Annotated in this window: 51 protein-coding genes (1 of these 51 running past the window's edge); 19 read left to right on the plus strand and 32 right to left on the minus strand. The window is 67.4% G+C overall.

The features are described from left to right. The 5 genes from AC1DBQ_RS02640 to AC1DBQ_RS02660 all read right to left on the minus strand — a co-directional run. Positions 1-703: sugar phosphate isomerase/epimerase family protein (locus tag AC1DBQ_RS02640; RefSeq protein ID WP_476927016.1), on the minus strand; the 703-nt coding region annotated here is incomplete at its 3' end. Then, a complete protein-coding gene (locus AC1DBQ_RS02645; RefSeq protein ID WP_476927017.1) occupies positions 700-1,932 on the minus strand; it encodes a Gfo/Idh/MocA family protein in 1,233 nt (410 codons plus the stop codon). The genes AC1DBQ_RS02645 and AC1DBQ_RS02640, both read right to left, overlap by 4 nt. A 59-nt stretch (positions 1,933-1,991) precedes the next feature. Beyond that, positions 1,992-2,894 (minus strand): carbohydrate ABC transporter permease, encoded by a 903-nt coding sequence (locus tag AC1DBQ_RS02650; protein ID WP_476927018.1) that lies wholly within the window; start codon positions 2,892-2,894, stop codon positions 1,992-1,994. After that, entirely contained in the window at positions 2,894-3,796 is a 903-nt protein-coding gene (locus tag AC1DBQ_RS02655; RefSeq protein WP_476927019.1) for a carbohydrate ABC transporter permease, read from the minus strand. The genes AC1DBQ_RS02650 and AC1DBQ_RS02655 overlap by 1 nt, the downstream gene beginning before the upstream one ends. Positions 3,797-3,800: 4 nt before the next feature. Then, positions 3,801-4,997 (minus strand): extracellular solute-binding protein, encoded by a 1,197-nt coding sequence (locus AC1DBQ_RS02660; protein WP_476927020.1) that lies wholly within the window; start codon positions 4,995-4,997, stop codon positions 3,801-3,803. Between the two features lie 412 nt (positions 4,998-5,409). Between AC1DBQ_RS02660 and AC1DBQ_RS02665 the strand changes: the two genes are divergently transcribed. Further along, positions 5,410-6,477 (plus strand): LacI family DNA-binding transcriptional regulator, encoded by a 1,068-nt coding sequence (locus tag AC1DBQ_RS02665; protein ID WP_476927021.1) that lies wholly within the window; start codon positions 5,410-5,412, stop codon positions 6,475-6,477. 13 nt (positions 6,478-6,490) lie between these two features. On the opposite strand, the gene AC1DBQ_RS02670 is transcribed toward AC1DBQ_RS02665, so the two are convergent. Both AC1DBQ_RS02670 and xylA read right to left on the minus strand, forming a co-directional pair. Beyond that, positions 6,491-8,062: a xylulokinase gene (locus AC1DBQ_RS02670; protein WP_476927022.1), complete on the minus strand. Its 1,572-nt coding sequence runs from the start codon at positions 8,060-8,062 to the stop codon at positions 6,491-6,493. A gap of 19 nt (positions 8,063-8,081) precedes the next feature. Beyond that, positions 8,082-9,272 carry a xylose isomerase gene (gene xylA, locus AC1DBQ_RS02675; protein ID WP_476927023.1) on the minus strand — a complete coding sequence of 397 codons (1,191 nt, stop codon included), beginning with the start codon at positions 9,270-9,272 and terminating at the stop codon, positions 8,082-8,084. Between the two features lie 250 nt (positions 9,273-9,522). On the opposite strand from xylA, the gene AC1DBQ_RS02680 reads away from it, so the two are divergent. Genes AC1DBQ_RS02680 through AC1DBQ_RS02690 form a run of 3 tightly spaced genes read left to right on the plus strand, consistent with a single transcriptional unit; the run spans position 9,523 to position 13,074 of the window. Further along, positions 9,523-10,782 (plus strand): FAD-binding protein, encoded by a 1,260-nt coding sequence (locus AC1DBQ_RS02680; RefSeq protein WP_476927067.1) that lies wholly within the window; start codon positions 9,523-9,525, stop codon positions 10,780-10,782. Positions 10,783-10,792: 10 nt separating this feature from the next. Continuing rightward, complete coding sequence (locus AC1DBQ_RS02685; protein ID WP_476927024.1) at positions 10,793-12,067, plus strand: ROK family protein; 1,275 nt, start codon at positions 10,793-10,795, stop codon at positions 12,065-12,067. A gap of 32 nt (positions 12,068-12,099) precedes the next feature. Further along, positions 12,100-13,074, plus strand: a complete 975-nt coding sequence (locus AC1DBQ_RS02690) for an aldose 1-epimerase family protein (RefSeq protein WP_476927025.1) — start codon at positions 12,100-12,102, stop codon at positions 13,072-13,074. 126 nt (positions 13,075-13,200) lie between these two features. On the opposite strand, the gene AC1DBQ_RS02695 is transcribed toward AC1DBQ_RS02690, so the two are convergent. Continuing rightward, the gene (locus AC1DBQ_RS02695; protein ID WP_476927026.1) at positions 13,201-13,977 is read right to left on the minus strand and encodes a DUF4386 family protein; all 777 of its coding nucleotides are present in this window, start codon (positions 13,975-13,977) and stop codon (positions 13,201-13,203) included. A 178-nt stretch (positions 13,978-14,155) separates the two neighbouring features. After that, positions 14,156-14,539: a VOC family protein gene (locus tag AC1DBQ_RS02700; RefSeq protein WP_476927027.1), complete on the minus strand. Its 384-nt coding sequence runs from the start codon at positions 14,537-14,539 to the stop codon at positions 14,156-14,158. Between the two features lie 177 nt (positions 14,540-14,716). Here AC1DBQ_RS02700 and arfB point away from each other — a divergent pair, with 177 nt between their 5' ends. Then, the gene (gene arfB / locus AC1DBQ_RS02705; protein WP_476927028.1) at positions 14,717-15,139 is read left to right on the plus strand and encodes an alternative ribosome rescue aminoacyl-tRNA hydrolase ArfB; all 423 of its coding nucleotides are present in this window, start codon (positions 14,717-14,719) and stop codon (positions 15,137-15,139) included. Positions 15,140-15,228: 89 nt separating this feature from the next. On the opposite strand, the gene AC1DBQ_RS02710 is transcribed toward arfB, so the two are convergent. After that, positions 15,229-16,281: a Gfo/Idh/MocA family protein gene (locus AC1DBQ_RS02710; RefSeq protein WP_476927029.1), complete on the minus strand. Its 1,053-nt coding sequence runs from the start codon at positions 16,279-16,281 to the stop codon at positions 15,229-15,231. After that, complete coding sequence (locus tag AC1DBQ_RS02715; protein WP_476927030.1) at positions 16,278-17,330, minus strand: Gfo/Idh/MocA family oxidoreductase; 1,053 nt, start codon at positions 17,328-17,330, stop codon at positions 16,278-16,280. Before AC1DBQ_RS02715 ends, AC1DBQ_RS02710 begins: the two co-directional genes overlap by 4 nt. Before the next feature lie 184 nt (positions 17,331-17,514). Between AC1DBQ_RS02715 and AC1DBQ_RS02720 the strand changes: the two genes are divergently transcribed. Next, positions 17,515-18,546 (plus strand): LacI family DNA-binding transcriptional regulator, encoded by a 1,032-nt coding sequence (locus tag AC1DBQ_RS02720; RefSeq protein WP_476927031.1) that lies wholly within the window; start codon positions 17,515-17,517, stop codon positions 18,544-18,546. Here the strand turns inward: AC1DBQ_RS02720 and AC1DBQ_RS02725 are convergent. Continuing rightward, a complete protein-coding gene (locus AC1DBQ_RS02725) occupies positions 18,543-19,148 on the minus strand; it encodes a DnaJ family domain-containing protein (RefSeq protein WP_476927032.1) in 606 nt (201 codons plus the stop codon). The genes AC1DBQ_RS02720 and AC1DBQ_RS02725 overlap by 4 nt on opposite strands. A gap of 714 nt (positions 19,149-19,862) precedes the next feature. Between AC1DBQ_RS02725 and AC1DBQ_RS02730 the strand changes: the two genes are divergently transcribed. Beyond that, positions 19,863-21,890, plus strand: coding sequence for a glycosyltransferase family 2 protein (locus AC1DBQ_RS02730; protein WP_476927033.1), 2,028 nt, complete (start codon positions 19,863-19,865; stop codon positions 21,888-21,890). A gap of 135 nt (positions 21,891-22,025) precedes the next feature. Here AC1DBQ_RS02730 and AC1DBQ_RS02735 read toward each other — a convergent pair whose 3' ends face one another. From AC1DBQ_RS02735 to AC1DBQ_RS02750, 4 genes are all read right to left on the minus strand, one after another. Beyond that, positions 22,026-22,916 carry an NAD(P)-dependent oxidoreductase gene (locus AC1DBQ_RS02735; protein WP_476927034.1) on the minus strand — a complete coding sequence of 297 codons (891 nt, stop codon included), beginning with the start codon at positions 22,914-22,916 and terminating at the stop codon, positions 22,026-22,028. 18 nt (positions 22,917-22,934) lie between these two features. Beyond that, complete coding sequence (locus AC1DBQ_RS02740) at positions 22,935-24,854, minus strand: TRAP transporter large permease (protein ID WP_476927035.1); 1,920 nt, start codon at positions 24,852-24,854, stop codon at positions 22,935-22,937. An 80-nt stretch (positions 24,855-24,934) separates the two neighbouring features. Further along, positions 24,935-25,969, minus strand: coding sequence for a DctP family TRAP transporter solute-binding subunit (locus tag AC1DBQ_RS02745; protein ID WP_476927036.1), 1,035 nt, complete (start codon positions 25,967-25,969; stop codon positions 24,935-24,937). Positions 25,970-26,029: 60 nt separating this feature from the next. After that, positions 26,030-27,385, minus strand: coding sequence for an NAD(P)H-dependent oxidoreductase (locus AC1DBQ_RS02750; protein WP_476927037.1), 1,356 nt, complete (start codon positions 27,383-27,385; stop codon positions 26,030-26,032). A 240-nt stretch (positions 27,386-27,625) separates the two neighbouring features. Between AC1DBQ_RS02750 and AC1DBQ_RS02755 the strand changes: the two genes are divergently transcribed. Both AC1DBQ_RS02755 and AC1DBQ_RS02760 read left to right on the plus strand, forming a co-directional pair. Beyond that, positions 27,626-28,660, plus strand: coding sequence for a LacI family DNA-binding transcriptional regulator (locus AC1DBQ_RS02755; RefSeq protein ID WP_476927038.1), 1,035 nt, complete (start codon positions 27,626-27,628; stop codon positions 28,658-28,660). A gap of 24 nt (positions 28,661-28,684) precedes the next feature. Then, positions 28,685-28,996 carry a putative quinol monooxygenase gene (locus AC1DBQ_RS02760; protein ID WP_476927039.1) on the plus strand — a complete coding sequence of 104 codons (312 nt, stop codon included), beginning with the start codon at positions 28,685-28,687 and terminating at the stop codon, positions 28,994-28,996. A gap of 123 nt (positions 28,997-29,119) precedes the next feature. On the opposite strand, the gene AC1DBQ_RS02765 is transcribed toward AC1DBQ_RS02760, so the two are convergent. From AC1DBQ_RS02765 to AC1DBQ_RS02775, 3 genes are all read right to left on the minus strand, one after another. Then, positions 29,120-30,040 carry an MBL fold metallo-hydrolase gene (locus tag AC1DBQ_RS02765; protein ID WP_476927040.1) on the minus strand — a complete coding sequence of 307 codons (921 nt, stop codon included), beginning with the start codon at positions 30,038-30,040 and terminating at the stop codon, positions 29,120-29,122. A 9-nt stretch (positions 30,041-30,049) separates the two neighbouring features. Next, positions 30,050-31,738: a long-chain-fatty-acid--CoA ligase gene (locus tag AC1DBQ_RS02770; protein ID WP_476927041.1), complete on the minus strand. Its 1,689-nt coding sequence runs from the start codon at positions 31,736-31,738 to the stop codon at positions 30,050-30,052. A 75-nt stretch (positions 31,739-31,813) separates the two neighbouring features. Next, entirely contained in the window at positions 31,814-33,049 is a 1,236-nt protein-coding gene (locus AC1DBQ_RS02775; protein ID WP_476927042.1) for an MFS transporter, read from the minus strand. Between the two features lie 425 nt (positions 33,050-33,474). Here AC1DBQ_RS02775 and AC1DBQ_RS02780 point away from each other — a divergent pair, with 425 nt between their 5' ends. The 5 genes from AC1DBQ_RS02780 (at position 33,475) to AC1DBQ_RS02800 (ending at position 41,306) form a co-directional block, all read left to right on the plus strand. After that, positions 33,475-35,073, plus strand: coding sequence for a PucR family transcriptional regulator (locus AC1DBQ_RS02780; protein WP_476927043.1), 1,599 nt, complete (start codon positions 33,475-33,477; stop codon positions 35,071-35,073). Then, complete coding sequence (locus tag AC1DBQ_RS02785; RefSeq protein WP_476927044.1) at positions 35,070-36,002, plus strand: glutaminase; 933 nt, start codon at positions 35,070-35,072, stop codon at positions 36,000-36,002. The genes AC1DBQ_RS02780 and AC1DBQ_RS02785 overlap by 4 nt, the downstream gene beginning before the upstream one ends. A gap of 73 nt (positions 36,003-36,075) precedes the next feature. Next, entirely contained in the window at positions 36,076-37,590 is a 1,515-nt protein-coding gene (locus tag AC1DBQ_RS02790) for an amino acid permease (RefSeq protein WP_476927045.1), read from the plus strand. Between the two features lie 414 nt (positions 37,591-38,004). Then, a complete protein-coding gene (locus AC1DBQ_RS02795; protein ID WP_476927068.1) occupies positions 38,005-39,633 on the plus strand; it encodes a thiamine pyrophosphate-dependent enzyme in 1,629 nt (542 codons plus the stop codon). 197 nt (positions 39,634-39,830) lie between these two features. Next, positions 39,831-41,306: an aromatic amino acid lyase gene (locus AC1DBQ_RS02800; protein WP_476927046.1), complete on the plus strand. Its 1,476-nt coding sequence runs from the start codon at positions 39,831-39,833 to the stop codon at positions 41,304-41,306. Between the two features lie 102 nt (positions 41,307-41,408). Here the strand turns inward: AC1DBQ_RS02800 and AC1DBQ_RS02805 are convergent, their stop codons facing one another. Beyond that, positions 41,409-42,188 carry an SDR family NAD(P)-dependent oxidoreductase gene (locus AC1DBQ_RS02805; RefSeq protein ID WP_476927047.1) on the minus strand — a complete coding sequence of 260 codons (780 nt, stop codon included), beginning with the start codon at positions 42,186-42,188 and terminating at the stop codon, positions 41,409-41,411. 67 nt (positions 42,189-42,255) lie between these two features. Between AC1DBQ_RS02805 and AC1DBQ_RS02810 the strand changes: the two genes are divergently transcribed. Then, complete coding sequence (locus AC1DBQ_RS02810; protein WP_476927048.1) at positions 42,256-42,963, plus strand: TetR family transcriptional regulator; 708 nt, start codon at positions 42,256-42,258, stop codon at positions 42,961-42,963. 106 nt (positions 42,964-43,069) lie between these two features. On the opposite strand, the gene AC1DBQ_RS02815 is transcribed toward AC1DBQ_RS02810, so the two are convergent. After that, the gene (locus AC1DBQ_RS02815; protein ID WP_476927049.1) at positions 43,070-43,609 is read right to left on the minus strand and encodes a DinB family protein; all 540 of its coding nucleotides are present in this window, start codon (positions 43,607-43,609) and stop codon (positions 43,070-43,072) included. Positions 43,610-43,757: 148 nt separating this feature from the next. Further along, on the minus strand, positions 43,758-44,483 hold the full coding sequence (locus AC1DBQ_RS02820) for a DUF2306 domain-containing protein (protein WP_476927050.1): 726 nt from the start codon (positions 44,481-44,483) through the stop codon (positions 43,758-43,760). Positions 44,484-44,617: 134 nt separating this feature from the next. Between AC1DBQ_RS02820 and AC1DBQ_RS02825 the strand changes: the two genes are divergently transcribed. After that, on the plus strand, positions 44,618-45,367 hold the full coding sequence (locus tag AC1DBQ_RS02825; protein WP_476927051.1) for a TetR/AcrR family transcriptional regulator C-terminal domain-containing protein: 750 nt from the start codon (positions 44,618-44,620) through the stop codon (positions 45,365-45,367). A 7-nt stretch (positions 45,368-45,374) separates the two neighbouring features. Here the strand turns inward: AC1DBQ_RS02825 and AC1DBQ_RS02830 are convergent, their stop codons facing one another. The 3 genes from AC1DBQ_RS02830 to AC1DBQ_RS02840 all read right to left on the minus strand — a co-directional run bounded on the left by AC1DBQ_RS02830 (position 45,375) and on the right by AC1DBQ_RS02840 (position 47,220). Continuing rightward, positions 45,375-46,163: an alpha/beta fold hydrolase gene (locus tag AC1DBQ_RS02830; protein ID WP_476927052.1), complete on the minus strand. Its 789-nt coding sequence runs from the start codon at positions 46,161-46,163 to the stop codon at positions 45,375-45,377. 90 nt (positions 46,164-46,253) lie between these two features. Continuing rightward, positions 46,254-46,751 (minus strand): SRPBCC family protein, encoded by a 498-nt coding sequence (locus tag AC1DBQ_RS02835; RefSeq protein ID WP_476927053.1) that lies wholly within the window; start codon positions 46,749-46,751, stop codon positions 46,254-46,256. 28 nt (positions 46,752-46,779) lie between these two features. Further along, positions 46,780-47,220, minus strand: coding sequence for an ArsR/SmtB family transcription factor (locus AC1DBQ_RS02840; protein ID WP_476927054.1), 441 nt, complete (start codon positions 47,218-47,220; stop codon positions 46,780-46,782). A 217-nt stretch (positions 47,221-47,437) separates the two neighbouring features. Between AC1DBQ_RS02840 and AC1DBQ_RS02845 the strand changes: the two genes are divergently transcribed. Then, complete coding sequence (locus tag AC1DBQ_RS02845) at positions 47,438-48,439, plus strand: medium chain dehydrogenase/reductase family protein (RefSeq protein WP_476927055.1); 1,002 nt, start codon at positions 47,438-47,440, stop codon at positions 48,437-48,439. Between the two features lie 45 nt (positions 48,440-48,484). Here AC1DBQ_RS02845 and AC1DBQ_RS02850 read toward each other — a convergent pair whose 3' ends face one another. Then, positions 48,485-50,461, minus strand: a complete 1,977-nt coding sequence (locus tag AC1DBQ_RS02850; protein ID WP_476927056.1) for an ATP-binding protein — start codon at positions 50,459-50,461, stop codon at positions 48,485-48,487. A 273-nt stretch (positions 50,462-50,734) separates the two neighbouring features. On the opposite strand from AC1DBQ_RS02850, the gene AC1DBQ_RS02855 reads away from it, so the two are divergent. Further along, a complete protein-coding gene (locus AC1DBQ_RS02855) occupies positions 50,735-51,307 on the plus strand; it encodes an MOSC domain-containing protein (protein ID WP_476927057.1) in 573 nt (190 codons plus the stop codon). A 3-nt stretch (positions 51,308-51,310) separates the two neighbouring features. On the opposite strand, the gene AC1DBQ_RS02860 is transcribed toward AC1DBQ_RS02855, so the two are convergent. The 6 genes from AC1DBQ_RS02860 to AC1DBQ_RS02885 form a co-directional block, all read right to left on the minus strand. After that, positions 51,311-52,120: a hypothetical protein gene (locus tag AC1DBQ_RS02860; protein WP_476927058.1), complete on the minus strand. Its 810-nt coding sequence runs from the start codon at positions 52,118-52,120 to the stop codon at positions 51,311-51,313. A 90-nt stretch (positions 52,121-52,210) separates the two neighbouring features. Next, complete coding sequence (locus AC1DBQ_RS02865) at positions 52,211-53,332, minus strand: NAD(P)/FAD-dependent oxidoreductase (RefSeq protein ID WP_476927059.1); 1,122 nt, start codon at positions 53,330-53,332, stop codon at positions 52,211-52,213. A gap of 64 nt (positions 53,333-53,396) precedes the next feature. Next, on the minus strand, positions 53,397-54,452 hold the full coding sequence (locus AC1DBQ_RS02870; RefSeq protein WP_476927060.1) for a Gfo/Idh/MocA family protein: 1,056 nt from the start codon (positions 54,450-54,452) through the stop codon (positions 53,397-53,399). After that, positions 54,452-55,231 (minus strand): amino acid ABC transporter ATP-binding protein, encoded by a 780-nt coding sequence (locus AC1DBQ_RS02875; RefSeq protein WP_476927061.1) that lies wholly within the window; start codon positions 55,229-55,231, stop codon positions 54,452-54,454. The genes AC1DBQ_RS02870 and AC1DBQ_RS02875 overlap by 1 nt, the downstream gene beginning before the upstream one ends. Next, entirely contained in the window at positions 55,228-56,016 is a 789-nt protein-coding gene (locus AC1DBQ_RS02880; RefSeq protein WP_476927062.1) for an amino acid ABC transporter permease, read from the minus strand. Before AC1DBQ_RS02880 ends, AC1DBQ_RS02875 begins: the two co-directional genes overlap by 4 nt. A gap of 112 nt (positions 56,017-56,128) precedes the next feature. After that, positions 56,129-56,977 carry an ABC transporter substrate-binding protein gene (locus tag AC1DBQ_RS02885; RefSeq protein WP_476927069.1) on the minus strand — a complete coding sequence of 283 codons (849 nt, stop codon included), beginning with the start codon at positions 56,975-56,977 and terminating at the stop codon, positions 56,129-56,131. A 203-nt stretch (positions 56,978-57,180) separates the two neighbouring features. On the opposite strand from AC1DBQ_RS02885, the gene AC1DBQ_RS02890 reads away from it, so the two are divergent. Then, positions 57,181-57,671, plus strand: partial view of a LacI family DNA-binding transcriptional regulator gene (locus AC1DBQ_RS02890; protein WP_476927063.1) — the 5' end (the start) only. Its footprint extends 592 nt past the window's final position; 491 of the gene's 1,083 nt are visible here — the first part of the coding sequence; its start codon is at positions 57,181-57,183; the stop codon falls past the right edge of the window.

Consider the following 57,671-nt stretch of genomic DNA (forward strand, 5'->3'; position numbering starts at 1 on the left):
CGTGGAAGATTTTCTCGGCGAAGTCCTGTAGGAACATGACGGCGTCCAGGTCCTGCCAGAGGAAGTGCGAGGGGTCGAAGTTCAATCCGAAGTTCTCCCGGTGCCCGATGGCCTCGAGGGTCCGCTTGGCGGTCCAGTAGTCGTAGGCAATTTCGGACGGGTGGACCTCGAGGGCGAAGCGGACCCCTTCCTCGTCGAAAACGTCGAGGATTGGGTTCCAGCGGTCGGCGAAGTCCTGGTACCCGCGTTCGATCATGGCGTCCGACGCGGGCGGGAACATGGCGACGCATTTCCAGATCGAGGATCCGGTGAAGCCGGTGACGGTCTTCACGCCCAGCCTGGCGGCCGCCCGAGCCGTGGTCTTCATGGCCTCGGCGGCGCGGGTGCGGACCCCCTCGGGGTCGCCGTCGCCCCACACCGGGGCGGGAAGAATGCCCTCGTGGCGTTCATCGATCGGGTCGTCGCAGACGGCCTGACCGGTGAGGTGGTTGGCGATCGCATGGACTGTGAGGCGGTGCTTGTCCAGGATGTCGAGCCGGTTCTGGAGGTAGGCGTCGTCCTCGACGACGCGCTGCGGGTCCAGATGGTCGCCCCAGCAGGCGATCTCCAGGCCATCGAAGCCCCACTCGCCGGCGAGCCGCGCCACTTCTTCAAAGGGCAGGTCGGCCCACTGGCCGGTGAAGAGGGTGATGGGTCGTGTCATGGTGTTTCCTCCCAGACGTTGTGCYAGTGGCTGTTGGCTCCGGCGCTGGTTTCGACGGCGGCGAGGACTTTTTGGACCTGGAGGGCGTCGGCGAAGGACGGTGCGGGGGGCCGGTTGCCGGCGATGGCGTGGATGAGGTCGACCACCTGGTGGGTGAAGAGGTGCTCGTAGCCMAGGCCGTGGCCGGTGGGCCACCAGTTCCCGGTGTAGGGGTGTTCGGGTTCGGTGACGAGGATCTTGCGGAAGCCCGCGTCCGGGCCGTCGGCGGCGTCGTAGAAGGACAGGGCGTTCATGTCCTCGAAGTCGAAGGCCAGCGAGCCCAGGGTGCCGTTGAGTTCGATGCGCATCGCGTTTTTCMGGCCGAGGGCGAACCGGGTGGCTTCGAACACGCCGATCGGCCCGGTTCCGGTTCCGTTGTTGGAGGCGGTGTCGTCCCCGTTGCCGGCGAAGCGGGCGGTGAAGATGGCGGCGTCGTCGACGGTCACGGGCCCGCGGACCGCGTCGGCACCGGTGGCGCCGTGGCCGCCCAGGCCCACGAGGTCCCCGGCGAGGGGGCGTTCGGTGACAAAGGTCTCCAGCAGGGCCGAGACCCCGGTGATGCTTTGTCCGGTGATCCACTGGGCGGTGTCGATGCTGTGGGCTCCGATGTCCCCGAGGGAGCCGGAGCCGGACTTGGCCTTGTCCAGCCGCCAGGTCAGGGGGGCATCGGCGTCGGAGAGCCAGTCTTGGAGGTACTGCGCCCGGACGTGCCGGATCCGGCCCAGCCGGCCCTCCTGCACCATCCGCCGGGCCAGGGCCAGGGCCGGGGTGCGGCGGTAGCTGAAGCCGCACATCGAGAACACGCCGCGGCCCGCCGCGGCGTCGGCCGCCTTGGCCATCCGTTCGGCTTCCGCGACGGAGTTCGCCAGCGGTTTTTCGCACAGGACATGCTTGCCGGCCTCGAGCGCGGCGATCGCGATCTCGGCGTGGGTGTCACCCGGGGTGCAGATGTCGATCAGGTCGATGTCGTCCCGTTCGATCAGCGCCCGCCAGTCCGTCTCGGCGGACGCCCAGCCCATCTTGTCCGCGGCGGCGCGCACCCCGGAGGCGTTCCGGCCCGTGATCGCGGTCAGTTCGGGGCGCAGCGGCAGGTCAAAGAACCGCGGCGCGCTCCGCCAGGCCTGGGAATGCGCGGCCCMCATGAACGCGTAGCCCACCATCCCCACACGCAGGCTCGTCGGGTCAGTCATCGGTAATCCTTTCAAAGAACGGGTGGAGATTGACGGCTCCCCGGCTCGGGGACCTGCCGCTATTTGCTGAAGCCGGCGGTGAGTCCGCTGAGGAGCTGGCGCCGGGCGATCACGTAGACCACCAGCAGCGGCAGCGTGGCGAGCACGACGGCGGCCAGCACGGCCGGGATGTTGACGCTGAACTCGCCCTGGAACGTCCACAGCGACAKCGGCAGCACCCGGGTCTCCGGGCTCTGCGTCAGGATCAGCGGGAACAGGAAGCCGTTCCACACTMCGAGCGCGTTGTAGATGCCCACCGTCACCACGGCGGGCCGGGTCATCGGCAGCGCCAGGCGCCACATCATGGCCCAGTCCGAGCAGCCGTCCAGCCGCATGGATTCGAAGAGCTCGTTGGGGACGTCCCGCATGAAGTTGGACAGGATCAGCACTGAGATCGGGATGGCGAAGGCGACCGACGGCAGGATCAGGGCCAGCAGGGTGTCGTACAGATGGGCGCGGGTGATCATCCAGTAGATGGGGATGATCGTGGCGTGCAGCGGGATGGCCAGGCCCAGCAGGAAGAGGTTGTTTGTCCAGCCCAGGAACCTGCTTTTGCCGCGGACGATCGCGTATGCAGCCATGAACGAGACCAGGAGGGCCGGTACGACGCTGCCCACTGTGACGATGAGGCTGTTGGCAAAGTATCTCGCGAAGTCGTTCTCCAGGACCAGCTTGTAGTTATCCAAGGTGGGTTCGGCGGGCGGCATCATCGGGTTGGACGTGAAGAAGCCTGCCTGGTTCTTCAGGCTCGTCACCACCACGTAGTAGACGGGGACAATGATGATGGCCAGCCAGAGCCAGCCGCCGAGGCCGCCAAGGACGTTCGGGCGGAACCGTCCGGATGCCTTGGTCCGCGGACGGGGGCTGGCGGCGGGGCGGACGGGTGTTKAGGACGGGACGGGAATCTGGGTCAGGGAAGCCATCAGGCACCTTCCAATTGGCTTGCATTGCGGTTCTTTCCGCCCAGTCTCTGCAGCAGCAGGGCGAGTGCCACGCCGATCACCACGAGGATGACCCCGAGGGCGCTCGCAGCGCCCATGTCATTGGCTTTGAACCCGGTGAGGTACATGTGCAGCGGGAGCAGCCGTGTGGCGTAGCCGGGGCCGCCGCCGGTGAGGACGAAGACGAGGTCAAAGTACGCGAGCGAGCCAACCACCATGAGCGTGGAGGACGTGATGATGGTGTATTTCAGCTGGGGCAGGGTGATGTTGAAGAACTGCTGGATCCTTCCGGCACCGTCGATTTGCGCCGCCTCGTACAGCGACCCGGGGATCTGGCGCACGCCGCCCTGGTAGATGAGCGTGTGGAACGGGACAAACTGCCAGGCGATCACGAAGACCACGACGAACAGCACCAGGTCCGAATTGCCGAGCCAGTCCTGCGACAAAGCCGGTATGCCGAGTCCGGCGCCCAGGCCGAAGTTGGGATCCAGGAGGGCTTTGAACGCGATGGCCACCGCGGCCGAGGACAGCAACAGCGGCACGAAGTAAAGGACAGCCAAAGCCGCGCGGTACTTCTGGCCCCCGGCGGTGAAGACCCCCAGCAGAAGGCTGATCGGGGCCTGGACGATGAACGAGAAGAACATGATCTTCGCCGTCACCAGCAGGGCGTTGCCGGTGACCGGGTCGGTCAGGACGGTGGTCCAGCTGGACAACCCGTCCAGCTTGATCTCGCCTAGGCCGTCCCACGACGTGAAGCTCAGGAACAGGACGCCGCCAAGCGGAATGATGGCAAACAACAAGAAGAAGGCAAGGGCCGGTGCGGCCAGCCACCCCGACGGGCCCCGCTGAAGGGCCCGCCGGGAGGAACCGGATRAGGTGGACACTGGATTACTTTCCGATCGTCGCGTTCATCGTGGCGACGAACTGCTCCGGGGTGATCTTCTTGAGGAAGATCTGGTCGAGGTTGGCCAGCATGGCGTMCCCCTGGGCCGGGCTGAGTGCCTGGTCCCAGGAGAGCGTGAAACTAGGGGCATTCTTGGCCATGCCATACACGTAGGTCAGGAAGTCCTTGTCCGGGGACGCGGCGAGCTTGCTCTCGATGCCCTTGACCACCGGCACGGCTCCGGAGTCGATGAGGCCTTGGATGTTGCTGTCCGAGAACATGCCGTCCTTCACGTACTCAAGGGCGGCTTTCTTCTGGCCGTCGGCGGCCTTCGAGGAGACGGACCAGAAGTTGGAGGGGTTGMCCACGACATTGGCCGGATCTCCCTTGCCGCCGGAGACCGCGGGGAAGGTGGTGAAGCCGAGCTTGCCGCTCTTGACGAAGTCGGCAGCGTCCTTCTTCATGCTCTGGTAGATCCAGCCGCCCTGCAGGATCATGGCCGACTTGCCGGTGTACAGCAGTGCCTGGTCGGCGTTGCTGTCCGCCGCGATGGACGAGAACCCGTTGACGAAGCCGCCGGCGTCCACGAGCTGCTGGATTTTGCTCAGTGCCTCGGTGACCGCGGGGTCGGACCACGCGTTGGGCTTGTTGGCAGCGATGTTGGCGAAGACCTCCGGGCCGCCGATGCGTTCCACGAGGTACTCGAGCCACATCAGGTCCGGCCACCGGGACTGGCCGCCGAGCGAGAACGGGGCAATGCCCGCGGCCTTGAACTTCGGCACCAGCGCCATGAGCTCGTCCCAGGTCTTGGGAGCCTCGGCACCCACCTTGGCGAAGACGTCCTTGTTGAAGTACAGCACCACAGGCTGCACGTTGTTGTTCGGCAGGGCGTAGGTTTTGCCGTCGATGACGCCGTTCTTCAGCACCGCCGGAAGGTAGCGGTCCTGAACGTCGGGGTTGTCCTTGAGGAACCCGGAGAGATCATCCACCTGCCCGGCATCCACGTAGGACTTCAGCACGCCGCCGCCCCAGCCGTAGATGAAGGTCGGGCCCTGACCGGCGCCGACGGCGGTGCGCACCTTGGTCTTGTAGGCGTCGTTCGCGAAGAAATCCAGTTTGATGGACGAATCCGGGTGGGCGGAGTTCCAGTCCGTGACGGACTTCTGCAGCACTGGCTGGTTGCCGCCTGTCAGCCCCCACATGGTGGCCGAGTCTGCACTTGCACCAGAACCTGCCGGGCCGCTGGAGCCGCAAGCGGCCAGGCTGATCGAAATTGCGACTGCGGAGCAAGCTATCGCGGCACTGCGAAACGTACGATATTTCATCTGGGATTCCATTCGTCTTCCGGGGTCTGCGCTGATGGCCCGGTTGTGAGTGGCGGCAGCCCAACCCTCCGCGAAGAAGGCTGCACTGCCGCTGCTGATGGGGGTAAAGCTATATTTCGAAAAGTTTCGTAAAAGTCTGCGACTTGTGAAACTAAACTAATGGTGACTGCAATCACAGTCAAGGGCGGATTCGGAAACTTCAGGTATTTCAGGCCCGGATACTTGACGCAAGGAACAAACCGGGCGAGACTTCTTCGTATCGAAATATTTCGAAAATACAGGAGCCATCGTGTCACTAGTGCAGGGTCCCGGCAGGCCAACTCTTGCCGCCGTCGCCCGGGAGGCCGGCGTTTCCTCCCCCACGGTCTCCAAGGTCATCAACGGGCGGGAGGACGTTGCGGAGAGTACCCGCACCAGGGTCCTGGCGGCGCTTGAACACCTGGGATACCGGTCACCGCAGCAGCGCAAACACGCCGAGGGCCGGCCTGGAATCGTGGAAGTAGTGTTCGACTCGCTGTACTCGGCGTACGCCGTCGAGGTCCTCAACGGCGTGCTGGAGCAGGCCGCCTCGGTGGACGTCCAGGTACTGATCGATGTGACCGGGCACCCGGCCGCCATGACGCTCAGCCCGGAGCGGCGGGCCCAGCGCATTGTGGACGAGGGCCGGCTCGGTCTGATTGTGGTGACGTCCGGCTTCAGTACGGCCCAGCTGAATGCTTTCCGCCGCCGGCACATTCCCGTGGTGGTGATCGATCCGCTCAACCCGCCGCCGTCGGAGGTTGTCAGTGTGGGTGCCACCAACTGGGCCGGCGGGAAGGCGGCCACGGAGCATCTGCTCGAACTGGGCCACCGGCGGATCGCGTACCTTGGCGGGCCGGAGTCGGCGGAATGCAACCAGGCCCGCCTGCACGGCTACATGGCGGCACTCATGGCCGAAGGAGTMCAGGTGCGGCCCGACTACGTCATGCTGGACAAGTTCCGTCCGGAACACGGAATCCGCGGCCTCAAGGCCCTCATGGCCCTCCCCGAGCCGCCGACTGCCATTTTTGCCGGGAGTGACAGCATCGGCCTCGGCGTCCTGGCCGAAGCCCGGAGGCACGGGATGCGGATCCCGGAGGACCTGAGCCTGGTGGGTTTCGACGGCACGTACCAGGCGGAGCAGTCCATCCCCGCCCTGACCACCGTGACCCAGCCGCTGCAGGAGATGGGCCGCGCCGCCCTGCGCGCCGTGCTCCGGCAKGCCAATGGCGAGGAGCTCGACTCGCAACGGGTCGAACTGGCCACGCATCTTGTGGTCCGGGAATCGACGGCCCCTCCCGCCGCCGGGGACCCGACGCCGGACGCGCGGCGGCCGTAGCCGCCGCGGCGGCTCAGTCGCCAGGGTCAATGTGGCGGCTCGCCCTCAGGTAGTTCTGCTGGATTTCCGGGTGGAAGTCCGGGTCCGGAGCGGCGTCCACCGCAACGAGCCAGGCCGGCCGAGTGCCGCTGCGGGCCCAGGCTGCCTGCACGGCAGCGCCCCGGGCCACGTACTCCCCCGGGCTCGGGACCACGACCGGCAGGTCGAAGACCTGGGCCGCGATGGCCTGCACCGCCGGGTTCTGCACGGCGCCGCCGATCAGGAGGAGGCGTGTTGCCGGGCTGCCCTGGGCGCGGAGGGCATCCAGGCCGCCGGAGAGTCCGCAGAGCATGCCTTCGATGGCGGCCCGGGCCAGGTTGTTCCGGGTGCTGGAGGCAATGCTGAGCCCGTGGATGCGGGCTTTGGCGTGCGGCAGGTTGGGGGTGCGCTCGCCTTCGAAGTACGGCACCAGCACCACGCCCCCGGCGCCGGGATCGGCGTCAAGGGCAAGGCGCGACAATTCATCGAAATCCACGCCCAGGATGCCGGCCACCGAGCTGAGCACGCGCGCGGCGTTCAGTGTGACGGCGATGGGCAGGTATTCTCCGCTGGCGTCCGCGAAGCCTGCCACCGTTCCGCTGGGGTCGGCAACGGCCCGCGACGCCACGGAGAACACCGTGCCGCTGGTGCCCACGGACACCACCACGTCCCCGGCTTCGGCACCCAGGCCCAGTGCGGCGGCCGCATTGTCCCCGGCACCGGCACCCAGGAGAATGCGGTGCCCGGGTCCGGCCGGGTTTGATCCCGACTGGCCGGGTCCTGCTTTCCCGGGTCCGGCCGGGTTTGATCCCGACTGGCCTGGCAGCTCAGCCGGGGATCCGAAGCAGTCGGGGTGGATCTCCCCGGCAGCCTCGCCGGGACCCAGAACGCGGGGCAGAATCACGGCCCCGAAGTCCCCCGTCCCGGCATTCCCGGTAGCTTCCCGGGCGTCCCGGMCGAAGGCGGCTTTGAACAGCTCAAGATCGTACTCACCGGCCGAGGGGCTCCAATAACCCGTTCCGCTGGCATCCGAGCGGTCCGTCGTGAGCTGGTCCAGGTCCGGKCCCAGCGGGCTGGACGCTGCCGGGCCGTAGCCGCGGAGCCGCCAGGTCAGCCAGTCATGGGGCAGCGCAACGGCCGCCACCCGGTCCGCCAGGTCCGGTTCGTGGGCCCGGACCCAGCGGATCTTCGTGATGGTGAAGGAGGCCACCGGGACCAGGCCGGTCCTGCGGGCAAAGTCGTCCGCCCCCACTTCGTCGGTGAGTGCGGCCGCGGCGGCCGCGGAACGGGTGTCGTTCCACAGTAGCGCCGGCCGCACCACATTGCCGGCGTGATCCAGCAGCACCATGCCGTGCTGCTGGCCCCCCACCGACAGCGCGCTGACGTCCGCCAGCCCGCCGGCGTCGTCGAACGCTTCCGACAAGGCCCGCCACCAGTGGTCCGGGTGGACCTCCGTTCCGTCCGGGTGACCGGCCCGGCCCTCGCGGACAAGCCTTCCGGTTTCCGCGTCCAGGACCACCACTTTGCAGCTCTGGGTGGAAGAGTCGACGCCGGCAACAAGGGTCATGGGAGCAGCCGTCACGGTATTAGCGKGCGCCGAGCAGGTGCTCGATGAAGAGCTGCTGCAGCTTCACGAAGCCGAAGCCCTTGCCTCCGAAGTAGGCGTCGGCGTCGAAGTCCTCGTAGGAAGCGCGGTCCGCGCKGAGCTGCTCGTACCCTTCGCCCGGGTTGAGCGTGGGTTCGTTGATCTCGGCAACGCGGGAGGCCTGCAGCGCGGCCTGGACCTCGGGGTCGGCGCGGAAGGCCTTGGCGCGTTCCTTGAGCAGCAGGTAGGTCTGCATGTTGGCGGCGGCGGAGTCCCACACGCCGTCGATGTCCTCGGTGCGGCTGGGCTTGTAGTCGAAGTGGCGCGGGCCGTCGTAGGCGGGGCCGCCGTCGGGGCCGCCGTTTTCGAGCAGGTCCACCAGGGAGAACGCGTTCTGCAGGTCGCCGTGGCCGAACACCAGGTCCTGGTCGAACTTGATGCTCCGCTGGCCGTTGAGGTCGATGTGGAAGAGCTTGCCCTGGTAGAGCGCCTGGGCAATGCCGTGGGTGAAGTTCAGGCCGGCCATCTGCTCGTGCCCGGTTTCGGGGTTGATACCCACCAATTCGGGGCGCTCAAGCGTTTCGATGAAGGCCAGGGCGTGGCCCAGGGTGGGCAGGAGGATGTCGCCGCGGGGTTCATTCGGCTTCGGTTCGATGGCGAAGCGGATGTTGTAGCCCTTGTCGGTGACGTAGTCGCCGAGCAGGTTCACGGCCTCGCGGTAGCGTTCCAGGGCGCCGCGGATGTCCTTGGCGGCGTCGTATTCACTGCCTTCGCGGCCGCCCCACATGACGAAGGTTTCGGCACCGAGCTCAGCGGCGAGGTCAATGTTGTCCAGGACCTTGCGCAGGGCGAAGCGCCGGACGCCGCKGTCGTTGCTCGTGAACCCGCCGTCCTTGAAAACGGGATGGCTGAACAGGTTGGTGGTGACCATCGGGACKATCATCCCGGTGGCCTTCAACGCCMCGGTCAGCCGGTCGATTTCGCRCTGGCGGTCAGCAGCGGAGCAGCCGAAGGGAAAGAGGTCGTTGTCGTGGAAGGTGATGCCGTAGGCGCCGAGGTCACTGAGCCTGTTGACGGCTTCGACCGTGTCCAGCGGCGGCCGGGTGGCGGAGCCGAACTGGTCCTGGGCCTCCCAGCCGACCGTCCAGAGGCCGAAGGAAAACTTGTCTTCACGGGTGGGCTGAATCGCCATTGAATGCTCCAGAGGTGTGTGCGGTTACTGAGAAGGGGTGGTTCCAACTAAATTGTTCTAGAGACAAACATATTATGGATTTTGGTGATGTCAACCACTTGACCGAGACATTGCCACGCCCATTGGGCCGCGCTCTAGTGGATTGGCCGCGTTGCTGTTATGTTGTGAAAAACAGCAAATAAGCGCCAAGCGGGACAAGAACCAGGGCAGCGAGGCCCCCCGAGTGAAGGATTCAACCGTGATTGATCAGATGGTGACCGAACGCAACTGGGCGGGGAACTACGGCTACCAGGCACCGCGGATCGCCCATCCTGCGAGCATGGCGGAACTGCAGGATCTGGTGGCCGGCACCGGGAAGGTCCGCGCGCTGGGGTCCCGCCATTCCTTCAACGACATTGCGGACACGGCCGGGACCCTGGTGGTGCTGGACCGGCTCGACGCCGGCATCAGCGTCGATCCGCAGAACATGACCGTCACCGTCAGCGGCGGCACGCGCTACGGGACGCTCGCGGCGGAGCTCCATCGCCAGGGCTTTGCCCTTCACAACCTCKCCTCGCTGCCGCACATCTCGGTGGCGGGCGCCGTCGCCACCGCCACGCATGGCTCCGGCGACGGCAACGGCAACCTTGCCACGGCCGTTTCGGAGCTTGAGCTGGTCACCGCCGACGGCACAGTCGTCACGGCCCGGCGCGGCGAYGCCGACTTTGACGGCATGGTGGTGGGCCTGGGCGCACTGGGCATCGTCAGCCGCCTGACCCTGGATATCGAACCCAGCTTCGAGATTGCCCAGAGTGTCTTTGAGGGCCTTGACTGGGAACAAGTCCTGGAGAGCTTCGACGACGTGACTTCAGCGGCCTACAGCGTGAGCCTGTTCACCGACTGGAGCGGGCCCACGGTGGGCCAGGCCTGGCTCAAGAACCGCACGGACCAAATGGGGATGCCCGCCGGATTATCGGAATTCTTCGACGGCACGCCCGCCACCCGGGCCCGGCACCCGCTGCCCGGCGTCTCCGGCAGCAACTGCACGCAGCAGCTCGGCGTTCCCGGGCCATGGTCGGACCGGCTCGCCCACTTCCGGATGGAATTCACCCCGAGCAAGGGTGACGAGCTCCAAAGCGAGTACCTGATCCCGCGCGAGCACGCCGTCGACGCCCTCCGCACGATGCGGAGCCTCTCGGAGCTCGTCACCCYCCTGCTCCTGGTCGGGGAAATCCGCACGATCGCAGCCGACCAGCTGTGGCTCAGCCCCAACTACGGCCGCGACGGAATCGGCCTGCACTTCACCTGGCACCAGGACGAGCCCGCCGTCACCGCGATCCTGCCTCGTCTGGAAGCGGAACTGTCCCCGTTCGGCGCCAGGCCGCACTGGGGCAAACTGTTCCACGGCAACGCCGCCGGCCTCGCACCGCTRTATCCCCGCTTTACCGACTTCACCGAACTGGCCGGCCGGCTGGATCCGGCCGGAAAATTCCGCAATGCGTTCCTGGACCGCACGGTATTCGGCCGCTGATAGTGTCACGATGATGCMTCCACGTACCCATGCCTCCGCCCCGGCGGGCGAGCCGGATCCGTCGCGCCGCAACAATTTGTCGCTGCTGACCTCCCTCGTCCATCACCACGGCGTCCTGAGCCGCGCCCAACTGACCCGGCACACGGGGCTGAACCGCTCCACGGTTGGGACATTGATCGGACAGCTCACCTCGCTGGGACTGGTCTATGAAGCGGCGCCCGCCGGGGAAGGCCAGGTGGGCAGGCCCAGTCCMGAGGTCCACCCCAGCCCGTCGATTGCGGCGCTGGCCGTCAATCCGGAAGTCGACGCCGTCACCATCGGCCTGGTCAGCCTCGGAGGGAAGGTCCAGAAGAAGATCCGCTTMGAAACGGAACGGATTCCGAGCGCCCGGGAGGCGGTGAATATCGCGGCGGCCGTCATCGCCGGGATGCGGTCCGAGCTCGATGCCTCCTACCGGATTACCGGCATTGGCATGGCCGTGCCCGGCCTCGTTAACCRCGACGACGGCGTCGTGCGGCACGCGCCGCACCTGGGCTGGCGCAATGAGCCGGTCGCCCGGATGCTGAGTGAGGCCACCGGCTACCCTTGCCAGGCCGCCAACGACGCCTCCCTGGGCGCGGAAGCCGAGCTGATTTTCGGCGCTGGCGCCGGTGTTGGTGTTGGTGCCGGTGTTGGTGCCGGTGTTGGTGCCCGGCCGGGCAATCTGATTTACCTCAACGGTGGTGCCAGCGGCATCGGCGGCGGGATCATCGCGGACGGGCAACTGCTCCGGGGGGCCTCCGGCTATGCCGGGGAACTCGGCCACACCTTTGTCCGCTCGGACGGCACCACCTGCCACTGCGGTGCCACGGGCTGCCTGGAAACCGAGGTCTCCCAGGGCCGGCTCCTCGAACTGGTCGGCTTGAGCAGCGGTGACACCGCCGACCTCGAAATAGCCCTCGGGAACAGCAACAGCGCCGAGCTCAGCGACGAAGTCGCACGCCAGCTGACCTATCTGGGCATAGCCCTGCGCAACGCTGTGAACATTTTCAACCCCGACGCAATCGTCCTTGACGGCTTCCTGGGAACGCTGCACGCGCTCGCCCCGGGGTCGCTGCAGGCAATGCTGCTGTCCCAGGCAATGGACGGCCCCGCCGGCCAGGCAAAAATCTACCGCGCAGCCCTCGGCTCTGATCTGATGATGATCGGAGCCGCGGAACTGGCCTTCACCCCATTCCTGGCCGATCCCGCCGGCTTCGGCGCAACCGCCGGCACCGTGCCCTCACCCACGTCACAGACAGGCTGACCGTGCAGAATCAGGCAGTACAGAATCAGGCAGTGCAACACCAGGCCGTACAGAACCAGCCGGGGCCGCACCAGACAATCTCACCGATGGGTGCGCACTTCGAACTGCAGGCCACGCTGGGAGGCCGCAGCCAAAAAGCCGTCGTGACGGAAATCGCCGCCAGCCTGCGTGCCCTGGAAATCGACGGCGTCGCCCTCGTGCAGGACTATCCCGCCCAGTCCGCTCCGCCGTCGTGCGCCGGCTGGGTCCTGGTGCCCTGGCCCAACCGGGTGGCCGACGGCAAGTGGACCTACGACGGCGTCCCGCAGCAACTGGAGATCACGGAACCGGGCAACGGCAACGMCCTGCACGGCCTGCTGTCCGCCGCCGCGTACAGGGTCGCGCACCGGACACCGGACAGCATCACGCTCACCRCCGACGTCGCGGCTGAACCGGGCTACCCCTTTGAACTCTCGACGGCGGTCCGCTACCAGCTCACCCAGGACGGACTCCTTGTCACCCACAGCCTGACCAACACCGGCAGCCGGGCCGCCCCGGTCGCCGTCGGGGCGCATCCCTTCCTCCGGCTGGGTGCCGTGCCGACCGAGGACCTGACGCTCGTCATCAATGCCGACACCCACATCGAAGTCGACCACCGGCTAAATCCGACCGGCGCCACCGTGGCTGTCCACGGAACCCGCCACGACTTCCGGGCGGGGCAATTAGTCGGCACCGTCGCCCTCGACGATGCATGGGGCAACGTCCGCCGGGAACCCGACGGCAGCTCGCTGCACTATCTGGAGGCCCCCGACGGCAGCCAGGTGCAATTGTTCATGGATGCGTCCTTTGGCTACATCCAGGCCTTCACCACCCGCGTTTTCCCCGGCGCAGACGGCCCGGTCACTGCGGTGGCGGTGGAACCGATGACGGCTCCGGCCGACGCCTTCAACAGCGGCGAGGGGCTGCGTTGGCTGGYCCCCGGCGAGACCTGGGACCTCAGCTGGGGTATCCGCTACCGGCAGCCCTGATCCAAGGAGCCGATGTCCGCTGCGCTTCCGGCTCCGACGCGCGAATTCGCCGGAAACCTGCGAGTTCGCCGGAACTTTCCGGCGAGCTGGCGGCTCTCCGGCGAATTCAGCCGTGCGTGGTCCCTCTTACCCGCGTCTCATGTCCCGCGACGGCGCATCCTTGCCGAACCACACGCTGAGCAGCAACCACACGGTCCACACCAGGATCAGGACAATGCCTGCCAGCGTGGGAATGGCGTTGGCCGGGGAGAAGCCTTCGGCCCCGATGATCCAGCCCTGGGCAACGTAGGCGAGCCCGGACAGTGCCATGAGGTAGCCGATCAGCCGGGAGACGCGGCGTGCTCTGACAACCACAGTGCCGGTCAGCAGGAGTGCCGCGCCCAGCATGAAGCTCTGGTAGCTTCGCATGCCCCACTCCAGCCACCGGATGCCCTCGGCGGTCGCGAACCGGGCAGCCTTCTCCGGTTCCGCCGCGGCAGCCCACGCGTCCACGGCATGCTTGAGGGCAACCCCGTCGACGGCTTGGAGCGCCGCGTACAGTGCCAGTGCGGCGACAGCCGCCACCGCGCCGAACCGGGCCGTCCAGGCCATGGCCCCGTCCGGCGCTTTCAGGACCACCAGCGTGACCAGCAGCCCCGCGATGAGAAGCGCCATGCCGACGAACTGGCCGAGATGGACGGCCGTCCAGATGCCGCTGCGGGCGTACTCCGCGAACGTCGCAGGGTGGTCGTTCGCGCTGGCCGAATCGGCGTGGAACAGCCCGGCAACCACGGACACCACGAAACCGGCAAACGCCAGGGTGGCTGCGAGGCGCAGCGGGCCAGAGGACGTTGACAGGCGGCCCGGTTCGGCCGGAGCCGCCGGCCGGGGGCTGCGACTGTCTTCTGTTCCGAACTTCTTCATGGGCATCGTCCGCTTCGTGCCGACGCGCAGGTACGCGCTGTATTCGCCTAAGCGCTGGCTACGCCGATTGCGCCCGCGGAGCCACGGCTCGTTGCTGCCGCACACTTTGCCAGCGCACAAGCCCGGAACTTCTCGCCGTCGTTACTCTGCCATTCGCAAACTCGGTAAGCCCGGCCGGTTAGCGGCTTTGTGTGTCCTTCGACGGGATTTCCTGGATCACCCAGCGGTTGCCGTCGGGATCACTGAAATACGCGAAGGCAAACCCGCCCATGTCTTGGGCCTCACTGACGGGCGCGCCTCGTTGGAGCAGCTCGCTCCGCGTGGCAGCCATGTCCGTCACGACTAGTTGGAGACCTTCCAAGCTGCCGGGAACCATGCTGGTCATCCCGGTTCCGATGACAATGGAGGCTGCCGAGCCAGGCGGGGTGAGCTGGACGACCCGCATTCCGGGAATGTGTTCGACGTCGTGATCCAGCACGAAGCCGAGCTTGTCAGTGTAAAAGGCCTTGGCCCGGTCCACGTCTGCGACGGGTACCTGGACGACCTCGAGGCGGAGTTCCATGACCGCTACCCTACGGCACAACCTGGCACCGGCGTCCAGGGCTATTCATCGGTCTTGCAGTCCTCGTTGTGCGAGTCGGCCGTCAGCGTGCGGACGGGTACCCGCCTGTGGCAGTTGCGCTTGAGCCCCCGCGGGGGCAGCGGGCAGATTACACCCAGATCGTGCAACGCTAGGTGCATGGATCTGGAGGTATCGCCCGCGCTCACGATTCCGGMGTCGGAACTCGKCTGGCGGTTCTMGCGGTCCTCCGGGCCGGGCGGCCAACACGTCAATACCTCGGACAGCCGCGTCGAACTCTCATGGAACGTCGCCGCCTCGGCGGCGCTGTCGGAGGGCCAACGGCTGAGGCTCGTCACGCGTCTCGGACCTCGGCTCATCGCCGGGGTGATCACCGTGACTGCCTCCGAGCKGCGCTCCCAGCTGCGCAACCGCGAGATCGCCATGGCCAAACTCGCCGCCCTCGTGGCCGAGGRCTTGGCTCCCGACGCTGCCCGCCGCCGGGCGACCAAACCGACCCGGGGATCGAACCGTCGGCGCCTCGCCGCCAAGGAACAACGGGCCGCGACGAAACAGCAGCGAAGGCGGCCGTCCGCCGAATGAACGCCCGCAACGCCCGACGGCGTGCGGCTCCCGGTTGGAGGGCTCCCCGAATGCAGGCCCCCCGCTGGACGGCCTACCCAGTAGGAATGTCAGTCACGGCGCCCCGATGCCGAGCTTTCACCGGGGAACACGATTCCGAGCTGGTTCCTGATGGCGTCGGCKACGGCCATGGTCCGGATGGATTCGGCGAGCGGCCGTTGCGGAACCTCGAGTTGCCATGCCGCAATGGCACGCGCGACGGCGGCGGCCTCGTAGTGCAGGCCCTCAAAGTGCGCTCCGGCCGGCTCCTCGTAAGCCAGCCGGGTGCCGTCGGGGAAGCGGACGGCGAAGCCGCCGGGCATGTTGAAAGGCCCGTCGATGGTCAGGGAGGCCTCCGTGCCCACGATGGTGGCCGAGGTGGGCGTGAAATTGTGCAATTGGGTGTTCATCATGGCCTGGCGTYCGCCGGCAAAGGACATCACGGCCGAAAGCTGGGCGTTGACTCCGGATTCGTGCGGTTCACCGAGCGCCAGGAGACGGTCCGGTTCGCCCAGGACGGATGTGATGAGCGAGAGCGGGTAGGTCCCGAGGTCCAGCAGCGGCCCGCCTGCCAGGGCCKGGTCGAAGATCCGGTGGCTGCGGTCAAAGTGCTCACCGTATTCGGCGAAGACCGTCGTGAGGTCCCCGAGCATCCCGGAGTCGAGCACCTGACGGATGACGTCGAACTTAGGCAGAAAGAAAGTCCACATGGCTTCCGCGGCAAACAGTCCGGCCTCGGCGGCCCGGCCGGCGATGCCGGCCGCCTGTTCGCGGTTGATGCCGATCGGCTTCTCGATCAGAACGTGCTTGCCGGCGTCGAGCGCCATGAGGGCGGCTTCGTAGTGGAAGTTGTGCGGCGTGGCCACATAGATGATGTCGACGTCGGCGGCCGCCAGCTCCTCATAGCTGCCGAAGGCCGCTGGGATGCCGTGGCGTCCGGCAAAGAGTTCGGAGCGGTCCAGCGAGCGGGATCCGATCGCGGCAATCACCTGCGCGGTGTGCGCCTGGACGGACTCCGTGAAGCGTTCCGCAATCCAGCCCGGCCCCATGATCCCCCAGCGGAGCGGGGGTGCATCGCGGGAGTCAGGGACCCGGGACACGGGGAGCGATCGGTTCCCGGTCATGAACGGACCGCCGTAGTGCGGGCTCCGTTGCCATGCCCGGAGGCAGTCATCGCCGTGTATTCGATCCGCTCCGAGCGGCCCGTGTGCAGGGAGCGCGTGGCGGCCTCCGCGATGGCCTGGGCCTTCAGTCCGTCATCGAGCGAGGGCATCAGGGGCGTCCCGCTCTCCACCGCGGCCACAAAGTGGGCCAGGGCGGCGGCATAGGTGGGCTGGACGCGTTCGAACCACCCGGGGTGCAGCCCGTCGTCCACCACCTGGCCGGCGCGGTACCGCGACACGGCTCCGGTGCGGCGTCGTCCGGCCTCGACCAAACCGGCGGAGCCCATGACCTCGATCCGCTCGTCGTAGCCGTAGCCCGTCCGCCGGACGCTGTCGATCTGCACCAGCGCACCGGTGGGCAGCCGGAGGGTGACCGCGGAGGTGTCGACGTCGTCGTACTCGGCCAGGCGGGGATCGGACAGGGCGGAGCCGGCGGCGAAAACTTCCACCGGGTCCAGCCCGGTGAGCCAGCGGGCGAGGTCGAAAAAGTGCACGGTCTGGTCCCGCATCTGGCCGCCCGAGGTGGCGATGTAGGACAGCGGCGGCAGCGCCGGGCCCCGGGTGGTGAGCTGGAGGAGTTCGACGTMGCCGATCTCACCGGCGTCGATGGTCCGCTTGAGTTCCGCGTAGTCGCGGTCGAAGCGRCGGTTGAAGTCGATCATGACCGGGACGGCGCGCCCGGCCGTGTGGGCGGCCGCCTCCCGGGCCCGGTCAAGGTCCAGGTCGATGGGCTTTTCGCACAGAACGGCCAGGCCGGCGTCGGCGGCGCGGACCAGATGCCGGGCGTGGGTGTCGGTGGAGGAAGCGATGAAAACGGCGTCAATGTTTTCCCGATCGAACACCTCGTCCAGGTCCGCGGCGGCGCTGGCCCCGTGCGTCTCGGCCAGGGCTTGGGCCCGGCTCCGGTCGATGTCATAGATGCGGGAAAATTCGACGCCGGGATGGGRGGCGAGGTTGGCGGCGTGGACGGAGCCGATGAAACCGGCCCCTAATAGAGCAAAGCGCAGCACGTCAGCGTCCTGTCTTGTGGCGGGCCGGCTTCGGCGACTGTGGTGCACTCATGACAATTCCTCACTGCTGGGCAAACCCCATTGACGACCTACTTGGACAACTACTTGGACCGGTCCATAATGGACTTTGTCGGGATCACCCGTCAACCCCTTATGCTGGGACGGCATCCAGAGGAGGAGCGCCATGAACCAGCCGACGGCCCCCGGCCATCCGCCCCGCCGGCCCACCATCCGCGACGTCGCTGAGCGCGCCGGGGTGTCCAAATCCCTCGTGTCGCTGGTGCTGGGCGGATCGTCCAACGTGGGTGCAGACCGCCGTCGGGCCGTCCTGGACGCGATGGCCGAACTCGGCTACAGGCCCAACCAGTTGGCGCGTGGGCTCTCCAGCCCGCACAGCGGCACTATCGGTGTCCTGCTCAACGACCTCCGGAATCCCTGGTTTGTCGAGCTCCTCGAGGGCCTGAGCGCGACGCTGCACGCAGCCGGGGTCTCCCCCGTGCTGGTCGATTCCTACACCGACAACAGGGTGGGCCGACGGTCCGTGGAGACTCTGCTGGAGCAGCGCATCGACGGCCTTGTGGTGGTGGGTACCACCTCAGAGGGGGCCGCCCTGGAGGCCGCCCTCGCGAGCGTGCCGGTGGTCCTCGCCGGCACCCGGGAGCCGGCGCTGCCCGGGGTGGACATCGTGGTCGACGACGACGAATCCGGGGCCCGTCAGGCGGCCGAGCACCTCATTGCCCTGGGCCACCGGCGCATCGCGCACCTGCAGGGCMCGGGCGAGATCGGCCGGCTGAGGCGGGCCGGCTACGAGGCCGCGATGCGGGATTCCGGGCTTGATCCCTGGGTGGTGGCCGCCGGCATGAGCGAGGAAAGCGGGTACGAGGCCGCGCGCCGCCTGCTGGCCGGGCCGCAGCGGCCCACCGCGATTTTTGCGTTCAACGACCTCGCCTGCATTGGCGCGCTCTCGGCCGCCGCCGACCAGGGCCTCACGGTGCCGGGCGACCTCTCGCTGGTMGGTTACGACAACACGTACCTCGCCCGCATCCGCCACCTGTCCCTAACCTCGGTGGACAACGGCAACTTCGCCGTGGGTCTGCAGGCAGGCAKGTACATCCTCGAACGCCGGGAAGCCCGGGATCTTCCGCAGCGGCTGCATCTCGTTCCGACGCAGCTGGTAGTGCGGGGTTCCACCGGGCACGCCCCGGACAGCGCCTAGGCGGAGCCGTTCCAGAGCCGCCGCCACCAGGACCGGGCCGGTTCCGGCTCGGGCGGAGCAGCGGCGGCCGCGGCAGCCCGGCGCCCCCGCCAGCTGTCCAGCTCGACGTCGACGTCGCGCGTCTTGGTGATCACCGGCGGCCCGCCCTGAAGCTGCCGCCGGGCATCGATGACCCGGGCGTTGAAGTCMTCCACCATCTCGCGCACCTGTTTCTCGCCGAACTGGGCATCGAGCCGGGCATCGAGTTCGGCGTCCTCGGTGCGGAGCAGGATCGCCTTCGGGCCCAGGCCGGAGATGTTCTCCCGCTGGATCAGGCCCTTGACCCACCAGTCGGGGTCGTACACCTCCCCCAGGCCCGGGATGGGCTTGCCGGCGTACTTGAGGTTGTCGAACTTGCCCTGCGCCATGGCGTCGCGGATCAGGTACTCGGCCTTGGCGGCGTCGTCAATCTTTGCCCGCTTCTGCCGGAGTTCCTCCTCCGCGGCGTTGAGCGCATCATTCTCCTGGGCGGTGCTGCCGGAGGCCCGCACGCCACGAAGTTCCGCCGCGCGCTMCACCCGGCGCCGGAACGCGCTGCCGGAACCGCTCACCCCGCTGCTCATCAGCCACCACCGTCCTCGCCTGCCGGAATCGCGGACCTGCCTTTCCAGTATGAGGAACAGCCTGGCCACGGCGAAAGGGTTGGCAGTCGGCTGGCTTCCCAGACTCCCAGACTCCCTGCCCCCGGGGCCGCCCGCTGTCCACCGCCGAGACAGGACCCTAACGCCCCCGTAACCCGGTGTTAACCCAACCGTGCAAGGCTGGGGCCTTCGGAAACTAAGCATCCTTCCCAATCTTTCCCGCAGAACAGATCCCGAGGAGTTGCAGCCGTGAACAGCCAAGAGCACCGTCCGTCCGGAAGCCCCCAGCCCGCCAGCAGTGAGGAAGGAACCCTGGACCTGAGCAGCACGCACGTCACGCATGTCCGGGAAGATGTGGCTCTGGCAGGACGGTGCGCCAATGTCCACTTGCCCACCGGCCGCACCTGCACGTTGCCCGTGCGCCATCCGGGCTCGTGCAGTTTCGTTGGGCCCGGGGACGCGGACAACGTCGCCGTGCACTAAGCCAATGCACTAAACCAGTGCACCAAACCGCAGCGCACTGGGCGCCTGCGCAGCGGGTTCCGGCGCATTAACATGCGGTGACGGCTACTGGCGCCTCCCAAACAGCACCCMGGGCGCAGTTTTGTGCAAGTATTACGCCGGCCCCGGCGACGCGGGGCACTCCGCGGCTACGATGATCGGACTTGAGCACCGGATCTAGCTGAGGGAGATCACGTGTCTCGTGAGGATCTACGGCAGCGCGCCGAAAGCGCATCGGCTGAGGGACTGTCGGCCGGGAAGACATCTGCGGCGCCGAGGCCCGCACAACTTGATGCCACTGCGCTGACCCGTGCGGGCATTGCCGGCTGGGCTGCCCGTCTGGGCCGTCCCGGGCCGGAGGCACCCCGGTCCCGGCGGCTCGCGCATCTTGGCGGCCTTGCGGCCATCGCGGCCCTGGTCCTGTATCTGACGTGGCGGGTGCTGTTCACGATGCCGTCCGGTGAATGGAACCTGACCATCGCCTGGATCCTGGTGACCTTCGAGGCCCTCCCGCTGGCCGGCCTCATCCTGAAGGCGTGGTCGGTGTGGAACATCGACAGCCATCCGCCGGCGCCGGTGACGGAGGCACCCAACGGCATGCGGGTGGCAGTCCTGATCCCCACGTACAACGAGCCCATCGAGGTTCTGACGCCCACGGTGGCCGCGGCCTGCGAGCTGGCCCCGGACCATGAGACGTGGGTCMTCGACGACGGCGACCGGCCCTGGGTTGAGGAAATGTGCGCCGCCTACGGCGCCCGCTATGTCCGCCGGGACGTCCACGACCACGCCAAGGCCGGCAACATGAACCACGCGCTGGGCCTGATGGCCGCGGAAAAGGTCGCAGGCGGCCCGGGCATCGACATCATCGCCGTGCTGGACTGCGACCATGTGCCGCTGCCCACCTTCCTCACCGCCACGCTGGGCTGGTTCGAGGACCCGGAGATCGCGCTGATCCAGGGTCCGCAGTCCTTCTACAACGGCGGCGCGTTCGACGACGACGGCATCACCGGCGAGCAGGGCACCTTTTTCAACGTCCTCATGGCCTCCCGCAACGTTCCCGGCGCCGGGCCCTTCTGGTGCGGGTCGACGTCGTTGTTGCGGATGAGCGCCCTGGAAGAGGTGGGCGGCGTGGCCACCGAAACCATCACCGAGGACATGCACACCACGCTCAAGCTCATCCGGCGCGGCTGGCGGACCGTGTACCACCACCAGACCCTCGCGGTCKGGCTGGCGCCGGCGACGCCGGACCAGTACCTGCTGCAGCGGCGGCGCTGGGGCATGGGCGCCATGCAGATCCTGGTCCACGAGAAACTGTGGGCGGCCAAGGGCTGGATGTCGTGGCGGAACTACCACGAGTACCTCAACGGCACCCTGTGGTGGCTGGAGGGCATCGCCACACTGGTGGCCTTCCTGATTCCGGTGCTGATCATGCTGTCCGGGGCCCAGACCTCCACCGCCGGTCCGCTGCTGTTCACCGGGGTCTTCCTGGTCATGTTCACCGTGCGGCTGTGGGGCTCCAAGCAGCTCATGCGCAACGAAATCCACTGGCCCACGGCCTTCGCCCTGCGGATCTTCCGCGTCCCGGTGGGCCTGGCGTGCCTTTGGTGGCTCATGTCCCGCAACGTCCTGGAGTTTCAGGTCACGCCCAAGGGCGCCGCCGATTCGCGGCTACGCGGCCGGACGCCGCGGATTCTGATCGTGATGGTTGTCCTCATCACCGCGGTCGTTCTGTACGCGGCGGCCGGGCTGGCCGGGCTGGTTCCCTGGCGCACGACGCCCGGTTCCACGGTGGCCTCGGGCGCCTGGCTCGTGCTTGCCGGCGTGGTGCTGGTGCTGGGCACCCGGCGGATCCGGGCCGCCGAATTCGCCACGTCACGCCGCAACGCGCACCGGATTGAAGTGAAGGCGCCMGTGGAAGCCGAGGGTGTCCGCGGCGAGCTGCTGGACATCTCCGTCGGCGGCGCGGCGGTACGGTTCCCGCATGGAACGTTGCCGGCCTCGGGCCTGGTCACACTCCGGCTCCCCGAAGCCGCGCCGGTCCAGCTGCAGGTCATCCGGACCACCGAACAGCCGGACGGATCCCAGACCGCGTCCCTGCGGGCGGCCGACGACGATTGGGCCGTCTACCGTGCCCTCTCGTTGTGGATCTTCCACACTCCCGCAGGGGCGCTGCCCGAATTCCCGCCGGGCGTTCCGGCCGCGGCGTCGCTCCGGGGCCGCTGAGGGTCGCGGGCCGTCCGGGGTAGGTCGCCGACGCCGCCAACCCGCTGACGTGACACTTCGCGTCAGTGTTTTTCACAAGCATTGCCGCGAAGTGCCAAGTCAGGCGGGGTTCGCGGAGCCGAAGCCGTCTCCGGGTCAGCCACGGATGCCGAGGTAGATGCCCGTGTGGTCCAGGTCGCCGCGGCCCGCGGAGACCATCGCCTGAAACGCCGTCAGGAGGCTTTCGGCCACGGGCAACGTCAGTCCGGCCTCCGTCGCGACCTCCGAGATGAATCCGAGGTCTTTGAGCTGGTTCTTGGCTGATCCGCMGCCCTCGAAGTCGGCGTCGATCCACCGCTGTCCTTTTTGCCGGAGCACTTCCGAGTTCGCCAGGCCGCCCGCAAGGACTGACTGGACCTGGCCAAGGTCCAGCCCGGAGACTTGGGCGAGTGCCATGGCTTCTGCCAGCGCGGTGACGGTGGCGGCCACGACGATCTGGTTGCAGGCCTTGACGATCGATCCGGCGCCGGTGTCGCCGAACCGGGCGACCGTGGAGCTGTATAGCCGGAAGAGCGGCGTGAGCTGCTCCACAACGTGGCGGGGTCCGCCGATCATGGTGCTCAGCCGGCCCTCTTCGGCGCCGATGGTACCGCCGCTGAGCGGCGCATCAATGACGGTCACCCCGTGGTCCCGCTGGCACTCGGCGGCGAAGGCCGCGACGGCGACAGGCGAGACCGTGCCGTGGATGACCAGCACGGGGTTGGCGATCCCGGCAGCCTTCCACCCGGCCAGGAGCCCGTTTTTGCCGTCCAGGAGCCGCTCGACATCCGGGAGGTCCGGGAGCACGGTCAGCACGACGTCGCTGGCCGCTTCCGCCGGGGAGGCGGCAACCCGGCCGCCGGCGATGGCCTCGGCCCTGTGCACGGTGYGGTTCCACAGCGTCAGGGGCACGGCTCCGGCGATGATGTTCCGGGCGATCGGGGCGCCCATGGGACCTGTTCCGAGCAATGCCACTGACGTGGGCAGTCCGGCGGAAGAAACGTTCATAGTTTGCGGTCTCCCGACTTAGAAGGGAATGAGTCCCGCGAGGGCGGGGAGGAACGTGCTGAACCAGGGAACCGCGGCCAGCACGAGGAGCCCGATGAAGAGGGCCGCCAGGTAGGGCCAGAAGTGCTTGAGGCTGTTTTCCACGGTTTCGMGGGCGGTGKCGCAGGCGACGTAGAAGCCGACGCCGGCCGGAGGAGCGAAGGATCCGATGCCCATGGAGATGATGAGCACCATGGCGTACTGCACCGGGTTGACGCCGAAGTCGGTGGCGATCGGCAGCAGCAGCGGGGCAAAGATGAGTACTGCCGGCAGCCCCTCGAGCAACTGCCCCATGATGATGAGCAGGATCACCGTGAACAGCATGAACAGCACCGGGGAGTCGCCGAGTCCTGACATCAGGTCGTGGATCTGCTGCGAGACGCCGGCGAGTGCGAGGGTCTGTGCCAGGGGCGAGGCCGCGGCGATGATGAAGAGCACCATGCCCGCCGTCGTCGTCGTTTCACGCAGGGTGTCACCGAGGAGCCGCTTGCTGCCGCGCCGGTAGGCGGCGGCCAGGACGAACGCGTAGGCCACCGCGACCGAGGAGACCTCCGTCGGTGTCGCGAAKCCGCTCAGGATGCCCACCACCATGCCGACCGGCAGGAGGAGGGTTGGCAGCGCGAAAAAGGTCGCCGAGCCGCGTGCGCGCCAGGTGGCCTTGGGGCTGGCGACCCCGCCCTGCTTGCGGGCCCGCAGGAACACGAGGCCCATGACGACGAGCGCAAGGAACGCCGCGGGAATGAAACCGGCCAGGAACAGGGTGGTGGTGGAGATGGTCGTGATGGAACCGAGAACGAGCAACACGATGCTGGGCGGGATGGTTTCGCCCATGATGGCCGACGCCGACAGGACAGCGACCACCTCGCCGCGCGGGTATTTGCGTTCCTCCAGCATGCCGCGCATCGTGGTGCCCACGGCGGCGACGTCGGCGACTTTGGATCCGGAGATGCCGGAGAAGATGTACATGGTGACGACKACCACCTGCAGCAGGCCGCCGCGCAGGTGGCCGATGAGCGCGTCAACGAGCTTGGCCAGCGGCAGGGTGAGGCCGGCGGAGTTCATGACAGTGCCGGMGAGGATGAAGAACGGGATCGCCAGCAGCACGAACCCCTTGGCCCCGGAGGCCATTCCAATCGGGATGGCGCTGACATCGGAAATGCCGCCGAGGTAAAGGTAGATTCCGGACGCCAGGGCCAGGACAAAGGCGATCGGAAGGCCGAGGAAGAGCAGCAKGAACAGCACTGCGAGCACCACGCCGAGGAGGACGTTCGGCGATGCGTAGTAGAACAGGGGCGGCGCCAGCAGCACGACGGCGACCATCGCCGCGGCGATCCCCGCGGCAACCAGGACGGGACGGCGTTCCTGCCGCCAGAGCTTGACGAGCGCAAACCACGCGATGAGCACCATGCCGGCAGAGAAGGGCAGCGAGACCCAAAACACGGGTAGCTGCAGGATCGGCGTCTTTTCGTCGATCTGCTGGGCTAGGGTCGGCACGAAGAGAGCGAATGCGCCGGCGCTCATGACGAAGACGAGCCAGTCGACCAAGGCGGCCAGGTAGGGCTTCCACGCCGCTGGCAGGCGCATGATGAGTGCCTGTACCGACATGTGCGCGCCCTTGGGATAGGCGATCGCTCCGCCGATGAAGGCAATCGTCAGTAGTGCTATCTCGGATACTTCCTGCGTCCAGAGCACGGAGTCGCCGGTGATGAGCCTGACCATGATGTTCAGCAGGATGACCAGGAGCTCTGCGAGGATCGCCGCGCCCACGATCCACTCCAGGGTCCTGTCGAACCAGAGTCCCCCGCTCCAGCGCGAAGCGACGTGACCGTGGTGCAGGATCTCTTCCGCGTCAGACGGAATGACCTCCTCGAGTTCCTCGGGAGCGAGGGTGTGTTTCATGTTCTTCCAGACTGTCGACATTGAGAGCGGGAGGGTGGGCAGGGGCGGGAGGCCGGGAAGACGCTCCCGCCCCTGCAGGACTAGCTAGAGGTGGTGAAGGCGATCGCCTGATCKAAGAATTCCTTGCCGATGAGCTGGGAGAACTCTGGATACAGGCTCTTGKAGGCGGCCTTGAACTCCTCGAGGCCGGTGGCAGTGATCTCGTTGGCCTTCATGCCCTTGGCAGCGAGTTCGTCCAGCTGCTTCTTGGACTGTTCGGCGTCGTAACCGGTCTTGAACGTTGCGGTTTCCGCCGACGCGTCGGTGAGGGCCTTCTGCTGGTCGGCGCTGAGCGACTCCMATTTCTTCGACGACAGGGCCAGGACCCAGGCGTCGTTGATGTGGTTGGTCAGCGAGACGTACTTCTGCACCTCGGAGAATTTGTTCGTCCAGGGCACTTCGATGGGGTTTTCCTGCCCGTCGATCGTTCCGGTCTGGAGACCGGTGAAGACCTCGGAGAAGGCCATGGTGGTGGGGCTGGCGCCCAGCTTGCCGAAGAAGTCGGTCCAGAGAGTATTGCCGGGTACCCGGATTTTCAGGCCCTTCAGGTCCGCGGGCTTCTCGATGGGACGGACCGAGTTTGTGATCTCGCGGCCGGTCCGAGTCAGGAAGCTCAGGGCGACGGTGTCCTTCTTGGCCAGCTTGTCCTTCAGGGCTTGGCCGGGCTTGCCGTCAAGGAAGGCCGCTTCCTCCTTGGTGTCCTTGAACAGGTACGGGATGCTGATGGCATTCATTTCCGGCACCACCGAGGCATACACCGAGGTGGACAGGATCAGGGCGTCCAGGGAACCGCCCTGCAGCCTGGTCACGGCGGCGTTCTGGTCCCCGCTGAAGCTTGTGCCGTTCGGAACCACCGTGACGGAGACGGAACCGTTGGATGTCTTCTTGACCTGGTCGGCGAAGTGCTGGGCCGAGACTCCCACAGAGGATGTGAGCGGGTMCGGAATCGACAACTGGATCTTGGCGACCGGTCCGGCCTGCCCTCCGCCGGGTGCTCCGGCGGCACAGCCGGCAAGGACGGAGGCTGCCAGGCTGCAGGCCAGGACTCCGGTGATGGCGCGGGTCTTCGTATTCATGCGATGCCTTTCTTCATTGGAAGGATGTGATCCGGAGTAYGGAAGCAATCAGGGAGTGAGTCAGGCCCCTACGGCGGCGGTTTCGGCGATGAACGCCTCTGTTTCGCGGCGCAGCTCAAGGGCCTGGGACAGGGAGTCATCAATGATGACATTGTCCCAGCGGACAATGTCGCCCTTGGCGACGTCGTTACGCAGTTCGACGTGGTGGGCCAGCGCAACCGGGAGGGCGCCGGTTGCGACCGAGTGCTTAGCCGAAACGAGCTTGCCCCAGACTGTGAAGCCGCCTTCGCCGTCGAGGAATTCGCCGGCTTTGAGGTCCTTCTTCGCCGTCGCGACGACGTCACCGAAGAATCCTATGGGCGAACCCGTGGCAATCCCACGGAGGGCGGCGTTGGCGATGGAGACGTTGAGTTCGAGCCCGACGTAGTGGTACGGGCGGTACAGGGCCGCGTACTGGCCGGTGGGGTCCGGGTGCCAGGGGTACTMGGTGAAGCAGCCGGAAACGTAGCCGTTCGTGGCTTTCACGACGACGAAGACACCCTCCTGGGTGTTGTGGCTGATCCAGCTGCCGTCACGGTTGACGCTGGACATGACATCGACGCTTCCCTCGTGGGCCAGTGCCCCGCCGACGTCGCTGGGACGGCAGATCGTGGCGATTTCCTCGACGTTGCCCGGCGTAAAGCTCAGCCCGGCATCGGACGGTTCGAGCCCGGCGCCGTTGGCCACGGCGGCCATTTCGATTGCCGCCTTGGTCCCGTCCCGGAAAGACGTGTGCATGTACGGGTTCAGCTGCCCGGAGTCGGTGAGCTCCTTCGAGAATTCCCAGTTTTCCCAGACGTTGTCGGGGTTCATTTCGTGATAGTGCTCAAGGTACTTGGCGCCCTTGCCGGCACAGACCACGTCAAACCCGCTGGTGCGGGCCCAGTCCACGAGCTCCATGATGAGGGCGGGCTGGTCGCCGTAGGCCATCGAATAGACGACGCCGGCAGCTTCGGCCCGTTTGGCCAGGGCTGGGCCTGCCAGGGCATCGGCCTCGACCGTCACCATGATGATGTGCTTCCTGGTTTCAATGGCGCGGAGCGCGTGCTTGATCCCCACGATCGGGTTGCCGGTGGCCTCGACGATCACGTCGATGTCGACGTCGAACAGCTCGTCCGCGTTGGCAACAATCGCCGTGGTGCGGTTCGTGAGCGCCGTGGCGATGTCGGGGGCGATCTGCTCTGCGGGCCAGTCGACCAGCGCGAAGGCGCCTTCGGCGCGTTTGACGTTGATGTCCGCGATGGCGACGACGTGGATGCCGGGGATGTTGTTGGCCTGGGCAAGGTACATGGTGCCGTAGCGGCCGGCGCCGATCAGGCCGACCCGGATGGGGCGGCCTTCCTGTTCACGGTCGGTGAGGAGTTTGTGAAGATTCACTGGAGTCTCTCTGGTAGGGGTGCGAAGCGAAGAGACACCCTTCCGCCGTAGCGGATGGCACAACTTCCTTGTCGCGATTTGGCTTGAAAATTACCCGAAGTGGAACCGGTTCCACTTTTGTACCACCCGGTGCTAAGCTGTGTCAACGGATCCAAACGAAACGTCTTCCGCCAGCTCATGGCGTTCGAACGGAGACGCTGTGTACGAACTACTGCCTAKGATTTCCCTCAAGGAGGAGCGGTGAAGAAGGCCCCAACCATTCGCGATGTCGCGGCGGCTGCGGGAGTCTCGGTCTCGGTCGTGTCCCGGGTACTGAACCCGGATTCCGGGCCCGTTGCACCAGCAAAGCGACAGGAAGTCGTCCGGGTCATCGACGAGCTGGGCTACCGCCCCCGGGCAGCGGCCCGCGAGCTCAGCGGGGGCCATGCCCTCACGATCGGGCTCGTGGTCACCGACCTTTCCAACCCGTTCTTCGCCCGCCTGGCCGACCGCATCGTCTGGGAGGCCCGCAGCCACGGCGTGCAGGTTGTCCTGATGACCACCCAGGAGGATCCGCACCTGGAGGCGGAATCGCTGGATACCCTGCTGGACCGGTCCGTCAGCGGAGTCATTGCCACTCCCACAGGCGGCAACATTGAGAAATGGGCGCGCCTGCAGGACCTCGGCGTGAATGTGGTGTTCGTCGACCGCACCATCKAGGAACTCGGCAATGTCGACGTCGTCAGCATTGAAAACTTTGACTCCGCCCGGCGCTCCACCGAGTACCTGATTGGCCTCGGCCATACCCGGATCGCCCTCGTTACGGGGCCACTGAGCACGTCAACGGGCCGGGCCAGGATCAGCGGTTACCGGGCGGCGCACGAGACCGCTTCGCTGCCGGTTGACCCCCTACTCATCCGCGACGTCMCCTTCCGCGGGGATGCCGGCGGCGATGCCGTCGGTTCCCTTCTTGCCATGCAGCAGCCGCCGACTGCCCTCATCGTCGCCAACACGGCCCAGGTGCAGAGCTCGGTGCGGCGGCTTGTCCAGAAGGGAGTCCGCATTCCCGAGGACCTCTCGGTGATCGTCTTCGATGACAATCCGTGGACAGAACTGATGACCCCGCCGCTGAGCGTGATCCGGCAGCCGCTGGACATGCTCGCCGTCCATGCGCTCGAACTCGTGCTTGGACGCATGCAGGGCAAGCTGCCGGACGGGCCCCGGCTTATTGAGGTCAAKGCCGACTTTCTGCCGCGCAACAGCTGTGCCCCGCTCGCCCAGACCGCTACCCGCTAATAACCACGTCGCAAAGGAAGAACCATGCCCGTCGTCGTCACCGCAACGTTTACACCCAAAGAGGGATCCTTTGACCAGGTKGTCGAGGCCCTGTCCCCGGCCATTGCAGAGGTCCACGAGGAACCCGGCTGCCTCCTCTACGCCATTCACGAATCTCCCAACGGCCAGATCCTCATGATCGAGAAGTGGGAGTCGGCTGAACTTCTTGACGCCCACGGCGCCGGCGGCCCGGTTCAACGGCTGAACKCCTCCCTGGAAGGCCTCCTGCAGGGGCCGGTCGACGTGATGCGCCACGAGCCGATCCCCGCCGGAACCCCGGGCCAGGGCGCTCTCTAGGAGYCGCCCCCGTCCATCCGCGCCTCGAGTGGGCATTTCGCGGCAATGTTCTTCACGATCATCACCGCGAGGTGCCCACTCGCGTCGGCGCACTTGGCGTTGGGGGCCGACGCGGCCACCGCCTCACTCCCCCTCGACGCAGAGGATGAAACCGGGAGACACGTGCCGGCCAGGGCGTCCGTCGGCCTCGTCGATGGCCCGGCGGATCTCCCGGAGGTCGTCCACTTTCATCTGCAGCGGCGGTTCGTCCGGCTGGTACKCGGTGTGGATGGGGTAGTCGACGCCGGGTTCCCGCGAGATCTCGATGTGGCAGCCCAGGACCTGCGTGACGGGACGCGTGCGGCAGAACCCGATCAGCCGGTCGATGGTGCGGACAAACGCGGGCCAGTCCTGGATATACAGCCGGCCGGGATATACCGTGTCGCCGGTGAGCAGGAAGCCGGTATACGGATCGTAGAACGTGACGGCCGCGTTGTGGTGCCCCGGGCTCGGCCAGCATTCCAGGACGCGTCCGCCCAGATCCACCCGCGCCGGCTCAACGGTGCCGCCGCCGCCGTCCGAGCCGCCGCCGCCGTCGCCGTCGCCGCCGTCGTAGTMAGTGAACCCGAAGAATTCCCGCGCGCTGTCCCTGGCCGCGTCCACCAGAACGGTGTCGGGGCGCCCTGCGAACTGGGCATCCCCGGCAACATGATCGCCGTGCGGATGGGTGTGGAGGACGAGTAGCCGGTAACCGACGCGGGGATGCGCGGCAAGCCACGCGTCCATGAGCCCGTCGACAACGCGGCGCAGGGGGAAGAAGTCCTGGGACGCGGTGGCGCCGGTGTCGATGAGCACGGCGCGKGCGTTGCCGAACAGCAGGAACATGAACGGCGCCTCGTAATTGACCGCCATGTTCTGACGCAGGATGAACGTGTGTTCGTCGTAGGCGTGGACTTGGATGTCCGGGTCCGTGTTGTGCTTCGCGGACTCGGATCCGTGGATCCAGGCCACCTCCAGATCGCCGGGGCGCGGGACGCCTGCGGTGAAGTCGATTTCAGTGTGCATTCGGCTTCCTCACAGCTCCGGCAGAACTTGCTCGCGCACCTGCTTGCGGAGGATCTTCCCCAGCATCGAACGGGGCATGTCGCCGATCGCCACGATCCGTTTGGGGACCTTGTACCCCGCCAGGTGCTCGCGGCAGTACGCGCGCAGGGCCTCCTCGTCGAGGTCGGCACCCGGGGCGAGTTCGACGGCGGCGACCACCATCTCACCGCCGCGCTCCAGCGGCTTGCCAATCACGGCGGCGTCGGCGACGTCCGGGTGCAGCCGCAGCGCGGCCTCCACTTCGGTGGGCGAGACGTTGAAGCCGCCGGTGATGATGAGTTCCTTGGCCCGGTCCACGATCTTGGTGAAGCCGTCCGCGTCCACGGTGACGACGTCGCCGGTGCGCAGCCAGCCGTCGGGCGTGAGGGCCTTCGCGGATTCCTCGGGGTTGTTCCAATAGCCCTGGAAGACCTGCGGGCCCTTGATCAGCAGCTCCCCCGGCTGGCCCTGCGGGACCTCAACGGCCGGGTCGTCGATGTCCACCACCTTCATKAGCGTGGACGGGAACGGCACGCCGATKGTTCCGGTGCGCCGGGTGGGGAAGAACGGGTTGCCCATGGCCACCGGCGAGGACTCGGTCATCCCGTAGCCCTCCACGAGCAACCCGCCGGACACCGATTCCCACAGCTCCACGACGTGGTCGGGCAGGTTCATGGCGCCGGAAATGCAGTATTTGCAGGACCGCAGCGAGATGCCCTTTTCCTTCGCTGCCATCGCCGTGCGCTCGTAGATCGKCGGGACGGCGCAGTAGACGGTGGCGGGCGACTTCTTCATGGCGGCCAGGATCAGATCCGGGTCGAACTTCGGGAAGAGGACCAGCAGGCCCTGTTTGCGGATGCCGTAGGTGAGGTAGAGCGTCATGCCKAACGCATGGAACATCGGCAGGATCGCGTAGAACACCTCTTTGCGGTACTCCGCGCCATGCATCCAGGCCTCGCCCTGCAGCGCGTTGKAGTACAGGTTGAAGTGGGTCAGCATGGCACCCTTGGGCCGGCCGGTGGTGCCCGAGGTGTACTGGATCGCCGCGAGGTCGCCCACGGAGGGCCGCGGGTGCGCGGGGTCAATCCGGCCGTGGGCGAGGAGCGCCTTCCACGGCGTGGTGCCGGGCGCCGGCGCGGTCAGCGAGGCACGTGTTTCGCGCAGTTTCTTCACCGGCAGGTGCAAGGCGAGGCGCTTGACGGCGGGGAACGCCTCGAGCAGGTTGACGGAGACGATGTGGTCGATTTCGACGTCGTCCGGGAAGTCCCGGACTGCCGCCGCGGCCTTGTCCCATGCGATCACGATCCGCGCCTGGTGGTCCTCAAACTGGTGGCGCAGTTCCCCGGGGGTGTACAGGGGGTTGTGTTCGACGACGACCGCGCCCAGGCGCAACACCGCGTAGAACGCGACGACGTGCTGCGGGCAGTTCGGCAGGATCAGTGCCACCCGGTCGCCCGCGCGGACGCCGAGGCGGCGCAGGCCCTCGGCGGCCCGGTCTACCTGTTCGCCGAGGTCGGAGTAGCTGGTGCGGCGGCCGAAGAACTCCAGTGCCGGCGCGCTCCCCGCCTCGGCCACGGACCGCTCCAGCATGTCCACAAGCGACTCCGTGGGCAGTTCGATCTCCGCCGGGACGCCCGGCTGGTAATTCTTTACCCAGGGCTGCTGGTCTGTTTTCGCCATGGCCCCATCATTTCCTGAAGTTCCGGCCGGGGCGAATTCGGGCGCGGGGGGCCGACGGCGGGTGCCAGCTGATGCTCACGCCGGTACGCTTTGGACGGCCTCCGGGTCCGGTACGGCGGCCTCCGCCGTCCGGGTCAGCGCGATGGCTGCAAGTGCCACGACGGCGAGCGCGGCGCAGGCCGCGAAGACTCCCTGGTATCCGAGCGCGGTCATGGATCCGAAAGCGATGATCGGGCCGGAGACGATCGCGCCGACGCGCCTGGTGTTCATGTAGAGGCCCGAGGCCAGCCCCGGACGCGGAATGATCTGCTGAAACAGGGTCAGCCCCACTCCGGCCACAATCGCAAAGAACCAGGCATTGAGGATCTGCAGCGCGATGAGGCCCACGGGGTCCGCGACGAAGGCCATCGCGGCGTAGTAAGCAATCCCTGCGAGACAGCCTGAGGTGATGAGGACACGGCTGGAGAACCGCGCGCTCAGCCGCCCGATGACAAGCAGCGCGGGGATCTCAAGCGCGGCGGAAACGCCAAGCGCGATCCCCGCCCAGAGGACGTCCAGGCCAAGCCGGCCGGTCACGAAAAGCCCCATGACGGACACCGCGGCACTGTTAGTGGCCTGCAAAGCAATGAACGCGAGGACGACGGCGGCGAGGCCTGTCCTGGACAGCTGCGGCCCGTCGTCGTCCGGGGTTGACGGGCCTGTCTGGTCGCTGACCGTCTGCCGTTTCCGGCGGATCATGGCCGCGGTGGCGGCAATGTTGAGCACGGCCACCGCTGCGAGKGCCAGCAGGATCGCCCGGTTGCCCAGCGTACCCATGATGAGCGTTGCCAGCGGCGGGCCGGCCACCCACGCAACGGAGACGACGGCCCGGGTTTTCATGACGTCCGCCCGCGGCGCCCCCGAATGCTTGAGGTGCGCGAAGAGTAGCGAGACGCCGACTCCCGCCGGGCCGCCGAGGGCGATCAGGCCKATTACGGCGACCGGGAGCGAGGTAGCGCYGGCCAGCACTCCGGCGAGCACAAGAGTCAGGCCGGCGCAGACCAGGAGGGGCCGCAAATAGTTGTTCATGCGGTCGGCATAAGCCGGCACGAGGAGGGCAGCGACAAACCCGCCGGCGTTGTAGACGGCAAGAACCCACCCCACGTCCGCGGGGGTGGCGTCATACAGCGCGACAAGCAGGAGCGCCAGCGCAGGGTTCAGGAAGGCGAACTGCAACCCCCAAAGCAGTGCCGMCGACGACACCAGCAGGCGCGGGTGCGGAGGTGAGGCCCGTGGCGTTTCCTCGAGTCTGGGGCCGCYGCTCTGACGCATGCGCATGTCCGTTGTCTCCTGTCAGGTCGCGGGTGCCGCGGGCCCCGGGCGCTTGCCCTTGCCGCCGTTCGGCCGGGCGTGGGCTGCTTTGCCGAACGACGGCCGCACCCACGTCCCCAAGGCTAAGCGCGTCAGTTATGGCCCGGGAGTCACTGCCAGTACCCCCATCGGCTGGACCGTAGAAGGGCCAAACCTCATCGATTGCTCCGTAGACGCCCGTTTGAGGTGTCATAACGGCAGTTCTGGAGCAATGGATGGAGATGCCAGGAGACGCGCAACAGCAGGGAGCCGCTCCCCTTGGTCCGCGGACCTAAAACGAGCCACGTAACTTAGGAGCTTTTCCATATTTTCGGGGATAACCGCTCGATAGCATGAAGTGTCCGGACAGAGCCGTCCGGGCGGGTGCCAATCTCAGAAGGAAGCCCATGGCCGCAGCTACAGTGGACGACGTCCTCGCGGATCTCCCGCTGGGCTCCGCGACCCTGATGCTCCGGCCCGCCCGCACGGATGCGGCGATCGAACGCTTTCTGATCGTGGACGCCGACGACGAAAGCTCCGACGGCGGGGCCGCGTTTGTCCTGTTAGTCGGCGTTCGCGGACGCTCCGCGTTGCCGGCAGTTCGGCGCCTGCTGAAGAACCCTCCCCTGGTCCTGGCCGTCAAGGGAAGCCCGGAGGAACTGGCGGAAGCCGAAGAACTGCTGCGCGCCGCCGGAACCGGCCTGCTGCTGGTGGACCCGGCCGCGGACTGGGACCGCCTCCTGTCCATCGCCAAGGACCGGATCCAGCCGCCCACCTACCAGCGCGAAGTGCTGACCCTGCTCGAAGAAGACCTCTTCGCCATCGCCCAGACCACGGCCCGCCTGACCTCCAGCCACGTGGTGATCGAGGACGCCGCCAACAAGGTCCTGGCATATTCCACCGTCACCAACGCCATTGACGAGCTCCGCAAGGCCTCCATCCTGGCCCGGCGCGGCCCGCGCAAATACGAACTCCTGCTCAAGGACCTTGGCGCCTACCGCGAGCTGCACCGGACCCGCCTCCCGGTCCKGGTRCCCGCCCGGCCCCAGGACGGCCTGCGGGAACGCGTCGCCATCACCTTGTTCGCCGGCAACCGCATCATGGGCTACATCTGGCTCCAGGAAACCGGTGCCGGCTTCGGCGACGACGTTGATTACGTGCTCACCGGCTCGGCCGCGCGGGCCTCCGCCGAGCTCATCCGGTACCGCAACCAGCAGTCCGTGCACATGCGCGAGGACCGGATCGCGCGCCTCCTTTCGGGTCCGGCGGAGGCTGCGGCGAGCGCGCACAGTGAAAAGATCCCGGCGGACCGTCCCTCGGTCCTGATCCTGCTTGGGCTCTCAGCGTCTGAAGCCCAGGAGGACGACGCGGCGCTCAAGCACGGGGAGCTGGCCAACMTCGCGTCGATCCACGCGGCCGCCTACAAACCGTCAGCCATCGTGGGACAGTTTCACGGTGACACCGCCGTGGTCATTMCCGGTCTCCARTCCGCCAACGCCGACGCCGGGCTGCGGAGCCTGGCCGAGGCAATCGTCAAGGACGCCGCCAAGCACCTCGGCATCAGCCCCTTTGCCGCCGTCGGACCCGTCGTCCCCGATCTGCTCTCGATTCATTCCGCGATCGGAATAGCCGAAGCCCTGCTGGGCTGCATGCGACGGTCCGGCGAAGTTCCGGTCGCCACGGTGGACGACTTCGAAGCGGAAATCCTCTTCCACGACGCCGTCGAAAACTTCACGACGGCGGCCTTCCGGCACCGCAGCCTCTGGGCACTCCTCCGACACGACGCGGAACTGGCCRAAACCCTGCGTGCATTCTTCGACGCCTCCCTGGACGTGGCCGAGTGCGCCAAGCGGATGCAGCTGCATAAGAACACCGTCTACTACCGGATCAACAAAGTCAGCCGGGTCACCGGGCTGAACTTCGGCAATCCCCGCGATTCATTGGTCGCCCTGCTTCATGTTMAGGAGTGGGCCGGCACGCAGAAGGAGCACCTGGGCAAGAAATGATGACAGCACTTGATTCGCCGCCGCTTGGCCCGGTCCTGGAAGACCTTGTCCGCAGCCACCGGCCCCGGACGGAAGCGGGGTCAGTTCCCGCCAATATTCCCCACCTGCAGGTCCCGCCGTTCGACCGGTTCGGCATCGCGGTTGCCACGACGTCCGGAGAAGTCTTCAGTTCCGGCGACGCCGATCTTCCGTTCTCGATCCAGAGCATTTCCAAGGTCTTCACCCTGGCGATGGCGCTCAGCGCCGACGACTCCGGCTCGTTGTGGTCCAGAGTCCTTCGCGAGCCGTCAGGGACCTCCTTCAACTCCCTGGTCCAGCTTGAAGTCGAGCACGGGATCCCGCGGAACCCTTTCATCAATTCGGGCGCCCTGGTGGTCACCGACCACCTGATGGAAAAATCGCCCGACGCCGCCGCTCAGGTACTGCGCTTCCTCACCGACCAGGTGGGTCACCAGGGTCCGTTCATCGACGAGGCGGCCGCAAGGAGTGAGCTTTCCAGCAGCAGCCGCAACCTGGCCCTGGCCCACTTCTTGAAGGAATTCGGCAACCTGCGGCGGCCCGCACAGGCCGTGGTGGAGAACTACGTCAGGCAGTGCTCAATCATGATGACCTGCGTGGAGGTGGCCAAGGCGGGCCTGTTCCTCGCCCAGGATGGCCGAGGGGCGCAAGGCCCGGTGGTCTCCCGGAGCGAGGCCAAGCGCATCGGCTCCATCATGCTGACCTGCGGCATGTATGACGCCGCCGGCGAGTTCGCCTACCGCGTGGGACTTCCGGGGAAAAGCGGGGTGGGCGGCGGCATTCTGGCGATCGTCCCCGGCGAGTGCGCCATCTGCGTCTGGAGMCCGCGGCTGGATTCCAAAGGAAATTCCCTGGCAGGCTCTGCGGCTCTCGCCGACCTGTCCGACCGGACCGGGTGGTCGATCTTCTGATCTGACGCCTCGCTGTCCCCACAATCTCTCTCCAAACCCCATTTAGATCTCCGACAGATCGAAAGGAACACCCATGCCCAACAACCCCAATGACGAGGTTGGCTTGTACGAGGCCGATGGTGGCCACGCCCATGCTTCGGATGCCCTGATCCATGCGGAGGACTCTGGCTACCACAAGAGCCTGAAGCCCCGGCAGATCCAGATGATCGCAATCGGCGGGGCCATCGGAACCGGCCTGTTCCTGGGCGCCGGCGGCCGGCTCAACGCTGCCGGCCCCTCACTGGTCATCGCCTACGCCGTCTGCGGCTTCTTTGCGTTCCTGATCCTGCGCGCCCTGGGAGAACTGGTCCTGCACCGGCCCTMTTCAGGATCGTTCGTGTCCTACGCCCGCKAATTCTACGGAGAGAAGGCCGCATTCATCTCCGGCTGGTTCTATTGGATCAACTGGGCCACCACCACCATCGTGGACATCACCGCCGCGGCCCTCTACATGAACTTCTTCGGCAAATACGTCCCCTGGATGGGGACCGTTCCACAGTGGGCATGGGCGCTGATCGCCCTCATCGTGGTCCTCTGCCTGAACCTTGCCTCCGTCAAGGTCTTCGGCGAACTCGAGTTCTGGTTCGCCCTGATCAAGGTCGCCGCCCTCGTCGCGTTCCTGCTGATCGGCAGCTACTTCGTCATGTTCGGCACCCCCGTGGAAGGCCAGGAAGTCGGCTTCAGCCTCATCACCGACAACGGCGGCATCTTCCCCAACGGCCTGCTGCCCATGATCATCCTCATGCAGGGCGTGCTGTTCGCCTACGCCTCGATCGAACTGATCGGCACGGCCGCCGGCGAAACCGAAAACCCTGAAAAGATCATGCCCAAGGCCATCAACTCCGTGGTCTTCCGCATCGCCGTGTTCTACGTCGGCTCGGTCATCCTGCTCGCCCTGCTGCTGCCCTACACCTCCTACCAAAAAGGCGTCAGCCCGTTCGTGACGTTCTTCGGATCCATCGGCATCCAGGGCGTGGACGTCATCATGAACCTCGTGGTCCTCACGGCCGCCCTGTCGTCGCTGAACGCCGGCCTCTACTCCACCGGCCGCATCCTGCGCTCCATGTCAGTAGCCGGATCGGCTCCGAAGTTCGCCCAGCGGATGAACAAAGCCGGCGTCCCCTACGGCGGTATCGCCATCACCGCAGGCGTCTCCCTCCTCGGTGTCCCGCTGAACTACCTGGTCCCCGGCCAGGCCTTCGAGATCGTCCTGAACGTCGCCTCGGTAGGCATCGTCGTCACCTGGGCCACCATCGTGCTCTGCCAGATCCAGCTCAAACGGTGGGCAGACAAGGGCTGGCTCGAACGCCCCTCATTCCGGATGTTCGGCGCCCCCTACACCGGATACCTCTCCCTCGTCTTCCTGCTCGGCGTGCTCGTCATGGTCTTCATCGATTCCCCGCTCACGCTGCTGGTGACCCTGGTGGCCTGCGCGCTGATGGTCGGCGGCTGGTACGCCTGCCGGAAACAGATCCACGCCATCGCCGAAACCCGCGACGGCTTCACGGGCGCCGCGCCCGTGCTGGCCAACCGGACTCCGATCCACTAATCGAACCTGGCTAATCGAACATTCGTCCGCTGACCGGTCCCACAGTCCGACCAACAACCTGAAAGCCTCCATGAAGCCACGAAACCCGCTGAATCCCGGCCGCACCAGCACCCTGCAGGAGCGCCACCCGCCAGCCGTGCGCACCAGCAACCCGCCGGCGTCGRACGACAGCTGCGAGGACGGCTGCTTCTTCTGCACCGGACCGGAAACCGACTAGGCGCCACCATCCGTTCCGCTGGATTCAGTGGACATGCCTTGCCCGCCAAACCAACCCAAGAAGACAACCAAGTGATGAAAACGGAGTCTGCATCCACCATKACCGCAACCGACACGTACCCAGTCGACGGCGACACCCTCCCACCCCTCCAGACGGTCCCGGCGGCTATCCCGGACAGCTTCAACGGCAACGGGACCATGAAGTCCGCCGGCCACGTCATCGTCGATTCCCTCGTGGCGCACGGGGTTGAACGCACCTTCGTTGTGCCGGGGGAAAGTTTCCTGGACGTGCTCGACGGGCTGCACGGCTCGGACATCGAGACCGTGGTCTGCCGGCACGAGGGCGGCGCCGCCTATATGGCCGAGGCCGACGGCAAGATGAACCAGCGCCCCRGCGTCGCCATGGTCACCCGCGGCCCCGGGGCGGCGAACGCCCACGTCGGCCTGCACACCGCGTGGCAGGACTCCACCCCTATGCTGCTCTTTGTCGGTCTCATTCCGTTCGCGCACCGGGACCGGGAGGCGTTTCAGGAGTTCGACATCAAGGCGTGGTTCTACACCGGTGCCAAACGCGTGATGGTCCTGGACCACCCCGAGCGGGCCTCCGAGATTGTCGCCGAGGCCATGTTCGCGGCCATGAGCGGCCGCCCCGGCCCCGTGGTGGTAGGCCTGCCGGAGGACATCATCCGCGCGCAGATCGATCCGGCGCTGCACCCGGCCATCCCGGTGGCCGCGGGCGGCATGAGCAGCACGGATGCCGGCGCCCTTGCCGAGGCCCTGGCACAGGCCAAGAAGCCGCTCTTTGTCACCGGCGGAAACGACTGGACCCAGGACGCCGCCACGGAGCTCACCGAGTGGCTCGAAAAGCACCACATCCCGGCCGCGGCGGAATGGCGCACGCAGGGAACCGTCTCCTTCGACTCCCCCAGCTACGTGGGACCGATCGGCTACGGCCGGCCCCGCCCCACCTACGATCTCCTGGAGGAAACCGACCTGCTCGTGTTCGTCGGGACGGTCCCGGGCGACGTGATCACGGACGGCTTCGTCTGCAGGCAGGACTGGAACAAGGAGAACTTCCTGGTCACCATCGATCCCTCGCTGCGCGGCCGCTCCGGCCCCGTCTCCCGCCAGATCCTGGCCAAGCCGGAGGCCTTCGTCCGGGACTTGGTGAACATCGACCTCCCGGTCAAGGAGGAGTGGAAGGCGTGGACGGCCCGGATGCGTGCCGAGCAGCAGTCCTTCGCCAGCCTGCCGCCGTCGACCCCGGACGAGGGGCCCGCCAAGATGGACACCCTCATGGCCAACCTCGTGCCRCTGCTGCCCGAGGACGCCATGGTCACGTTCGGGGCCGGCGAGCACACCAACTGGGCGCACCGGTACTTCCCCACCCGGCGCTACGCCTCCATGATCAGCGCCCGGAACGGCTCCATGGGGTACTCGATTCCATCGGCCATCGCCGCCTCGCTGGCCAGCCCGGAGCGGCGGGTGGTCACCATCGCCGGCGACGGGGAATTCCTGATGAACGGCCAGGAGCTCGCCACGGCCGCCCAGTACGGAGCCACGCCGCTCATCATCGTGATGGACAACCAGGAGTACGGCACCATCCGCACCCACCAGGAACGCCACTACCCGTCCCGGGTATCGGGCACGCAGCTGAAGAATCCCGACTTCGGCATGATGGCCCGGGCCTTCGGCGGTTTCGGCGTCACGGTCACCGAAGACCGGGACATCCCGGCCGCCCTTGAGGCCGCGCTGGCCGCCATCGACCGCGACGGCGTGTTCGCCCTGGTCCACCTCGTCGTCGAACAGCGGGTCAAGGCCTACTAAATTGCGGTCCGGCCAGTAAACAGACGGACGACGACGGCGGGAGCCTCCCGCCGTCGTCGTGTCCTCCTKGTTGCGCTATCAGGTCTGGTTGTCATTCGGCACCGATAGCCGCCATATCTGAAAGTGCAACGGGGTGGCAGGGTGTCCCCTTGTACAGGCGGGGGCCCCGGACCACACTGATTGCTGGAGGCAACATCATGGAACCAGTCACCATCAGCGATCTGCCGATGACGCAGGAGGAATTGGTCGCGGTAGCCGAGGGCGCGCCGGTGGCACTCGGCGGGGCCGCCAGGGAGCGGATCGCGGCGAGCCGGGCCCTGCTGGAGGAAGCCATGTCCGGTGGCGACCCGATCTACGGGCTCAGCACCCGGGTCGGCCACGGCAAGGACACCAGGGTCCCGCGCGAAGAGCTCGAACKGCAGCAGCAATTCCTCGTCGCGAGTCATGGCGGCGCGTTCGGACCCCTGCTGGACCGGACAGTGGTCCGGGCCGCGATGGCCGTTCGTGTCAACGGCATGGCCCGGGGCGGCTCCGGCGCCAGCCCGGCCGCGGCAGACGCCCTGCTGGCCATGTTGAACGCCGGTGTGCACCCGGTCCTACACGCCACGGGCTCGGTCGGCGCTGCCGATATCAGTCCGATGGCCGGCATCGCCCAGGTGGCTGTCGGCACCGGCACGGCGGAATTCCGGGGCGAGACCCTCCCAGGGGCCGAAGCCCTGCGCCGTGCGGGGATCGAGCCGCTCCGGCTTMAGGGCCGCGACGGACTGGCGTTAATCTCGGCCAACGGCGTCTCGATCGGCCAGGGGGCCCTGGTGCTGGCCCGCGCGGCCCGGACGGCCGGCGCCGCGGACCAGGCCGCCGTCCTGTCCATCGAAGCCACCCGGGGCAACCCCTCCGTATTTTCCGCCGCCGCGGCGGCGGCCAAGCCGTATCCGGGGCAAGCCGCAGCAGCGGCCCATCTGCGCGAACTGCTGGAAGGCAGCCTGCTCCTGACCCCGGGCGGGCCGCGGTCGGTGCAGGATGCCCTTTCGTTCCGGGTGATCCCGCAGGTCCACGGGGCGTTCCGGGAGTTCCTCGMGACGGCCGGGGGTGCCGTGGACACGGAGCTGAACTCCGCGAGCGATAACCCGCTGGTCGACGTCGCATCCGGCTCGGTGCTGAGCAACGGCAATTTCCATCCAATGGTGCTGGCAATCGCCTTCGACGCCCTGCGCGTGGCTCTGGTCCACGTGGGGCAGCTGAGCGAACGCCGCATGAGCCACTTGTGGAATGCCATCATGGCGGCGATGAAATCGGGGTCCCCGCCCGGGAGCCACGGCCCCGCCGCGACGCCGGGCCTGCAGCTCCGCTACGCCGGTTCAGCCTGCTACATCGAGCTCCGGCTCCTGGCAGCTCCCGCCACCCTGGACTCGACCATCCTCGATGTCGGCGTCGAGGACCATGCGACGGGAGCCATGCTGAGCGTCCGCAAGACCGAGGAAGCGCTGGGCCTTCTCGAGGACCTGCTGGCGATCGAGGTTCTGCTGGCTGCCGACCTGCTGCGGATCTCGGCCCCKGAAACCCTCGGCGCCGGGGCCGCGGCGGTTCTCCGGCTCAGCGCGGAGGCGGMGGCCGGTGCAGGATCGGCCGCCGACGTCCACCGCAATCTGCGGGACCGCTTCCCCGGAGCCTAAGCCTCCCCTTGGATGCGCTATCAGTCCTGGTCGTCATTCGGCTCGGATAACCGCCAAGACTGATAGCGCAACGGGTTGGTGGGCAGGTGGTTGGACGGACCTTTAGACCGCCGACCAGCCGCCGTCGGACGCGAGGACCGCGCCGTTGACGTTGGTGCCGTCGTCGCTGAGCAGGAAGGTGATCGAGGCCGCGAGCTGTGCCGCGGTCGCCGGCGCGGGGATGTTCGCGCCCATGAGCGGCTGGAGCCGCGCGGCCCCGAGCTCGGATCCCCAGGGGGCCTCGATGTTCGTGATGGTGGCGCCCGGGGCCACGGCGTTGAACCGCAGGCCCTTGGGCCCGTACATGACGGCCGAGTTCTTGGTCAGTCCGATGACTGCGTGCTTGGAGGCCGTGTACGTGKCGCCGGCGGCGGATCCGCGCAGGCCGGCCTCGGAGGCGATGTTGACTACGGAACCGGTTCCGGCCTCGAGCATGAGCGGCACGACGGCGCGGGTCAGGCGCATGAGGGCCGTGACGTTGATCCGGAAAACCCGCTCCCAGGTTTCGTCGTCCACCTCGTGGATCGGCGTGAAGTTGTCCATGATCCCGGCGACGTTCGCCAGCGCATCAACGCGCCCGCMCGCCGCGGCCACGACGGCGGCAACGGTTTCCTCGGTGGAGATGTCGCCGGGCACGGGAACCAGGTCCAGGCCAGCGTTGTCCTGCAGGAGGGCGTCCAGGCGTTCCTTGCTGATGTCGGCCGCGATCACCCGGCCGCCCTCCCGCGCGACGCGGAGGGCTGTGGCCTGTCCAATGCCCGATCCCGCACCCGTGACGATGACGGTCTTGCCTGCAAAGCGGCCCGCGGTGACAGTTTCCTGCCATGAAGCTTCGTTGCCCATGATGTCCTTCCAGACGTTGAGGATGCTGACAGGCTCACCTTATGACACTCTGTGTCATTATGTAAGGGTGAATACTGGCCAGCCCTCCGAGGACCACCAGCCCGCCGCCGCCGCGCGCGCCACCGGGCGGCCGGCGACGATCGACCCCGACGCCGTCGCCCGCATCGCCCTGCGCCTGTTCGCCGAGCGCGGCTACGAACAGACGTCCATGGAGGACATCGCGGGCGCGGCCGGGATCGGGCGCAAGAGCCTGTACCGCTACTTCGCCAGCAAGGCCGACCTCGTCTGGGGCGGCATCGAGCCGGTCACGGAGGCGGCCGGCCGGGCACTGGATAATGCGGGTGACGGCGGCGGCCCCGCTGGCAAGTCCGACGGCGGGCCCGCTGGCGCGTCCGACGGCGGTTTCAATGCCGACTCCGACGGTGGACTCCGGCCAGAGGCGGGTGCGGCGCAGATCCGGGCAGGACTGAGCGCGGCGGCCGTCGCCGGGGCAGCCGCGCTTCCGGACCTCGCCCTTACCCGCGGGCGCCTGCGGCTGATCGCCGAACACCCGGAACTGGCCAGCCGGAGCTACGCCGCCCTCGCTCCCCAACGCGAGCGGGGCCGCCGGCATTTGATCACGCTCGGCGTCCGCGAGGACATGGCCGGCTACCTCTGCGCGGCCTATCTGGGGGCAACATTCGAGGCCTGGATGCAGTGGGCCGCCGGCAGCGATCCCGATCCCGTGCCGTTCCTGCTGGCCGCCATGAACGTGCTGCAGATGCCCGACGTGTAGGAGTCTTCGAAAGACCCGCAGGACGCCCTGAAGACGCAGGCGGCGGGCGAGTGGCGCCGTCGGACTCCCCGCCGGAAATGCCCGGGGAACGCCTTTCCGGCGGCAGCTACTCCCCGGTCTGCCCGTCCACCGCTTCGCGGAGAAGGTCGGCGTGGCCGTTGTGCCGGGCATACTCCTCGATCATGTGGCACAGGATCCAGCGCAGGCTCGGCGCCGAGCCGTCGGGCCACGGGCGCCGGGCCAGTTGGTCCAGGCCACCGCTGGCCAGGGCATCCGCGACGCTCTCCCGGGAGCGGTCGACGGCGCCCTGCCACAGGTTGCGCAGCTGGTCCGGGGTGTCCACGGCGGCGGAATGCCAGTCCCAGTCCGGGTCGGCCTTCCAGTCCACGGTGCCGAACGGAGCCTCCCGGTCCCGCCCGTGCAGGGAACGGGAAAACCATTCACCCTCCACGTAGGCCATGTGCTTCAGCAGTCCGCCCAGGGTCATCGATGAGGCGGCGGTCGTCGCCCCGAGGCCGGCGGCGTCCAGCCCGGCGCACTTCCACGCCAGCGTGGCCCGCTGAAAGTCCAGGAAACCCAGGAGGGTCGCAGTTTCATCGGCGGCAAGGGGAGGCTCCGGGCGCCCCTGATCGTCCACAATTGTCATGCGCGTGAGTCTAGCGGGCTGCCATCCGGCGTCCGTGGGGCGCGCCGCCGACGCCTCGCCAGCCGCGAACTCGCCGGAAACTCTCCGAGTCGCCGGGAAAGTACGACGAACCGGCAGCACTCCGGCGATTTCGACGACGGCGGGCGCCTCACGCCGTCGTCTGCCTCACCGATTCAAGTCCTGTGACTTTCCGCCCGGGTGATCGCGGCACCCTCGTGGCCCGTTGCGCGCGGCGGCGGATGACGACCTCGGCCACCGCAACATTGATCACCCAGGCCGAGCCCAGCAGCGCCGCCCGGGTCGACTCGTCGGGCGGGCCGACCAGCAGCATCCACGGCAGGCTCACCAGCGCCTGCGTACCCGCGGCGACGCCGATCGCGTAGCCGCKGGTCATCCATGCTCCATGCCGCACAAAGTCCCGGCGCACAATGGCGACGATCCCCAGGACAATGCTCGCCGCCATGGCCGAGCCGAAGACGAGCCGCAGGACGAAGAGCGCCGGGCCGTCGCCGGCCGGCAGCGGATAGAAGGCGGCCATCCACAAACCGGACAGGGCGGCCAGCAGGCCAGCCGGCGCCAGGATGCGGCCCGCGATCCGGTGCCAGCCGCGGCGGCCCCGCAGCGAGGGCAGGAACTGGAATGCCCCGAGCRGGCTGTAGATCGTAACGCAAACAATGTGCGTCACCACGGGAACGGGCGAGGCGAAGAACCGGGCGTTCTGCGGCGTGATGGCCGCACCCCCCGTCAATTCCGTCAGCCGTGCTGCCMCCGCAATGACCGGGATGAGGCTGAGCAGGATCAATCCGGCGGGCACCGGCCACTGGGGGCGACGGCGGACGCGGGGCACGGGGGCGCTGCTGGCTTGAATCGTCATGGCTTGGTCCTTCACTGGAGCGGCCCACGGACTGTTTCACACGGCTCGTGGTGTACGGCGTACACCTGATGCGCACAACGCTAGGTGTACGCCGTACACTTGTCAAGAGGAGACCGCTAGGGAAAGGTGGCCGKATGACCCAGCAAGCGGAACGCACGCGCCGGATCCCCCTCAGCCGGGACCGGGTGCTGACGGCCGCCGTCGTACTGGCCGACGAGGTGGGGATCGAGGCGCTGAGCATGCGCCGGCTGGCCCAGGAACTCGGCGTCGTGCCGATGGCGCTGTACAAGCACGTGGCCAACAAGGAGGAACTCCTCGACGGCATGGTGGACGCGCTCGTCAGCGAGATCGATCCTCCCGCCCGCAATGCCCGCTGGAAGGACGCCGTGCGGCTGAGGGTGCTCTCGGCCCGGCGGGCGCTCTTGCGTCACCAGTGGGCCCGGCAGGTCCTGGAGTCGCGCACCAACAAGACTCCGGCGGTTCTTGGGTACATGGATTCGTTCATCGGGATGTTCCTGGCCGGCGGCTTCTCCGTCGATCTGACCCACCACGTCATGCATGCCCTAGGCAGCCGCATGTGGGGGTTCACCCAGGAGCTGTTCCCTGACTCCGCCGGCGGGACGGCTGGGGGGACCGCCGGCGGGACGGCGGATCTGCCGCCGGAGGCGCAGGCCGCCATGTTCCGCGAGATGGCCGAGCGGTATCCGAACATCCTGAAGGTCGCCGCCTCGTCCGCGCACGAGGACTCCGCGGTGGGGCACGGCTGCGACGACMAGTTCGAGTTTGAGTTCGCGCTGGATCTGCTCCTGGAGGGCTTTGAACGCCTGCACCGGCAGCACTGGACGTCCATGCCGAAAAAGACCTCGACGCCGGCAAAGCCCTGACCGCGCCCTACTCCTCCAGGAACCGCAGCAGGTAGGGGACGATGGTCCGCATGGCCGTCAGGTCGCCGCCGCTCGCAGACAGTTCGCCGAGGTAATCGCCATGGCCGCCCGGCACGATCATCAGGCGCGCCCCGGGAATGACACGGGACATCCGCACKGCGTGTTCTGGGCTCATGACATCGCGGTCGGCGCCCAGGACCAAGGTGCGGGCCGTGATGCGGCGCAGGTCATCGTCCGGCCAGCCGGAGAAGGTCAGGATGCGCTGACGGTCCAGCTCGAACAGCCGCTCGAGGTGTCCGGGCTCCGGATTCAGCCGGCGGTCCGCGCCCTTAAGCGCCTCCGGCATCTCGGCAAGGGTGCCCTTCGCCATGCCGTCCCAGAACTCGTCGCTGACCGCGTCCCGGCTGACGAAGGTGGAGGCGGCAATCAGGCACCGCACGGAGGCCGGATACCKCATCGCCAGTGCCAGCGCGGTATGGCCGCCAGCGCTGAAACCGAGCACGTCCACGGAGTCCACCTTGAGCTCGTCGAGCACGGCTTTGACGTCGTCGGCGGAGTTTTCAGCGGTGAGCGGGCGGCCGGTCGCCGCGGTCCGGCCGTGCCCTTCTTCATCGACGGCGATTACCTGGAGACTCTCGGCCAGCAGCGCCGGGATGAGGCCGGCGAAGTTCGTCTCAATGGTCGACCCTCCGCCGGGGATGAGCAGCAGCGGGGGCTTGTCGGCCCGCGGGTGACCGTGGACCTCGTAGTACATGCGGAGATCGCCATGGGCCGCGTAACCGTGGGTGAAAGTCACAAGGCATCCTAACGCCGCACGCAGCGGGCTKAATAGGGCCAAAGCGGACGACGGCGGGAGGTTCCCGCCGTCGTCCGCTGTCGCTGCAGCTCAGGCGTTGACGGATTCGGCGAGGATCGCGTCCACCTGGCCCAGGGCCTGGTTCATGCCCTCTTCCATGCCCATGGCGACGATCTGCTCCATCTGCTCCTCGGCCTCGAAGGTGGACAGAACGGTCATCCGGGTGCGGCCGCCGATCGGCTCCAGCGTCACGATCCCGTGGATCCTGCCCATGTCGGCCACGGGGTCGCCGTTGTCGTCCGCGAAGCCGTCGTCGAACTCGAGGCGGTGCGGGGCGTCGATGGTGACGAAGCGCCACCAGCCACGGGCCTTCTCGCCCTCGGGGCCCGTCATGTAGTAGCTCGCCTCGCCGCCGGGGACGAAGTCATGCTTCTCGAAGGTGGCCGGCCAGGTGGGCGGGCCCCACCAGCGTTCGAGCTGGCGCGGGTCTTCCCAGATCTGCCAGACGCGCTCGACGCCGGCGTCGAACTCGGCCACCACGGTGAGGCTCAGCGCCTCGAGATTCTTGACTGAACTGACAACGGTCATGACAAACCCTTCCTATCCTTCAGCGTTACTACGTGTTCCCTGCCTGTTTCGTGCCTGCTTCGGTMCTGCCTGATTCTGACTTGCCTGATTCTGACTTGCCTAGTTGCGGGTCGGCTGTCTCGGCGAGCAGGTCGGCGATCCGGTCGGCCCGCTGCCGCCAGATGACCTCGTACTCATCGAGCAGGCGGCGGGCTTTCTGCAGCCCGTCATGGTTGGCCCGCACAATTTGCTCCCTCCCCCGCTTCTCCTTCGAGACCAGCGAAGCCCGTTCGAGCACCGCCACGTGCTTCTGGACGGCCGCGAAACTCATGGCGTAGAGGGCGGTCAGCCCGGAAACCGAGTACTCCCCCACTGTCACCCGGCGCACAATGTCCCGTCGCGTCGTATCGGCGAACGCCTGGAACAAGCGGTCAAGTTCTTCGTCGCTGAGCGGTTCGCCGAGCTGATTCCTGCGTTGATCTACAACCATTTGGTTGCAGGATAGTCCGGGCCTGCGCCAGGTGTCAATGGGGCGGCGGGTGGCCCGGGACGCCGAGTTCGCCGGAGGCCCGCCGATTCGCCGGAAGCTTACGGCGACCTCGCAGGGGTCCGGCGAATTCGCGTGCCTGTTGACGGAGACGTCCGTGCCGGATGGACCCGGCGTGCCGGCCGCGCGCCGGGCGTAGAGTGAGCCCACGAAGCGTGTGGTGATCGACCGCTTCGGCGGCCCCGAGGTCTTGAACGTGGTGGAGGTCGCGGATCCCCGGCCGGGCCCGGGCGAAGTCCGCGTCAAGGTCCTCGCCTCCGGTGTCTCGTTCACCGACGCACAACTGCGGGCCGGCACCTATCTCGGCGGACCGAAGCCGCCGTTCACGCCCGGCTACGAGCTCGTCGGCGTCGTCGATGAACTCGGCCCCGGCTGCTCGCGGATACGCGTGGGAGACCGCATCGGCGCGCTGACAGTGTGGGGCGCCAACGCCGAGAAGGTCTGCGTTCCGGAAGTGTATGCGGTGGAGGTGCCCGAAGACCTCGACCCGGCCGAGGTCGTGAGCCTCGTCTTCCCCTACATGACCGCCTACCAACTGCTTCACCGCACGGCCCAGGCGAAGCCCGGAGAGAGCGTTCTGGTGCACGGCGCGGCCGGCCGCGTCGGCACAGCGATCCTCGAGCTCGGAGCGCTGGCCGGCCTCCGCCTCTACGGGACTGCTGCCGGCCGGGACGGCGGTGCCGTGGAGCGGCTCGGCGCGGTGGCAATCGACTACAAGAACGAGGACTTCCTGGCCCGGGTCCGCGGGCTCACCGGCGACGGCGTGGACATAGCCCTCGACGGGATCGGCGGCCCGTTGTCGCTACGTTCCTTCCGCGCACTCCGGCCCGGCGGACGGCTCGTGGTGTTCGGCCGCTATGCCACCATCGCGCAGGGGCGCAAGAACTGGCCCGGGGTGTTCGCCTGGTATGCGGCAACCGGGAGCGTCGCCCTCTGGGGCTGGCTTTCACCCCGCAGAAAAGTGCTGTCCTACCGCATCCAGAAGTTGCGCATCCATCACCAGGACTGGTTCCAGACGGATTTCCTGGTGCTCCTCGGGATGCTTCGCCGTGGCGAGATCCACCCTGTGGTGGCTGAGCGGCTGCCGCTTTCGGAGGCCCGGCGCGCCCACGAACTACTGGGAAGCACGGCGGCAACAGKGAAGATCGTGCTCGTGCCCTAATCCGGCACGGTCACCGCCGCGTCACCGCGCGAAATCCGGCCGCGCTTAGCCCAGGAACGTGCGGTGGATGTCGCTCCCGTAGCGACGGATGATGTCCCGTTTGGCGGCCTGGAAGGCCTTAAGGTCGCCCGCATGCCCGTGCTGCTCCACGCGGCGCCTGGCCAGCTCGTMCGAGATCACATCCAGGAAGAGCTCGGCCAGTAACAGCCGGGCGGAATCCCGGAAACGGCCGCGGCCGTCCACATACAGCTGGACCGTTGGGGCGCCGGTGTTGATGATGACCTTGCGTTCCGCGGGGCTGTAGACGGCACGGTCCGCACTGTTGTGCAGGGTGCGGAATTCGTAGCCGGTGAAGAGGTCGACGCCGTGATCCCGGCTCGGGCGGTGGACCTCGCGGTGCGCCGCCTGTTGCCCCGAGGCGTCGGTGGTGATGGCGTGGTGCGGCGGCTGGTCGGCGCTGCGGCGGGAGGCGTGCTCAGCGATGACGATCTCGCACAACGCCCAGTAGTCGCCGGCCCGGACAGTGATCTCGCCATGATCCCCCGCCCGGTCCCCCGCCATGGTMCACTCGATCCTCCGCGTGTCCCCAAGCGCGCTGACCGGGACCGGGGCAGGCGCGGGGTCAATCCGCAGTGAACCGGGCAACGCGAGCTCAAAGGTGAGCGTCCCGGCGTCGGGCAGCTGGCCCGGGTCCAGCAGCAGCGTGACATGGAACGCGTGCCCCGGCGGACGGTAGTAGAAGGGCGTGGTGAACCGCAGGGCCGCCGGCGGTGCCACCGCCACCGAGCCGTCGCCGTTCCGGAGCGGCGGGCCCGTCTCCAGCCCCAGATCGATGACGGCCGCCTCGCTCATGTGCTGCAGCAGGTGCTCGATCATCTCGGCGGTCMGCCCCGACGTCGTGGCGCGTTCCAGGTGGGTGAGCTTTTCCTTCTCAGCCTGCACGGGGCCGGCGATCATCCGGCTGACGGCGCGCGAGAAGGCCGCAACGAAGGGGTCCTTGAGATTCAGGCCCTCCCGCTCGTCGCTGATKATCGCCTTGCCCCGGCCCAGCATCTCGGTCAGTGCCGGGCAGCGCACGGTGCCGAAGAGGTATTCCGTGCCCACCTGGTTCTCGTACTCGAACAGTTGGCAGTCGAGCACGGCCATGCCGGATTCAACTACCAGGCCGGCGGTGCGTTCGTCGCCCTTGAGCGTCAGTTCCACGTCCCGGGCCCGCTTGAGCGTGACGGTGAACGGGAACTCCCCACCATCAAGGCTGAAGCTTCCCGGCTGGTCGGGGCCGAGGAGCACGGTGGCCGGCGGCTCCCGAAAACGGATGCTCTCGCTGCCGTAGTCCTCGGCGCCGGGGCGTCCGTGCACCAGCTCCACCTCGCGCCGGTCCAGGACGTCCCGCAGGTAGATGTTGTCCGAGAGTGACTGCAGCAAGGTCGTGTGCTGGGTGATCGTGACGTGGGGATTGTCGACGACGATCGTCACCCGGGTGCCGTTGCCGGCGGCATCGACCGTACCGTCGGCGCCGGCGTCGATGTCCCCGGCGGGGATGCCCAGCCGGGCGTAGTCGGCGGGGAAGGCGCGGCGGTCAGCGCCGTCGTCGTCGTAGAGGTAGCCTCCGTTCTCGCCGCGGAAGACGTCGATTCGGGTGAACCGGCCGTTCTGGATGGTCTCGATCCAGCCGTGGCCCAGGCCGAAGATGGCCTGCTTGAGGCCGCGGCCGAAGTACCCGCGGCCGGCGCCTTCGCCGCGGGCGAGCGGGCTGTGCGCGCCGCCGTAGCTGAGGATGCGGCCGGCCTGCTCGAAGGACATGCCCTCCGCCTGGTCGCTGACCATCAGCACGGCCCCGGCGTGGTGGCGCTCGTAGCCGACGTGGATTCGGCCGGTCACGGAGGCGCCGGCCTTTTCCAGCCGGGAGTAGCTGTMGTCGCTGTTGGTGATCAGTTCCACCAGCGCCTTCTCCACCGAGGCGAAGCGCCGGGAGTCGATCCCGATCACCCGCTGGTCCACTTGGATTTCGGCAACCGTCATGCTGTTTACCTCGCTCACAACTTCGCTGTTGCTGCGCTCTGCTGATTAGGCCTTGCTGTCGGCCCGTCGGCACCGGACCGGGCCGATACGTGGAGCGTAGCAGTTCGGGCGCCCACACCGTTCCCCACGGCCGAGTTCGCCGGAAAGCTGCCAATTCGCCGGAAGGTTCCGGCGAGCACGCAGGTTTCCGGCGAATCCGGCGCGCAGCCTCGGCGTGGGCCGCAGACCCGTTGCATGGTTCCGAGTCTGTGCGATGGAGGATAGTTTTAGGGCATGACGGCAAGCTACAGGTACGACGTCGAGATCCTCAATCTTCTCGTCTCGCCGGCGCACGCCTACTTCGGCCGCGCGCGGGACGGTGCGGCAGATGTCCCTACGACGGACGCGGAGCGGGCCGAACTGGTGGCCGGTAAGGGCATCGTCGGTGACCGGTTCTTCGGCAAGGCCGCGCACATGGATGCCGCGGTTACCCTTATCGCCGTCGAGTCCCTCGAGGCGATGGCCGCGGAACTGGGCGTCGGGCCCTTTGACCCGCTCCTGACCCGGCGCAACGTGGTCCTCCGGGGCGCCCACTTGGCTCCCCTGTTTGGCGAAGACTTTGCGCTCGAATCGGGCGGGGACGTGGTCAGGTTCCGGGCCGGTCGCCCCGCCCACCCCTGCGCCTGGATGGACCGGATGCTCGCGCCCGGGGCGCACGCCGCCATGCGGGGTCGGGGCGGCGTGCGCTGCCAGCCGCTCTCGGACGGTTTCCTGAGCCGCGGGCCGGCCGTGCTGGTGAGCCCTGTCCCGCTCGAGCCAGAAAAAGCCGGCCAGGCTGTGGTGCTCCGGCCGACACGGCTGCCGTAGCAGTCACCGCATTGCGCATGGTCCGGTGCTCACAGCCACAGCCGATTTCGCCGGAAGGCCGCCAATTCGCCGGATGCTTCCGGCGAATTGGCAGGTTTCCGGCGGCTCCGGCCCGGAGGCTCCTGCTGGGTACGGCTGGGCTGCGGCGACGGGCGCGTCTGCCSGCGGCCAGGTTTGGTCGAGCCCTTTGATCCGCCGGTACGCGACGCGCACAAACCGCACGCYATTGGAGGCGATACTCACCACCCCGAAGAACGCGAAGCCGAACACCGGGTCCACCGCCTCGGCGATCTTCAGCACGGCGATTCCGGCCAGGAAGTAGATGCCGCCTTCCAGGGTGTTCACGCCCAAGGAGAGCAGGCTCAGGCCGCGGGTTGAGGCGCTGGCCAGGCCMTCGTACGCGGCGGGGACGGCGTAGAAAAGCGTCGATACGCCCAGAATGAGTCCGAGGGCGTCCTGAACGGGCATGAAGAACCGGGCGCCAATCGTGGCGACGGCAAGGGCCGCCGCCGAGCCGGCCCCGGCCAGGACAATTTCTCGCCTCTTCCGGGTCTCGGTCCTGGCCACTTCCCGGCACAGGAAGGCATGGATCACGATCCACAGGATATTGGCCGTCAGAACCCACCAGCTCTGGACCAACAACGCCAGGGCCAGCCAGCCCAGTCCGGTGCCGGCGAGCACGCCCAGGCTCACGCCGCTGACGCCGTCGCTGGTCCCGGTGCGCCGCACCCGCAGGAGCGCGGGAACTGACCGGACGAACTCGACGGCGATCAGGGCCAGCCCGGCAAGCGCRGCGGACGTCTCGGCGACCAAGTTGTTCCTTCAGGTTCCTGCGACCATTGCGCAGTTGAAGCCACCATAGCCGAGCCGTGACGGGCACGGCTCGGCCTCTGATGGCAGTGCCTACGAGAAGCGTCCCGGCCGGAAGGTTGCCAGCATCGGGTGCTTCTTGCCGGTCATGATCTCGCCGKCGAGAAGTTCGCCGGCGATGAGGCCGAGCGTGGCCCCCGAGTGGGTGAAGGCCACGAAGCAGCCGGKCACCTGGCCGAGTTCGCCGAAGACCGGCTCGCCGTCGCCCGGGATGGGCTTGTAACCGATCTTCCAGGAGGCAGGCTTGAGTTCGGGGTTGCCGGCGATGAGCTTGGAGGCTTCGTCGGCGAGTTCCTGGACGACGTCATCGGGGATGCTGAAGGAGCCGTCGGCGTGTTCGGTGATGTGCTCTTCGTACCAGTCATGGTCCAGGGCGAGGGTGTTGCCGGGGTTGGGCCGGACGGCGGCCCGCGGTGTGTTCAGCACGGCCTGCAGCCCGTGCTCCACGGGTTTGGTCACCACCAGCATGGAGACCGGGGAACCGTTCGGGATATCGACGCCGAGGGGGGCGACGACGGCGGGCGTTGCGGCGCCGCACGCCACCAGCACGGTGTCTGCCTCGTAGGTGGCGCCTGCGGCCGTCTCGACGCCGGCGGCCCGGCCGGCGTCGACCGTCACGGAGACTTTGCCGGCGTTGAGGACGAGTTCGCCGCCCCGGGCGTGGAATTCCTCCATCAGGAAGTCCACGAGGTCGGGCAGGCTGACCCAGCCCTCGCCGGGGTTGAAGATGGCGTTCTCCGGCACGGCGTCCGGATCGATGCCGGGGGTGGCTGCAGGAATCTGTTCGGGGGCAAGGAGCTTGGAGTTGTAGCCGATGGACGTCTCGTAGTCGTGGCGGGCTTCCGTGACGGCCGCCTGTCCGGCGGCGTTCCACATGAGACCTCCGCCGAACTGCAGCCAGTCCCGGCCGGGGTCCGCGGCGAAGAGGGTGCGGTACCGGTCCACGCCGGCCACCCGGAGCTGGTGGTACGGGGTGGACCGTTCTCCGGCGGAGTTAAGCCACGACAGTGAGCGGCCCGTGGCCTMGCTGGCAAGGCCGCGTTCGCTCAGGAGGATGACGGAGGCGCCTTCGCGGAGAAGGTGGACKGCGGTGGAGACGCCGAGGATGCCGCCGCCGATGATGGCGACGCGTTTGGTTGAGGGCGTGGAGGACATGGGTCTCCCTTTCGTTGCGTAGTGGGTTTGGGTTGCGCACGGGCCTTGGCCGGGGGCAGTGTGGCTAGGCGAAGGCGCKGATCGTGTCGATGACCTTCAGGACTTCGAGGGACTCTGCGGGGTCCACAGGTAGCGGGCCTTCGCCCCGGAGGGCTGCTGCCAGCCGGGTGTAGAACTCCGGATAGGCGCCGGCCCGGGCGGGGACGGTTTCGGTGGCGCCATCGACGCCGACGCACMCMCAGGCTTCCTCGGGGTCGACGCCGTAGGCGGGATCCGAGGGCGTCATGCCGGCTGCGAGGGCCGGCTCCTGGCTGTCCAGGCCCCACTTGGTGTAGCCGGCCTCGGAGCCCAGGACATGAAACCGCGGGCCCACCTGGGCCGCCAAGCCGTTCATCCACAGCCGCGACCGGACCCCGGATTCATGGAGCAGGGACACGAAGGCCTCGGTGTCGGCGCCATCCGGGTCCGGGCCGTGGTTCGCGGTCTCCCCATAGCTTTCCGTCACGGCACCAAAGAGCTGGATGGCCTGGTCGATCAGGTGGGCGCCGAGGTCGTTGAGGATGCCGMCGCCGTCGGACACTGCGGCGGTGTCCCGCCAGTTGCCGAAGCCTTCCGGCCGCCACCACTCAAAGCGCGACTCGAAGGTGCGGACCTCACCCAGCGCGCCTTCCCGGAGAACGTTGTGGAGCGTCAGGAAGTCGGCATCCCATCGCCGGTTCTGAAATACCGTGAGCTGCACGCCGGCGTCGGACGCCCGGGCGATGAGCGCTTCGCCCTCGGCCGCCGTCGTGACGAACGGTTTGTCCACCACCACGTGGAGGCCGCGGGCCATGGCCGTTGCGGCGAGGTCGAAATGGGTCAGCGGCGGCGTGCCAAGGACCAMGAGGTCCAGGTMGCCAGCGAGGTCGAACAGGGATTCCGGCGTCGGGACGATCCGKGCGTCAGGGTAGAGCCGTGCCGCTTCCGCGGCGCGGACCGGATCCGCCGTGACGATCACGTCCAGCGAGTAGTCGGGATGCGCCGCGATCAGCGGTGCGTGGAAGACTCTGCCCGAGATTCCGAAGCCGACGACGGCGGTGCGGATGGGTGCCGCTCCGGTATTTCCCTTCAGGGTCTCCATCAGAGCACTTCCGAGAGGAAGCGCTGGAGGCGTTCGCTTCGGGGGTTGTCGAAGAGCTCGGCGGGGGTTCCGGACTCGACGACTTCGCCTTCGTCCATGAAGACGACCTGGTCCGCGACTTTGCGGGCGAATCCCATCTCGTGCGTGACCACGAGCATGGTCATGCCGCGGCGACCCAGGCCTGCCATGAGGTTCAGCACCCCCTTGACCAGTTCCGGGTCCAGGGCACTGGTGGCCTCGTCGAAGAGCATGACTTCCGGTTMCATGGCCAGGGCACGGGCGATCGCCACGCGCTGCTGCTGTCCGCCTGAGAGGTCGCGGGGGCGGTGGTCGGCGCGTTCGGCGAGGCCGACCTCGGCGAGGCGGCGACGGGCGCGTTCCCTGGCTTCGGCTTTGGGCATGCCCTTGACACTCCAGAGGGCCAGGGCCACGTTCTCGAGGGCGGTGTGGTCCGGAAAGAGGTTGAAGTGCTGGAACACCATGCCGATGCGGGCGCGCAGGAGGTCCGGCTTGACCGCCAGGGCGCTCTCGCCGGCCAGGAGCACGTCCCCGCTTTTGGGTTCATGCAGACGGTTGACGCCGCGCAGGAGGGTGGACTTGCCGGAGCCGGAGGGCCCGATGATGCACGTGGTGGTGCCCGGTGCGACGGTGAGGCTGACGTTGCGGAGCACCTCGATGTCGCCGTAGGCCATGGTGAGGTTCTTCAGTTCCAGGCTGGAGCCGTGGAAGGTCTCGATGTCCGGGGCTGCGTTCTTTGTGGTGTTGCTGGCGAGGCTCATGTGTTGCTCCCGGTGGTCAGCGGCGAGGCCGCGGCGAGTTCCTTGACTTCCTTGAGGCCGCTGCTGGGGGCGGCGGGGCGGCGCCGGCCGGTGCGGAAGCGGTTGTCGAAGTGGTTGACCAGGTGGGTCAGGGGCACCGTKATCAGCAGGTAGAAGATGCCGGCCATGACCAGGGGCGAGAGGTTGCCGGAGAGGACGGCGGCGTCCTGGCCGACGCGGAAGAGTTCCCRTTCGGTGACCAGCAGGCCCAGGAAGTAGACCAGCGAGGAGTCCTTGACGATCGCGATGAACTGGTTCACCAGCGCCGGTAGGACCCGGCGGACGCCTTGCGGAACCACCACGAGGGCCATGGATTTTGCGTAGCTCATGCCGAGGGCGCGGCAGGCCTCGCCCTGGCCCTTGTCCACGCTCTGGATGCCGGCGCGGAAGATTTCGCCGATGTAGGCGCTGGCGATCAGGCTCAAGGCGATGATGCCCAGGGGGTAGGGCGAGGGTCCGAAGATCGACTGGCTGAAGCGGGCGAATCCCTGGCCGATCAGCAGGATGGTCAGGATKGCCGGGAGGCCGCGGAAGAGGTCCGTGTAGATCCGTGCCGGGACCCGCAGCCACCTGGAGGGGGATATTCCCATCACCGCGACGATCATGCCGAGGGCAACTCCGATGATCGTTGCTGCGATGGAGATGATGAGGGTGTTGAGGAGTCCGACTCCCAGAAGTTGGGGCAGGACTTCGKCCATTGCGTCGAAGTCGAAGAAGGTGCGGGTGATGGTGCTTAACCAGTCCATGGTTGCTCTCAGACGTAGGTAGCTTGTGGATCCCGGGCGGGCCGCGCTGCGCGGCCCGCCCGGTCAGGTGGCCGCCGGGCTAGGTCCCGGACGTGCCTCGTTGTGGGGACGCTTACTTGCTKGGGGTCGGGCTGGCTGTCTGTTCGGCCTTKGGCAGGTACTGCTCGGGCATCGGGGAGCCCGGGAACCACTTCTGGTACAGCTTCTTCCAGGTGCCGTCCTCCATGGCCGCGGCCAGGCCCTTGTTGAGGGCGTCCTTGAAGGCGGTCTTGCCCTTGGCCACGGCGAACCCGGCGGGGGCGTCGAAGGACGGGATGTCCGCTGCGCTGACCAGGCCGTACTGCGTTTCATAGGCCTTGGCGGCCTCGTAGTCCAGGAAGTGTGCATCGACGGATCCGCTGTTGACGGCGGCGATTGCGGTGTTGTTGTCCGGGAAGCGCACCAGGCTCGCGGAGGTGAAGTTCTTGACGGCGTAGGCCTCCTGCAGCGTTCCCTGCACGACGCCGAGGCGCTTGCCGGCGAGCCCGTCGGCGCCGGTGATGCCTGAGGTCTTCGTGGTGATGACGGTCAGGTAGCCGGCGAGGTAGCCGTCGGAGAAGTCGACGGTCTGCTTGCGCTTGTCCGTGATTCCAATGGCCGCAACGCCGGCGTCGAACTGKCCGTTGGCGACGGCGGCGAGCAGCCCGGAGAAGTCCTGTCCGGTGAAGACGACTTTGTCGATTCCGGCGCGGTGGGCGACGTCCTTGAACAGTTCGACGTCGAAGCCCGTGAAGTTACCCTGGGCGTCGGTGAAGGTGTAGGGCTTGGAGTCACCGAGGCTGGCGACGCGAATGGTGCCGGGCTCAATCAGGCCGTAGGGGTTGTCCGCCGGCGAGGACGAGGCGGAGGAGGTTCCTCCGCAGCCGGACAAGGCCAGGACCGCGGCAACAGCGGCGGCGATCAGCGCCACCGGGCGGCGCATTTTGTTTCCTGTGTTCACAGCGTTTTCCAATCGTGGGAGTGAGGGGCGAGGCGGGCGGGCAATTGGCCCCCGGGTGCGGACTGTCGATGCGAGCCTTGCTGAGTCCGGTCTCAGTCCCTAAGATTGAGACCGGACTCACACCGATTGCTAGAAATGTAATCGAAGCCACATGGGGCGTCAAGAGTCMGCTACGAAAGGCCGTAATGAATAGTGATGCTTCCCGGCGCCGCGATGTCACTGTCGCCGACGTCGCCAGAGCCGCCCAGGTTTCCAAGGCCCAGGCTGCCCGCGCCCTGGGCAACTACGGTGCCGTGAGCGACGACGTCCGTGAGCGGGTGCTGGCCGCCGCCGAGGAGTTGGAGTACCGGCCCAACGAGCTCGCCCGCAGCATGAACACGGGGAAATCGCACACCATCGGGGTGGTGGTCGGCGACATTGAAAACCCCCATTTCGGCCTCGCCACKCGGGGCATTACCGACACCGCCAAGCGCAGTGGTTTCAACGTCATCCTGATCAACACGGATGAGGATACCGAGGCRGAAGTCGATGCCGTCCGGGTGCTCCTGGACAAGCGCGTGGATGGCCTGATCGTGGCGCCGGCGTCATCCGTGGAAACGCAACATTTACGCCGCGTTCACGAATCCGGGCGCCCGCTGGTCCTGCTGGACCGCAAGGCGCCGGGGCTCGACGTCGA

This window comes from Arthrobacter sp. 10T413_2, from assembly GCF_056394205.1.

Bases quoted from the DNA above. Each gene is read 5' to 3' on its own strand.
- AC1DBQ_RS02695 (WP_476927026.1), bottom strand. From the start codon at position 13,977: ATGAAGAAGTTCGGAACAGAAGACAGTCGCAGCCCCCGGCCGGCGGCT.
- AC1DBQ_RS02700 (WP_476927027.1), bottom strand. From the start codon at position 14,539: ATGGAACTCCGCCTCGAGGTCGTCCAGGTACCCGTCGCAGACGTGGAC.
- AC1DBQ_RS02815 (WP_476927049.1), bottom strand. From the start codon at position 43,609: ATGACAATTGTGGACGATCAGGGGCGCCCGGAGCCTCCCCTTGCCGCC.
- AC1DBQ_RS02835 (WP_476927053.1), bottom strand. From the start codon at position 46,751: ATGACCGTTGTCAGTTCAGTCAAGAATCTCGAGGCGCTGAGCCTCACC.
- AC1DBQ_RS02855 (WP_476927057.1), top strand. From the start codon at position 50,735: ATGACGGCAAGCTACAGGTACGACGTCGAGATCCTCAATCTTCTCGTC.